The sequence below is a fragment of the Flavobacterium micromati genome, from assembly GCF_900129585.1.
GTDB lineage: Bacteria > Bacteroidota > Bacteroidia > Flavobacteriales > Flavobacteriaceae > Flavobacterium > Flavobacterium micromati.
This window is the reverse complement of the sequence record NZ_FQWF01000004.1, coordinates 115,343-173,013: the sequence shown is the minus strand read 5'-3', so window position 1 is coordinate 173,013 and position 57,671 is coordinate 115,343. Positions and strand designations below refer to the sequence as shown.

Genomic DNA, 57,671 nt, shown 5'->3' with positions numbered 1-57,671 from the left:
ACGAATTCACATTATGCCAAACCAGACCTTTTTGTGGATGAAAATATCGGTATTCGACTTTTAAGGGAATTAATTTTTGTTTTGTTTCTAGCAAATCATTTTTCACTTGTTCAACATCGTCTGGATGTATTCCAGCAAATATTTTATCAGCATCATTTTCAATTTCTTCGAAAGTAAAACCATAAATTTCTTCTATTGCACTGCTAGCATAAGGATAACATAAAGTACCATCTTTATTTTGGCGCATAGAATAAATTAATCCTGGCGAAGTTTCGGCAATTTTGGCAAATTTATCTTTCTCCTTAACTATTGTTTCATGAGCATTTTTGAATTCGGTTACATCTTTCAGGTTTGCTATTATGCCGCCAACACTGCTGTCTGATATCTTATTGTTTAATATTCCTTGTAACCATATAAAATTGCCATTCTTGTGCTTTACCTGAAAAGTAATGTCTAATGGCACTCCTGGTTGGTCAAAAGATTGTTGAATTATTAGTTTTACATATTCCAAATATTCTGGATGGTAATAATCAACAGTTGTAATTTTTTTAAATTCTTCGTCAGAATATCCTGTAATGCGCACTGATGATGGACTTCTAAAAATAGTATTAAGATTTTTATCTAAAACTGTGATAATGCCGTCATTGTACTCAACAAGCGCTCGGAATCTTTTTTCGCTTTGCCTTACTTTTTCCTCAGCAATTTTATTTTCGGTTATGTCCTTTACAAATCCTAAAAACCGATTATCTGACAGTTTAACTGCATTAATCAAGCAATAGATCTTCGCTCCATCCTTACGAATGATTTTCATTTCGGATTTAATTGATCCTGTTTCCTTCAGTAATTCAAATTGCCCAGGAATAAACTCCGCATAACCTCTTGTTGCTAAATCACCAAATTTTTGTAATAATAGCTCTTCATGAGAATAACCTGTTAACTCTACTGCTGCTTTATTGACATCAATATAAATTCCATTTTCATTGCAAACAAAAACGGCATCAGGAGCATTTTCGATATAATTCTTGAAAGTAGCATTATTCTCTTGTTCAATTAGCTGTAATTTATAATTTAACAATGCAGTTTCTTTTCCTTTTACAGCATTCTCAATTTCTTTTCTGGCTGTGATATCATGAGTATTACCTCTGAGAATATTGAGATTATCCTTGTCACCATTTAATGGCAAAACACTAGAATACAAACATTTATTTTTACCCACTGATAAAGTAACAATTTGTTCCACTTCAAATTGATTTTTGTCAGCGATGCTTTGCGCTATTTTTTTTAAAAAAATTGCTTGATCTTCAACAGTGAAAATTTTCAGAAACTCATCAAATAGATTTTGATCTAATCGTTCATCAATTTCGTAGATGCGAAACATTTCTTTCGACCAGGTCATTCTTTTAGTAAGCAGATCTAGTTCCCAACTTCCTAATTTTGAGATTTGCTGCGCGTCAATTAATAATTTTTCGCTTTTAATCAACTTATCTTGAATCTGTAAAAAACCTGTATAATCTCGTCCTATTGCATAAATGAGCTGCTTTTGTTCAGATGAAGTCACAATCCAATGAATAGTGATTACTTCTTTATTTTTCTTGATGTATCGATTTTGAAAATCGACTGAAGATTGACCATTAGCTATTAATTCGATTTCTTGCGCACTTTTTTCGCGATCTTCCTCATGTATAAAAGTCAAAAGTGATTGTGATAACAGCTCATTTTCGCTATATCCCAGAATATTTACAAACGCAGGATTAATTTTTTTAAAAAATCCATCGAATCCAACAATACATACCAAATCTTGAGATCCTTGAACTAAGTTGTCAAAATTGTTTTCTAGCTGCTCTTTCTGCAACAATTGTTCAATTTTTATCTGTTTACTTTGTAATTGATTGAGTAAATCTTTGTAAGTGGGTTTTGCAACGTTCATGCTCATATAATTATAGTAGATGCTAAATGTAAAACAAAAATTTACAAAAATACAACAAAGACGGCTGAGCTAATAAAGAAATATTTTCACGCAAAGGCGTGATATAACATTTAACTTTAATTAATTTCTATTTTGTAATTTTTTTAAGTCACAAGAGTAAAAAGAATTAGTAGAAAGATCAAAATTATCAAAATAAATATCTTCTTAAATAAAATTATAACTTTACTGTAAAACGCATATAATCAATTTTTTAAACGAAAATTTCTTTTTATAAAAACCACAACTGCAAATATTTTTAAAAAATTCAACAAAAAAATAAGTAACATTTGTACATACAAATATAAATTATGTTACATTTGTACCAACAAATTACATATATACAAATATGAAAATTGAAGAAATATTAAAATCTAGTGTACCGATGGATAATTCTAAAAAAATTATCTTGAATGTTTTATATACGCAAAATGTAATCATAGAAAACTTTAATGAAATATTAAAACCTTATGAAATTTCAGGAGAGCAATATAATGTACTTCGAATATTAAGAGGGCAAAAAGGAAATCCAGCAAATATGTGCGTTATTCAGGACCGGATGCTTGCCAAGACAAGTAATACTACAAGATTAGTGGATAAACTACTGTTGAAAGAATATGTGACCCGAAAAGTTTGTCCAGAAAACAGGCGAAAAATTGAAGTTTTGATTACTCAAAAAGGAATTGATTTGCTTTCCACGTTAGATCCGAAAGTCTCAGCACATGAAGAGCTTTTTTCCAAAAATTTAACTGCAAATGAGGGACTTCAATTAAATCAATTATTAGAAAAATATAGAAATCAGTAAATAATAAATACAACATGAATACTTTTTTAGAAAATCAAAATTGGAGATACGCAACGAAAAAATTCGATGCTACAAAAAAGATAACAACTGAAGATTTTGCAACATTGAAAGAAGCGATCCGCTTAAGTTCTTCTTCGTACGGACTGCAACCTTACAAAATTATAATTATTGAAAATCCTGAAATACGAGCGCAAATTAAGCCAGCCGCGTGGGGGCAATCTCAAATAGTTGACGCATCTCATGTTATTGTTTTTGCTAACGAACTCAATTATGGTGAGTCAGGAATTGATGGCTATTTTAAAAATGTTAGCCAAACAAGGGAAGTTCCAGTGGAGAGCATGAAAGGCTATATGGACTTCATGAAAGCTACAATTACCGCTTTGTCAGATAGCGAAAGAAATATTTGGTCCGCTAAGCAAACTTATCTTGCTCTAGGTAACTTAATGAATGCGGCAGCTGAGTTGAGAATTGACGTTACTCCTATGGAAGGTTTTGTTCCAGAACAAGTTAATGAAATATTAGGCTTGAATGAACTTGGATTAAACGCCACTCTTATTGCAACATTGGGATACCGACACGAAGAAGATGCAACACAATATTTTAAAAAAGTTAGAAAATCAAACGAAGAATTATTTATCACACTTTAATCACTAAATAAATTTAAACACTCAAACAAATGAAAAATTTCAAATCAATTGCATTAGCATTAGTAGTAGTTTTATCTACAGCAACAGTTTCGGCACAAACTAAAAATGTTGATGCTTCAAAAAGTTCTATTGTATGGACTGGAAAAAAAGTAACTGGAGCTCATGAAGGAACAATTAACTTAAAAGATGGTAATTTAGTTTTTAAAGGGAAAACATTAGTTGGTGGTACTTTTAATGTTGATATGACTTCAATGATTGTAACCGATTTAAAAGCTGGACAAGGTAAAGAAAAATTAGAAGGGCACTTGAAAGCAGATGACTTTTTTGGAACTGACAAACATCAAACTGCTACTTTAGTTTTCAAAAAAGTAGTTACGAAATCACCTAATGTTTACACAGTAACTGGAGATTTAACTATTAAAGGTATTACAAAACCTGTTACTTTCGATCTTGCAACAACCGCTAATTCAGCAACAACAAAAGTAGTAGTTGACAGAACAAAATATGATATTAAATACGGATCAGGGAGTTTCTTTGACAATTTAGGCGACAAAGCTATCAATGACAATTTTGATTTAGCAGTTGCTTTGAAATTTTAATTATCTGTTTCAAATACGTTTTTTAACCCTACCACGAAATTGGTAGGGTTTTTGATTTTTTGAAAAATTTGTAAATACACAGATAAATCTAGATGAGATAGTTCCTTATTTTAGCAATAAAATCCTCAAATAAAATTCTCTTAATACTTCACTTCAATTATTTAAGAAACACAAATCTCTATTTACAAGTAAAAGACAGATTTGAAAACCACTAGCAATTGCTTAAATCAAACTGTTCAAATATACACATACTTTGAGATCAGTTAATGAGAGCACTGACAACAGCCGTAAATTGATTTACAAAGAATTAACACCATCACTTTTTGATAATAAACTCATAATATAGAGAACGACTTTTAGTAACAGCCTGTAATTACTTTTGCAATGGAAACCATTTTCAATTATTTTAAAAACATAACCTGTAAAAAAATTTATAATGAAAGCAAAAATTACAATCCTTCTTTTAATCACTACTATTTTTATGCAAGCCCAACAAGTAAAAGGAATTTATGGCGATAGTAACTGGTTTACCAATTGGACAAATTTTAGACCTGCTACTACTGAATACAGTAATAGTACTCATATTTTAACTGGTATCATTTCTGCTAATATGACTTTATTAAGAAAAAACACTTATCAGCTCGTTGGAGTAGTTTATGTTACAAATAAAGCAACATTAACAATTGAATCAGGAACTGTAATTCGCGGCGACAAAGAAAGTTGTGGTACACTTGTAATAACCAAAGGTTCTAAAATAATGGCCGAAGGAAATGAAACGGCACCTATAGTGTTTACCTCTAATAATACTATATCCGATCGCAGACCGGGAGATTGGGGCGGCATTATAATACTTGGCGATGCGCCAATAAATAGAATTGGCGGTATAGGATATTTAGACTTAAATCTAAATCCAGAAGTTAGTTACTACGGCGGAAACAACGAGGACGATAACTCTGGAGTTCTAAAATATGTTCGTATTGAATATTCTGGTAGGAAATTAAAAGCTTTGAAAGAATTAAACGGTTTATCTCTTGCTGGAGTTGGCAGAAAATCACAATTTGAATACATACAAGTTAGCTATTCTAATGATGATTCATTTGAATGTTATGGGGGAAACGTTAATTTTAATAATGTAATTTCATATCGAGCCACTGATGATGATTTTGATTATACACAAGGCACACAAAGCACTATTACAAATAGCATTGCAATAAGAGATCCATTTTCTTTTGATACATCGGGATCAAGATGTTTTGAAATCGATTCTGTAGATAAAATCGAAAATTTCGATCCAAGTAAAAAATTAACAAAAATTGAAGCACAGAACATGACTTTTCTAAATACTCAAGAAAACGTTCAGGGACTAGTGCGTGAGGCTATTTACATTAAAGATAAAAGCTTTTTATCTTTAAACAATAGTGTTATTTCTGGTTTTGAAGCGGTGGTTCTATTGGATTCTAAGATTAGCAATATCACCTCAAATCTTACTAGAATTAACTTTCAAGGGGTCATTGCAAATAATTGTACTGAAAAATTTATTAGTGAGGACGCAACCCTTAATAATGAAATAATGCAATGGTTTAATAACGAAGCATTTAATATGGAATACTCAAAAATATCAAATGGCAATTTTTTTTTACAGCCAGTAATAAAGAAATATCCCGATTTCAGATTGAAAATGCAAACTACTTTTGCAAATCGTTAATGATGCAAACCTAAAATGAAATAAGGTTTTTAGTCTTTTTTAAATAAAAACTGAGTTTAACAACATTTAAGCCAAAGTAATTATAAAAGCAATTATCGTTATTTTAACAAAAAAGAGTAAAATATATTAAAATTTAACGGTTAATATATTTGAATTATCAAATTACATTTATACATTTGTCCCAATAAAATAAAAAATGAAAACAATTTTAAAAAATACTTGGTGGTGGAGCAAATTACGTCAGTCGTCGTGAACTAAGCTCCTATAGTATTATTTAAAACTATAAATATAAAAGGCTTGTCATCACGACAGGCCTTTTTTTTGTTCTAATTTCAAAGATAAATAGCAACGAACAGTTCGTTCTTAAAGATAAAAAAAAATAAAATGAAATCTTTTTTACTCAATACAAATTACAAACAAATTCTTGCTGATACGATTACGCCGGTAAGTGTTTATTTAAAAATTAGAGACAAATTTCCCAACAGTCTATTATTAGAAAGTAGCGATTATCACGGCAATGATAATAGTTTTTCTTATATCTGCTGTAATCCTATCGCATCAATTAAAATAGAAAATGAAACCATAAATAAAACGTATCCTGACGGAACTTCAGAGAAAATTGTAGTTGATTCCACTATTGATATTCCTGCGATCATTCAAGAGTTTTCTCATCAGTTCAAATCAGAGAAAAATGATTTCAAATTCATCAACAACGGATTGTTTGGATACATTTCCTATGATGCAGTTCGGTATTTTGAAAAAGTAGTTATTGCTAAAAAAGAAAATAGCAACACCATTCCTGATGTTTATTATGCGGTTTACCAAAATATAATTGCAATTAATCATTTTAAAAATGAAGCCTATATTTTCTGCCATAGTTTAGACGATAAAAATAATATCTCGGAAATCGAACAATTATTGCAGTCGAGAAATATTGCTTCTTATAAATTTTTTAAAGAAGGCGAAGGTTTTTCTAATTTGACTGACGATGAATTTATGCGTAATGTGGCTTTGGCCAAAAAGCATTGTTTTAGAGGTGATGTTTTCCAATTAGTATTATCAAGAAGATTCACACAAGGTTTCAAAGGAGATGAATTTAATGTTTACCGAGCTTTGAGAAGCATCAATCCTTCACCATATTTATTCTTTTTTGATTATGGAGATTTCAAAATATTTGGTTCTTCGCCCGAGGCCCAAATTATTGTAAAAGATCGTAAAGCCGAAATTCATCCAATTGCTGGAACTTTCAAAAGAACAGGCGATGATGAAAAAGACGCTGTTCTTGCTAAACAATTATCAGAAGATAAAAAAGAAAATAGCGAGCACGTTATGCTTGTTGATTTAGCCAGAAATGATTTGAGTCGGAATGGACATGAAGTTAAAGTAGAAAAATACCGCGAAGTGCAGTTTTTTTCTCATGTGATTCACCTGGTTTCAAAAGTTACAGGACATTTGCATAAAAACGCTACTACCATGCAAGTCGTTGCAGATACCTTTCCAGCAGGAACATTAAGTGGCGCGCCAAAACATAGAGCAATGCAACTTATTGAAGAATACGAAAAAACCAATCGGAATTTTTATGGAGGTGCGATAGGATTTATGGACTTTGAAGGAAATTTTAATCATGCGATTATGATTAGAACTTTTCTTAGCAAAAATCATCAATTGCACAGTCAAGCAGGAGCAGGAATTGTTGCTAGTTCAGATGAAGAAAGTGAAATGCAAGAAGTGTATAATAAATTACTGGCGTTGAATAAAGCGCTGGATTTGGCGGAAACAATATAAATCCCCTCCCCAACCCTCCCCGAAGGGGAGAGAGACGATAATCAAAGAATTAATATGGAAAAAATGGAAAATAAAAATACAGTCACCTCAACTTTTCCCCCTTTGGGGGTTAGGGGGAAAATACTAGTCATAGACAATTACGATAGTTTCACTTATAATTTAGTGCATTATCTAGAGGATTTAGATTGCGAAGTTACGGTTTATAGAAATGATGAATTTGATATTGATGAAATAGCGGTTTTTGATAAAATTTTGCTTTCTCCTGGTCCAGGAATTCCAGATGAAGCAGGATTATTAAAAGAGGTGATTCGGAAATATGGACCAACAAAAAGTATATTAGGTGTTTGCTTAGGACAGCAAGCAATAGGCGAAGTTTATGGCGGAACACTTTCAAATTTAGATAAAGTTTATCATGGCGTTTCTTCGATGGTAAAAACATCCGTTACTGATGAGCTTTTGTTTGAAGGTTTAGGAAGCGAGTTTGAAGTAGGACGCTACCATTCATGGGTTGTTGATGAAACATTGCCTGATGCGCTTGAAGCGACTTCTTTTGACGAAAACGGCCAAGTAATGTCCCTTCGCCATAAAACATTCAATGTACGTGGCGTTCAGTTTCACCCAGAAAGTGTGCTTACACCAAACGGAAAAAAGATTTTAGAAAATTGGGTTAAAAGCGCCACAATCACCCCACTGCAATAAACTGAATTCAAAGCTAATAAATATTAAATAAAACCCTATTTCCCCCAATAGGTGCTCTCCTCAGGTTAGAGGGGTTGGGGCAGGATTATGAAAAACATATTAAATCGACTTATCAATCACGAAACACTTTCTGCAGAGGAAGCTAAAAACGTTTTGGTCAACATATCACACGGAAGCTATAATGCTAGCCAAATTGCTTCTTTTCTAACGGTTTATATGATGCGCAGCATTAGCATTGAAGAGCTTTCTGGTTTTCGCGAAGCTTTACTAGATTTGTGTATTCGAATTGATTTATCGGAGTATAATACAATCGATTTATGCGGAACAGGTGGCGACGGAAAAGACACTTTTAATATATCTACTTTGGCCTCTTTTGTTGCAGCAGGAGCTGGCATAAAAGTAGCAAAACATGGAAATTATGGTCTTTCATCTATTTCTGGTTCAAGTAACGTAATGGAGAAACTGGGTATCAAATTCAGTAATGACGCTGACTTTTTAGAGCGAAGCATTGATCAAGCTGGAATTTGCATTTTACATGCGCCATTATTCCATCCCGCGATGAAAAACGTTGGACCAATTCGAAAAGAATTGGCGGTAAAAACTTTTTTTAATATGGTTGGACCAATGGTAAATCCGTCATTTCCTCAAAATCAGTTGGTTGGCGTTTTTAATCTTGAATTGGCTAGAATGTATGCCTACTTATATCAAAACACCAATACTAATTTTACGATTTTGCATTCGCTTGACGGATATGATGAAGTTTCGTTGACGGCACCAACAAAGATTATCACCAGTAAAATGGAGGGCATGTTAAATCCCGAAGATTTTGGTGTTTCTCTTTTGCTGCAAAGCGAAATCGCAGGTGGAACCACTATTGATGATTCGGCTCAAATGTTTGTCGATATTATTTCTGGAAAAGGAACTGAAGCGCAAAATAATGTGGTCTGCGCCAATGCAGGAATGGCGATTGCGACAGTAACAAAATGCTCTCCTTTAGAAGGATTTCAAATAGCGAAAGAAAGTTTATTATCAGGTAAAGGGCTTTTATCTTTGAAGAAATTACAAGAATTAAGTAAAGAATAAATGCAGACTAAAGAAATTACAGCCTTTGCCCGCAAAATGCAAACACGGATTTAACAGATTAACACAGATTAAAAAACTTTGTGCCTTTGCGACTTAGTGGCAAAATAAAAACACAGATTACACGATTAACACAAATTAAAAAGCTTTGTGCCTTTTGCGCCTCAGTGGCAAAATAAAAACACAGATTACACAGATTAAAAAACTTTGCGCCTTTGCGCCTTAGTGGCAAAATAAAAACACAGATTACACAGATTAAAAAACTTTGTGCCTTTGCGCCTTTGTGGCGAAATAAACGCACAAATTTCACAGATTAAAACAGATTAAAAAACTTTGCGCCTTACAAGCAAAACATAGATTTAAAGAATTCCTTAGTCCTAAAAAAAGATATGAATATACTAGACAAAATAATAGTTGATAAAAAACGAGAAGTCATTCTCAAAAAATCTATAATTCCTATATCACAATTAGAATCTTCGATTTTTTTCGAGAAAACAACAATTTCCTTGAGCAGCAATTTGCGGAACAGTACAACAGGAATTATTGCAGAACACAAGCGTCGTTCCCCTTCAAAAGCAGAAATAAATTATAGCTTTACAGTAGAAGAAGTAACTAAAGGCTATGAAGAAGCGGGAGCTTGCGGTATTTCGGTATTAACTGATGGAAAATATTTTGGCGGTTCTTTAGACGATTTGCTTTTGGCGAGAGCCACAGTCAATATTCCGTTATTGAGAAAAGAATTTATTGTTGATGAATACCAAATTCTAGAGGCTAAAGCTCATGGCGCCGATTTGATTCTGCTTATAGCATCTGTATTAACTCGTGAGGAAATCAAATCTTTATCGGAATTTGCTAAAAGTTTGAATTTGGAGGTTTTGTTAGAAGTGCATAGTCAAGAAGAATTAGAAAAATCGATTATGCCAACATTAGATATGATTGGTGTTAATAATAGAAATCTAAAAACATTTGAAGTGAGCTTGGATTTTAGCAAGCAATTAGCCGCTCAAATTCCTGATGATTTTGTAAAGATTTCTGAAAGCGGTATCAGTTCGATTGAAGCAATCACCGAACTAAAACCTTATGGATATAAAGGATTTCTAATTGGCGAAAACTTTATGAAAACCGATGACGCTGGAAAATCAGCTAAAGAATTTATTAAAAAAATAAGCCTCTTAGCTCCCGAAGGGGGAACTAGCAACTTATAAATACTCATTTTAATAATGAACTCATTTATGAATAATAAAAACAATAGTAATCTTCAAACACATTCCAGTCCACTATCTCCCGCCGCGTTAGGATCAGAGGGATTTAGGATCAAAATTTGCGGTATGAAATACCCCGATAATATGACCGAAATTGGTTCACTCCTACCCGATTATATGGGATTTATATTTTGGGAAAAATCAGCTCGGTATTTTGATGGTCAAATTCCTGATTTACCAGAATCAATCAAAAAAGTAGGTGTGTTTGTCAATGAAAGTATCGAAGTCATTTTGGCGAAAGCCTTACAATACAATTTACAAGCAATTCAATTGCATGGGGAAGAATCGGTTGAATTTTGCAAAATTTTAAAAACAAAAATACCACAAGAAATTAAAATTATCAAAGTGTTTTCAATAAGCGATGATTTTGATTTTGACCTCTTGACGCCATTTGAATTGGTGTGTGACTTTTTCCTTTTTGATACCAAAGGAAAACTACCAGGAGGAAACGGATTCACTTTTGACTGGAAAGTATTAGAAAATTATTCATCAAAAAAACCATTCTTTTTAAGCGGCGGTATTGGAACAGAAGAGATTAATTCGATAAAAGAAATATTAAAAACACAATTACCCATTCACGCTTTAGATTTAAATAGTAAATTTGAAACTGCGCCTGGATTAAAAGATAAAACAACATTTGAAAATTTTCAGAAAAACTTGAACCTTTAAATTATAAAAAAATGAGTTACAACGTCAACGAAAAAGGATATTACGGAGAATTTGGAGGAGCTTTCATTCCTGAAATGTTATACCCAAACGTAGAAGAATTACGTCAGAATTATTTAAAAATAACAGCTGAACCTGAATTTCAAGCTGAATTTGACGACCTGCTAAAAGAATATGTTGGTCGCCCTACTCCGCTTTATTTTGCAAAGCGTTTATCAGAGCAGTACAAAACAAAAATCTACTTGAAAAGAGAAGATTTATGTCACACTGGCGCGCACAAAATCAACAACACAATTGGACAGATAATTCTAGCAAAACGTTTAGGTAAAACTAGAATAATTGCCGAAACTGGGGCTGGTCAGCATGGCGTAGCGACAGCAACTGTTTGCGCATTGATGGGACTAGAATGTATCGTTTATATGGGAGAAGTAGACATTAAGCGTCAGGCGCCAAATGTAGCTCGTATGAAAATGTTAGGTGCAGAAGTTCGTCCCGCTATGTCAGGATCAAAGACTTTAAAAGATGCAACTAATGAAGCGATTCGGGATTGGATTAACAATCCAGTGGACACTTACTATATCATTGGATCTGTAGTAGGACCGCATCCTTATCCAGATATGGTGGCCCGTTTTCAATCGGTTATTTCTAAAGAAATTAAAGAACAATTGCTAGAAAAAGAAGGTCGTGAAAATCCTGATTATTTGATTGCCTGCGTAGGCGGTGGAAGCAATGCAGCAGGAACTTACTATCATTTTCTAGATGATGAAGACGTACATATTATTGCGGTCGAAGCTGCTGGTTTAGGAGTTGATTCTGGCGAGAGTGCTGCTACTTCTGCTTTAGGAAAAGTAGGCGTAATTCATGGGAGTAAAACTTTATTAATGCAGTCTGTTGATGGCCAGATCACGGAACCGTATTCTATTTCGGCAGGACTTGATTATCCTGGCGTAGGTCCTATGCATGCTAATTTATTCAAAACAGGTAGAGCGCAATTCATCTCGATTACTGATGAGCAAGCGATGCAGTGGGGAATTAAATTATCCCAAATGGAAGGCCTGATTCCTGCCATTGAAACCGCACACGCTTTTGCCGTTCTTGACGAAATGAAATTCAAACCAGAAGATATTGTAGTCATTAATCTTTCGGGTCGTGGCGACAAGGATTTGAATACCTATATTGATTATTTTAACTTATAAAAGCGTTCGCTCTAATTAGTTTTAGGGCGTTCCCTTGCTTTCACTATCGTTACTGCAAGGTCAGGCTTTCCATTACAATCTTTTTTACCTTGCTAAAAAGCAAGTAAAAAAAGGATTTACATTACAATCCTTAACGCAAAAGCAAACAAAGTGGTTCAATTTACATTTTCAAAATAGAAACTATGGAAAAATTATTCGCTTACGGAAGTTTACAAAATGAAGACGTGCAAAAAGACCTTTTTGGACGTATTCTTGAGGGAACTTCTGAAAAATTAATTGGATACATCATTAAAAAAATTCAAATTGAAGAAGAATTTGGTTTAGTTCACTATCCAATTATTACTGAAACACAAAATCCTGAAGACACAATTGACGGAATGGTTTACGCAATCAGCGCACAAGAGCTCCACCAATCTGATTTATATGAAGGACTACATTATAAACGAGTAGAAGTACAATTGCAATCCAAACAGACAGCTTGGGCGTATAGTGCAGCGATTTAAGGTACGAGAGGGTTGAGGTACGAGGGCTGAGGTACGAGGTTTGAGGTACGAGGTACGAAGGTTGATATACTAAGTTTGCGGTACTAGGTACGAAGGTTGAGGTACGAGGTTGAAATTTTAGGTACAAGGATTGAAGTGCGAAATACGAAGTTAAAGCAGCATATTATCATGAAGACCTAAATTATCAATATTGTTTATTAACAAATTAAAAGTCGTGTAAATAGCAGTAAGGTGCGTTTTCTTTTCAAATATTTCGGGACATTTCAATTATTGAATAAAGAAGTGAATTATGACAACAAATCGAATTCCTGAAAATGGAAGCAAAACGAATAGATAACAACCATTTTTTTCAACGATATAGAATAGCAAAAAAAATCAGTATAATATAAAGAATCTAGTTTAGTGCACGCAGTTTATTCTCGCGTAACTGAGATTTAAATCGAATATTTAAACAAAATGAACAGAATAAATCAAAAATTACAAGAATCTAAAAAAATAGTATCGATCTATTTTTCAGCTGGATATCCAAGTTTAAACGACACAGTCCAAATCATTCAGGATTTAGAAAAAAATGGTGTCGATATGATCGAAATAGGATTGCCTTTTAGCGATCCGTTAGCCGATGGACCAACAATTCAGGAAAGTTCTACGCAGGCTTTGCACAACGGTATGACAACGCAGGTCTTGTTTGACCAATTAAAAGATATTCGTAAAACAGTTTCTATTCCGTTGATTATAATGGGTTATTTCAATCCAATGTTGCAGTTTGGAATTGAAAATTTCTGCAAGCGATGCGCTGAAATAGGAATTGATGGATTGATTATCCCTGATCTTCCCGTTGATGTTTATGCTGACGAATATAAAAATACTTTTGAAAAATATGAATTGAAAAATATATTTTTAATCACTCCACAAACATCTGTACAACGCATCAACTTTATCGATGGCGTTTCTGATGGTTTTATATACATGGTCAGTTCTGCAAGTGTTACAGGATCACAAACTGGTTTTGGAAGTGAACAAGAAGACTATTTCAAACGAATTGCCGACATGAATTTGAAAAATCCTCAAGTAATTGGTTTTGGGATCAACAACAAAGAAACCTTTGATCAAGCGACACAATTTGCCAAAGGAGCCATTATAGGAAGTGCTTTTATTCAGGATTTAACAAAAAATGGAACTGGAAAAATAAAAGAATTTGTCGAGGCTATTCGGTAAATCTTCTTTTTTTAAAATAATAAACGACGTTTAAATTTAATTTGAACGTCGTTTTTTTTATGTCGTAAATGAATGATCTGTTTTTTCTATATTGTAATAAAAAAAATTTAAGATATTTGTTTAAAAATCGTTACCAAGTAACGACAAGCAAACCAAGTATTGTGGTTTAGCCACTAAGATTCAGCGACTATTTATAAGTTATTAGCCAGTTTAGCATGATACAAAAGAGAAAAATAATTCTAATAATAACCTTTTTTTGTGTTTTAAAACTAACACTTCATTTAATTGCAGACAGTAATTCTGGCTTTCAAAGTGACTAATTGTTGCATATTGAAACGGGAAAACACTTGGCTTTTGGATATATGGAATTTCCGCCGCTGATAGGTTTGCTGTCATTTATCCAAAATCAATTTCATTCGCAATCCGTATTTGTGCATCATATCTTTTCGCACATTGCTTCATTATTAATTTTAATACTTATCGCACTTACAACAGTTAAACTGGGCGGTAAGTCAAAAGCGGTTTTTATTGTACTACTTTGCATTTTAACCGCACCAGCTTTCGGACGTGGACATCAATTATTTCAACCTGTAGTCTTTATACATTTGTTTTGGCTTTTTTCATTCTATCAATTGGTACGATATGTTACAACCCTCGACAAAAAATATTTACTTTATCTAACAATAGGTGTTGGTTTTGGTTTCCTGACAAAATATGATATCCTTTTCTTCATTGCAGGACTTACTGGTTTACTATTGTTTAAACGGACACGATCAGCAATTTTGCAAAAAGACAGTTGGAAATATATTATTTTATTTCTTGTACTGATAGCCCCAAACATTTTATGGCAATACAACCACGGATTTCCAGTATTTGACATGTTTTTACGTCTTTATGAAACTCAATTAGACAAACTTACTATTGTAGGAGTTCTTGAAAGTATAATTATATCCTTAAATCCAGTAACATTAATTTTCTGGTTGGGAGGATTGTTTTATTTGTTTAGCGTCAAAAATAATTTTATTTATCGCCCAATTGCACTAACAATTGTCATGAGTATAACATTGTTAGCGCTTACCAAAAGCAAAGCATATTATTTTTATCCCACAATGATTACGTTGATAATTTTTGGGGGTATCTGGTTTGAACAAAAAATCCTTTCAAGACGGCAATGGATTTTATATCCCGCAACTGCTCTTCTTGTTTTATCGGGCATTGTTTTGATACCATTTGGATTAGCCGTTCTACCACTGAATACATTTATAAAATTTGCGGGAATTGAAAAGAAAGACAATCGTTACGCAATTGAATATAAAGAATATTATTCCAAAACACAGTGGGACAAAACTATGAACGGCCTAAAAACCGTTTATGATAGCCTCCCAATGAACGAGAGAAAGGATTGCTTGATTTGGGGTAAACATTATAGCCAAGCAGGAGGAGTAAATCTTTTTAGGGATAATTACAAAATGCCAAAAGCATTTTCATACCACGGGAGCTTTTACCTTTGGACACCAGAAAAAGGCGAATTACCTAAAACAGTTATAGCGTTTTCAAACGGAGAGGCTGGAATTGACTTTTTTCAATCCTTCTTTAATTCGGTTGTGGCGGTAAAGCGAATTTATAATCCGTATGCCGATGACGAGAAAGATTTGTGGCAAACGATATACATTTGCAAATTACCAAAACTGAATTTTGAACAGTTGCGATCTGAATTTAAAACAAGGATTTTCGAATAAATACTCAAATAAAAACGGCAGGAAAAAGAGAAGGTATCGTTGCATTGCAAGCGATATAATGGTGGATTCAATTAATAAATACGAATTTCTAGCCATCGTCTAATAATTGTAAATATACTTCATTTGGAGAATCAGATTGATGCCTTAAACAACTCACTTTTAAAAGTAATTAAAGTTATAAATTACTTATCTACAATTACTTGATCTAAATTTTAAACTCCTTTAGTTTGTTTAAATATTTTTTTTTACATTAAATAAAATGTTATTAATTATATTTGATAACAATTAGAAAAAAGTTTTTCACGGATTAGTGTCAGTAAAAATAATTTTTAAATCCGGTAAGATGAACTTATGAATATTATTATTCTCGTTATAATTCTTTAAAACTAAAAAAATGGACAATCCTACTATTTTAAATTTGAAGGTAAGTAAAAAAGTATTTAATTTATTATTGTTATTTATCATTCCGATGGTGCTTTTAGCATGTTCAAAGGATTCTGAAACAGCTGAAACACCTGATCCGCCTGCTGCAAATGTTCCGCCACCCATTTTATCTGAGGAAAGAGTATTGCTCAACAACATCGCTGCTCCATGGGGTTTTACGTTTATCAACAGCAATGAAGTGCTTTTTACTGAAAAGCAAGGTAAAGTATTTCGATACAATATTTCTACAAATACACTTACTGAAATAACAGGTATACCAATTATTTCACAAAATGGACAAGGAGGTTTGCTTGACATTGCCTTGCATCCCAATTTTAGTAGTAACGATTTTGTTTATCTTACCTACGCCGTGGCTGCAACTGGCGGACAAACCACAGCATTAGGTAGAGGAAGACTTGTTGGTAACCAACTTCAAAATTTCACAGAATTATTTAGAGCATTACCAGTACGAAACGATGGCCAGCATTTTGGTAGTCGCATAATATTTGATAGAAATAATCTTCTTTATATGTCTGTGGGCGATCGTGGATTACCAGAGAATGCACAAAACAGGAATAACCACTTGGGTAAAGTATTGCGTTTCAATGATGATGGGACTGTGCCCGCAACCAATCCATTGGTTGGAATTCCCAATACACAACCTCAAATTTTTACTTGGGGAAACAGAAATATTCAAGGTATGGCAATGAATCCTGCTACAGGCTTAATCTATGCGCATGAACACGGACCCAGAGGGGGCGATGAACTTAATTTAATAAAGGCGAACACAAATTATGGTTGGCCCGAGGTTACATTTGGGACAAACTACAATGGAACACCCATTACCGCTGATACCACTCGCGTAGGAATGGAATCCCCTCTTACGTATTGGGTCCCATCAATTGCGCCAAGTGGAATGACTTTTATCGTTAAAGGACAACCAAATAATGAAGTAGATATTTTAATTGGAGCTTTAGCAGGTACTCATCTTCATTGGCTGAAACTTAGAGACAATAAAAAAATAGCCTCAACAAGAAGCATGAATGGATACGCACGTTTTCGTGATGTAAGACAAGCACCTGACGGTAAAATTTATGCAATGACTGAATCTCCAAACCGATTTATCTTATTGCGCTAAATTGTCTTTTTTATTGCTTTAACATAGGACAAAAGTTTTAGCCTTACAAAAAAATAAGTAAAAGGTAGATATTATTGCGCAGTCTTACCATTATGGATTCAAAATTATTGCTTAACGTGAATGAGTTAGAAGCGGATTTAACTTTAAACAAAATATTGCGCTTGAAGTATCTCCAATATTTGATAGAATACAAGAAGCTTTTGTGAAATAAAACCCTTAAAAGGCATGGATTTGTTCGGACAAAAAAACACTGAAAACCATGTCATCTAAACTGTTTTTTTTAATGAAATATTATTAAATTGATTTTTTAATATTTTATTTACTTTTCGGAGATAGTTAAAAATATTCATAATATTAAAACATATCAGTAATTATTATTTTTGTAAGTTGTTTTTTGTTTAATAATTTGTTAAAAAAAATAAACAAACTCAAAAAAAAGAATATCTTTGATTGTCTTAATTTAATTTTAACATAAAACTTTAACTATGAAATTAGTAAAAACAATTAGCGCACTCGCATTATTAGGAGTAATAACTACTTCTTGTGGAGAAAAAAAAACAGCTGAGTCAACAGAAATGACTGATTCAACTACTGTAGCAGTTGACACTGTTGCTGCTGCTGAAACTGGAAACATTGTAGATGTAGCTTCTGCAAATGCAGATTTCTCTACTCTTGTAACGGCTGTTAAAGCAGCAAATCTTGTTGAAACTTTGAGCGGAGATGGTCCTTTCACAGTTTTTGCCCCAAACAATGCTGCATTTGATAAACTGGCAAAAAACACACTTGATGATTTATTAAAACCAGAAAATGCAGAGAAACTAAAATCAATTTTAACGTATCATGTTGTTGCTGGAAAATTTGATGCTGCTACAGTGATTGCTGCGATAAATAAAGGTAATGGAAAACATAGCGTTACAACAGTTAATGGAGGTACAATTTCATTGAGTTTGAGCGACGGTAAAGTAATGTTAACTGATGAAAATGCAGGAACTGCCACAGTTATTCTGGCTGATGTAGGTGCTTCAAATGGCCTAATCCACGCAATTGATACAGTAGTTATGCCTAAATCTAAATAAGGTTTTTAACTGATTCAATTTAAAACCGTTACAGTGATGTAACGGTTTTTTTATGAAGAGAATTACCAAATGAGAATAAAATTTACATAGAGTGCTCTGTAACAAAATTATATTGCTATAATCTTAAATTATTATGTTGTGATTTTATTTATTCTTCATCCTTAATGTCTGTAAACAAATGACAGACAGTAAAAAATTCATTTTACAAAACAATGCTATATCAATTTCTTTCTTTTTTTATCGCATGATTATATAACTTCTTCTTCTTCAGTCGCGAATTCCATATGATCTTCCGTTTCTGGAGTAACTTCTGGTTTAGATGCTTTCAAGACATTAAACTTTTCTAACTGTTCTAGTTCTCCTTCTTCTCCTGAAAAATATGGAAATACATCCATTATAGGTGATTCTGAAATTGCAGGAATCGTATAGTCGCCCATCGTGCCTTTCATTACGCTTACTGTATTATCAAAAGCTTCTTTGACGTCATTGGCTTGAACTAATAAATACATATTAGTTTTACGTTCTTTACCGCTTTCTTCATCATACGCAATTAGCGAAACTTTTGACTTGAACCATCGGTCAGCATTTTCAAAAGGATGAATTTCAGCATAATTGGCAATCTTAATATTCGTAATTTTGAACTCCTCGCTAATGTATGCCGACATTTCTTCGGTAATTCTGCTTTCTGCCTCTGTGTAAGACACTGCGTCAACTAGATAGGGTTCAGTCGCTACTTTTTGACCGCCATTCTCATCTGTTTTTTTATATTTTACTTTGCATTCGTACCAAATTGTGCTCATCATTTATTTTTTTAAGGATGTCAAAGATAGATTTTAGACATAAAAAATAGGACTTTTAAAAAAATAGATATTCACAATTTGATATTCGAGCGATTTACTATGAGTTTAGTAACATAAAAATTGACTTTAGAAAAAAAAATCTTTTTAAATTACAAATGCTGCATTTGATTTGGTAAATCTTGCGACAAATAATGGCATAACATAAACTATTATATTCTGTAAATTAATAAAATGTATTATGTTAAATTTATGTTAATTTAATATTAAACAGTTGTTTGAATTAAACAGTTGTTTAGTTTTGGTTTCGATAAAAAATCCATTCCATTGCAAAGTAATTTTACTGATAAACAAATTCAGATTCTTGAGGTCGCTGAAACTCTTTTTGCCGAAAAAGGATTTGACGGTACTTCTGTACGTGTTATCGCAAAAATGGCGAAGATCAATATTGCAATGGTTTCCTATTACTTTGGTTCCAAAGAACGCTTGTTAGAATCGCTGATTATTTACAGAACTTCAGATTTAAAATACCAGCTAGATACTTTACTGCAAGAAGAACTTGAACCTATCGATAAAATAAATAAACTTATTGAGCTTTATATTAATCGAATAAACAGCAATAGAGGTATTTATAGAATTCTACACTTTGAATTCACTTCTAAAAAAAGAGAACAAAACTTACTCGCTTTTTCAGAATTAAAAAAAGGAAATTTAAAATCCCTTGAATCCATTATTGAAGAAGGCCAACGTAAAGGGATTTTTAGAAAAGATGTTATTATTCCGCTCATTACCCCAACAATTTTAGGCACGTTTTTTCATTTTCACATGAATAAAACATTCTTTGAAAATTTATTAAACTTAAAAACCGAAGAACTGTACAACAATTACATTAAAACCAATTTGACAAAGCACATCCAACAAACAATTAAAGCACTTCTAATTTATGAAAGTTAGTCAATTCGTGTTCTACGGGATCTTCTTTATTGGAATTTCATCCGTAAACGCACAAGAAAAAACAAGTTTAACTTTGAACGAAGCCATCAATTTGGCTTGGGCCAAAAGCAATGAAGTTACACTGGCAAATACAAAAGTAAAGACCAAAAAATACGAGTTACAATCCACTAAGAATAATCAATATCCTGATGTAAAACTTTCTGGACAATACCAGCGTCTTGCCAATGCCAATATCAATTTTAAATTAAACCAAAATAATAATGGATCGCAACAAGCAATTCCAGTTGTTGATCAATTGATGATTGGACAGCTAAATGCAAGTCTCCCCATTTTTTCTGGTTTCAAAATAAGAAATAGCATTGTTGTATATGAGAATCTATATCAGGCTGAAATGGCAACATCTTCGCAAACTAAAGAAGAAATAGCGAGTCGCGTAATTGATTATTATGCAAGTTTATATAAAGCACAAAAAACAATTGAACTGCTCAAAGAAAATCAAAAAACGGCACAACAGCGCGTAAAGGATTTTATCGAATTAGAAAAAAACGGAATTATTCCTAGGAATGATTTGTTAAAATCTAAATTACAAACTTCTAAAATTCAGTTATCACTTGATGAGACCAATAATAATTTAAAAATAATTAACTTTTACTTAGTTACGCTTTTAAAATTAGAACCAAATACAAAACTAGAAATTCGAGAAGCAGATTTTGCTGATTTCCAGATGACCAATGTTCCCACAAACGAGCTGCCAGCACTTGAAAATAGAAAGGATTTAGAAGCGATTCGCTTTCAAGGAAAAGCAAGTGAAGCTAATATTAAAATTGCAAAAGGTTCATACTATCCATCGATTGCAATAGTTGGTGGCTACACTGCACTAGATTTGAGTAATGTAATTACGGTTCAAAATGCTATGAATATTGGTGTTGGCATTTCTTATGATTTGAGTGCTATTTTGAAAAACGGAACGTTGGTAAAATTAGCAGAAAGTAAATTTCTTGAAGTACAAAATTCAGAGTTAGTACTGACCGATTACATTAAAATTCAAGTCAAAAAAGCTATTGAAGATTACGATTTAGCTTTAAAGCAAAAAGTAGTTTACAATGAAGCTGCTGAACAGGCTACTGAAAATTATCGGATTGTAAAAGACAAATATGACAACGGACTTTCAGATACTAATGATTTGTTAGAAGCTGATGTAGAACAATTGAGTTCAAAAATTAATACCGCTTTGGCGAAAGCCAATACCATCCAAAAATATTACGAGTTACTCTCCGTAACTGGCCAATTATCACAAACTTTCAACATAGCTCAAAAATAATAGCACCCATGGAAAAGAAAAAAACGAATAAAAAATTTATTATTATCCTAGCGGCGTTAGTAATTTTAGGCGGAACTTATGGAACATATAAATACTTGCATTCTCTATCTCACGAAGAAACAGATGATGCTCAAATAGAAAAAAATATGAACCCAATTATCCCCAGAGTTTCGGGATATGTAGATAAAGTGTATATAAAAGACAATGATTATGTAAAAAAAGGCGATACCCTTTTTACCATTGACAAAAGAGATTATTTATTAAAAATTGAAGAAGCTACAGCTGCATTTGTTGGTGCTGAGGGTAGTTTTGAAGTTTCAAAAGCGGATATTGGAAGTGCTTTAGCGAGCATTTCTGTTTCAGATGCTTATGTTCAATCTGCAGGAGGCAATATAGAATCGGCAAAAATAAGATTAGATCGTGCAACAAATGATTTTAATAGATATGATAATTTGTACAAAAGCCGAACTATCACAAAGCAGCAATATGAACAAGCTTTAGCTACAAAAATGGAAGCCGAAAGTCAAGTTCGCGTTTTACAGCAACAACAAAGAGCGAGTGCGTTCCAAAAATCGGTTATTATTGCTAAATCTAAAGTTTCAAATAAACAAACGGAAGTGGCTGCTGCAAATATTAAACGCGCAAATGCAATGCTAGACGCTGCTAAACTTAACTTGACTTACACCGTTGTAACTGCCGCTATTGATGGTCAAGTTTCTAAAATTGATATTCAACCAGGTCAATTAGTGCAGCCTGGACAATCTTTATTTTACATTATCAATAATGATGAAGCTTGGGTAATTGCTAATTTTAAAGAAACACAATTGAATAAAATGACTATTGGTCAAAAAGTAATAGTAAAAGTAGATGCGTATCCAGGACATGATTTTGAGGGTACAATTACTTCTTTTTCGCCAGCGACAGGATCCCGATTCTCTTTGCTACCTCCTGATAATGCAACAGGAAATTTTGTAAAAACAGTGCAAAGATTACCTGTAAAGATCAGTTTGAATACCACTAATGATCCCGAAAAAATTAAACTACTCAGAGCAGGAATGAATGTTGATGTTGATGTGCAATTAAATTAAAACAAAATTGCACGCATCAAAACTTACAATAAGATATAACCTACTTAAATACTATAGTTCACACTTTACAATAAAATGACACCAACAGGAGACGACGATTTAGTAGAATATGGCTTTAGGAGGGTTATCATTACAATTACAGCTGTGCTTTGTGCGATGCTCGAGATTGTTGATGTCACCATTGTAAATGTAGCTTTGAACAACATGCGAGGTAGTCTTGGCGCTTCACTTACTGATGTGGCTTGGGTAATTACCGCGTACGCAATTGCTAATGTTATCATAATTCCTATGACGAGTTGGTTGTCGCAACAATTTGGGCGTCGGAATTACTTTGCGGCTTCAATTATTATATTTACCATAGCTTCTTTTTTATGTGGCAATGCTGATAATATTTGGGAATTAGTAGCTTTTAGATTCATACAAGGTTTAGGAGGTGGAGCTTTATTAGTAACCGCACAAACTATAATTACAGAAAGTTATCCAGTTGCTAAAAGAGGAATGGCGCAAGCTATTTATGGTATGGGAGTTATTGTAGGACCTACACTTGGACCACCACTTGGAGGTTATATCGTAGATCATTTTTCATGGCCTTATATCTTTTACATCAATATTCCCCTTGGAATTATCGCAACATTATTGACACTTTCTTTTGTCAAAAGTCCAAAATACGGAGAGAAATTAAAAGCCAGTCAGGTCGATTGGATAGGGATTGTACTTCTAACAGCTTTTATTGGTTCTCTACAATACGTTTTAGAACATGGTCAGCAAGATGATTGGTTTAACAACCTCACTATTATTACGTTATCGACAATTTCTGTATTTGGTTTAATCTTATTTATCTGGAGAGAACTAACCTACCAGTATCCAATTGTAAATTTGCGCGTATTAAAAGATACGAATCTTAGAGTTGGAACGATAATGTGCTTCATTTTAGGTTTTGGTTTGTATGGATCAACATTTCTAATTCCTATCTATACGCAGTCAGTTTTAGGTTGGAGCGCGCTCGATGCTGGATTGCTGTTGATCCCAAGTTCTATAACAACTGGTATCATGATGCCATTTATTGGAAAAATGATTCAACGTGGAATTCCTCAAGCCTATATGGTGGCGGTAGGCTTTTTTGTATTTTTTCTATTTACTTTTTGGATGCAGCAAGTCATCACGCCAGATTCTGGTGAAGAACATTTATTTTGGCCTTTAATATTGAGAGGAGTTGGATTAGGATTATTATTCGTTCCTATTACAACACTTTCGCTTTCCACTTTAAAAGGAAAAAGTATAGGCGAAGGAGCTGCTTTTACTGGAATGATGCGACAATTAGGAGGCTCTTTTGGTATAGCAATTATTACTACTTCAATTGCTCGTTTCAATCAAGAACACCGCGTAAATCTAGTTTCAAATCTTAACAAAACTTCTTTTGAGGTGCAACAAACGGTACAACAACTCAAAATGGGGTTCATGTCTAAAGGATTTACCGAAAATGAATCTTTGGCAAAAGCCTATAAAGCTATAGAATACAAAGTTATGATACAAAGCAACGTATTATCATATATGGATATTTTTATCTATCTAGGAACGCTATTTCTAATATGTATTCCATTTATCCTTTTGATAAAAAAAGGTAAAAATAAAATCAATCCTGCCGATGCTATGCATTAGTCGCGTCGTTAGAAGAGACACGATTAATCACGTCTGTAGGATTATCGTGTGAAGACCAAATTATTCTCTTTCGATAAATTGTCGTCAAACTGATAACCATCGTAGTTAAATCCTTTTAAATCGTCGATGGTTTCTGCATTTGTGTCAATGATATAACGCACCATCATTCCTCTGGCTTTTTTAGCAAAAAAACTAATTATTTTTAATTTTCCGTCTTTATAATCCTTAAAGTCCGGCGTAATTATTGGAACTTTTAAAGCCTTTACATCAATTGCTGAAAAGTATTCATTACTTGCTAAGTTGATGAATAATTCATCATCTTTAAGTTCATCATTCAACGATTTTGTGATCGTTGCTTTCCAAAATTCATATAAATTTTTGCTTTCGCCAATAGATAATTTGGTTCCCATTTCAAGGCGATACGCTTGCATTAAATCCAGTGGTTTTAGTAAACCGTACAATCCAGATAGTATGCGCAAGCGCTGTTGTAACATTTCTATTTTTGCAACTGGAATTGTGTAAGCATCTAATCCGGTATAAACATCACCATCAAAAGTGTAGATAGCTGGGCGCGCATTTGCTGTTGTAAATGGTATTTTCCAGTCTTGATTTCGTTGCCAGTTTAAATCAGATAATTTATCTGAAATACTCATCAAGTTTGATAAATCAGCAGGTTTAACCTCTTTTAAGACTTTATGAACTTGTCTAGATTGTTTTAAAAATAGCGACTCTGTATGCAGTTTAGTGGGCAACTCTCTTTCGAATTCTAATGATTTAGCAGGTGATATTACAATTTTCATAGCGGTTGTTCTTTCAGTTCATTTTAAAAATCAATCAAAAATACTAATTGGAATTTGGAAACACGAATAATTTCAATTGATTTGTTAAATAACGTAATAAAAAATCTGAATTTAGAAATCAATATTATTAGCTATTTTTGCCAATAAAGAACCTACAATTTCCAAATAAAATGAATACTATTAAAATAAGTAGAATCACCATAAAAGACTTACTTCTACTACGAAAAATTAGTATTCAAACATTTACTGAAACTTTTACAGCTACTAACAGTGCTGAAAACTTAGCTGCTTATGTTCAAGACAAATTAAATTTAGAGCAACTGACCTTTGAAATATCTAATCCTAATTCGCAGTTTTATATTGCCTACGCAAATGATGAAGCGGTTGGATATATCAAATTGAATTTTGACGACGCTCAAACAGAAAGGATCGCAGGAAACACATTAGAAGTACATCGAATATATGTATCACAAGCTTTTCACGGTAAAAAAATAGGTCAACTTTTACTAGACAAAGCGCTGCAAATAGGAAAAGATTCTGGCGTTGGAAGCATTTGGCTTGGCGTTTGGGAAGAAAATCACAAAGCAATTCAATTTTATACTAAAAATGGTTTTGTGATTTTTGATAAACACGATTTTATGATGGGAAATGACAAACAAACTGACTTGTTGATGAAATTGAACATTTAAAGCCAATCTAATTTCACTACTTTAAATTAACTGAAAAATAGAAATTGATATTCATTTACGCTTTTTTAAAACTGCATTTGGCTTATTTTTGTAACAAACTTTATCAAGACCATGAAACAGGATGTTATTATTGTTGGAGCTGGATTAGCAGGATTATCGGCAGCGGTTTATTTGCATCGTCAAGGACGAAAAGTACTTTTGTTAGAAGCGAGTGATCGGGCGGGCGGAAGAGTTAAAACCGACGCTCAAGACGGATTTCTTTTTGATCGAGGATTCCAAGTGTTGCTAACCGCTTATCCTGAGACACAAGCTTTACTAAATTATAAAGCTTTAAATCTAAAAAAAATGTTGCCAGGTGCAACTGTTCTATATGATGGTGGCCAATTTGAAATTGCAGATCCTTTTAGACGACCATCGGCGGCATTTGCAACTCTTTTTGCTCCCGTTGGAACATTGAAAGATAAAATAAATACTCTTTGGCTAAAAAATAGATTACAGAAATTAAGCATTGAAGAAATATTTGAACAAAAAGAACAAACTACGCAAAATCAACTCAGTGAATATGGTTTCTCTCCAAAAATGATTCAGCGCTTTTATGCACCATTTCTTTCTGGAATATTTCTCGAAAATGAACTAAAAACCTCCCGAAGAATGTTCGATTTTGTGATGAAAATGTTTTCTGACGGCGATGTTGCTATCCCTGAATTAGGAATGGAAGAAATCCCAAAGCAATTAGTAACGATGCTTCCAGAAAACAGTATTTTATGCAATAATAAAGTAACGACAATTGATGGAAATAAAGTCACAACAGCAGACGGAACGGTTTATGAAGCCAATCAAATTCTTTTGGCCACAACCGCAAATAATTTTACACAGCAGTTTGTTCCGAAACAAAAAATGACCTCACAGCAAGTAACAAATATCTATTTTGAAGCAAATGAAGCACCTACTAAAAAAGCCGTAGTTTCATTAAACGCATCCTTAAGTAAAAAGTGGGTTAATAATTTGACTGTAATGACAAATGTTTCAAAGGCTTATGCACCAAAAGGCAAAATTCTAATTTCCGTTTCATACAATGGAGTTCCAGCTATTGATGATGTTGTTTTAGCCGAAAATATGAAGCAAGAACTAATGCGATGGTATGGCGAAAAGGTCAATAATTGGAAAATGCTGAGAGGTTATCGTATTGAATATGCGCTACCAACGCAAGAAAGCGTTAGAAACACTATTGATGCTTCAGAAATAAAAATTTCTGATACACTATTTGTTTGCGGAGATAATTTACTCAATGGGTCAATAAATGCAGCAATGAAAACAGGCCGATTAGCAGCTGAAGCAATGAAAATTTAGTATTCTGACAAAAAGAAAAAGATAACTAAATTTTTAAAAACTATTGAGAACATTAAGAAAATTAAACATTAAAAACCTTAATTTTCTTAATGCCAGAAAAAACAGTAGTAGTTTCAAATAGATGTTGATCTAATCGACTATAACTTTATAAGTTGGGTCTTCGAGGATATTAACATCAATAACCTGGTTTGCTTTTATCAATAGTGTTCTGCAATCAGCACTTAAATGTCGTAAATGAATTACTTTATTGACTCTGGCGTATCGCTCCGTAATTTTGTTGACTGCACCAATTGCACTCATGTCGGTAATTTTACTTTCTTTAAAATCAATAATGACTTCTGCTGGATCATTAGCAACATCGAATTTTTCTAAAAAAGCGGTAGTAGATGCAAAAAATAAAGGACCGTATATTTCATAATGCTTCACTCCTAATGCATCAATATATTTCCTAGCGCGAATTTTTTTAGCACTTTCCCAAGCAAAAACTAATGCTGAAATAATGACTCCAATTAGCACAGCTAAAGCTAAATTATGTAAAACAATTGTAATTACAGCGACTGTAACACCTACAAATATATCGTGTCTCGGCATTTTGTTGATGATTCGGAAACTTGCCCATTCAAAAGTTCCAATAGCTACCATAACCATAACACCTACTAGAGCTGCCATTGGAACTCGCTCAATTACTGGTGCACCAAATAAAATTATAAGTAATATGGTCAAAGCAGCAATAATTCCAGACAACCGTGCTCTAGATCCTGCAGATAGATTGACTAATGTTTGTGCTATCATAGGACAGCCACCCATTCCAAAGAAAAAACCATTCAGAATATTTGAACCACCTTGCGCAATACACTCTCTATTGCCATCTCCTTTTGTTTCTGTAATTTCGTCTACTAAGTTTAAAGTCAGCAAACCTTCAGTTAATCCCACAGCAGCCATTATCAATGCATAGGGAAATATAATTTGTAACATTTCTAAATTTAATGGAATTTCCGGAATATGAAAAGGAGGAAAACCACCGCTTATCGAAGCAATATCTTGCACAGTTTTGGTTTCAATTCCGAAGAAAAAAACTAGAGCAAATACAACTATTATAGCAACTAACGAAGCAGGAATTGCCTTTGTCAATTTTGGTAAAAATACAATTATAGATATTGTCAGCACCACTAATCCTAGCATAATAAAAAGAGGATTTCCGCTTAGCCAAGTCATTTGCCCATTTATTATCGTTTTAAATTGTTCCAATTGCGACATAAAAATAATTACCGCTAGGCCATTTACAAAACCAAACATAACAGGCTGCGGCACTAATCGGATGAATTTTCCAAGTTTAAAAATTCCGACAAATATTTGTAACACTCCGGCTAGAATTACTGCAGCAAAAACGTACTCTAAACCATGTGATTTCATTAATGCTATCAAAACAATTACCGTTGCGCCAGCTCCACCTGAAATCATTCCCGGTCTCCCTCCAAAAACAGCTGTTACTAAACCAGCAATAAAAGCAGCATACAAACCCATCAGTGGCGGAAAGCCAGCTAAGATTGCAAATGACAATGATTCTGGAATCATTGTCATAGCTACTGTTAATCCTGCTAAAATTTCAGTTCGGAAATTGACTTTTTGAGAAAAATCAAATAGATTAAATACTTTTTTCATAGATTGTTAGAAAGCGCCTTATCTTGAATTTCATATTGAAATTAAATGAGAGCTATTTTGTTAAATATCCCTATTTTGATTGATACAAACCAAGGAAATATAATTGGGTGGGTTTTTGAAACAGAAATGCAAAAGTAAAAATTTTAAAAGCTTTATCCTAATGCAGAAAGGACTGTCGGAAAGTTTAAAACAACCAAAATTTATCATAAATAAGCACTAGATCTACTATAATACTTTCTAATTCGATCAAAATATATCATCTTTGAATGATATTTAAATTTCAATTTGAATGAACTTATTAATTTAAATCAAAGCAGCACTTTAAAAAGATTATTTTATGAAACTACTTTATACTTTATTTTTTACCTTTTTTGTATCTAGTACTTATTCGCAAACTGCGAGTGAACATTTAGAAAAAATTAGGGATAATGAAGCTGAATTAACTGCTTTCTTTTCACAAATGCCAAAGGGCGGCGACATACACCATCATTTTTCGGGATCTATTTATGCTGAGCCATTGTTACAACGTGCCATTATCGAAAATTTCTATTTGAACACTGAAACGATGGATGTTAGAAAACAGAAAACTACATCAGGAAACTGGGAATTATTTTCTACTCTAAAAAGTAAAGGAACATTAGAATTGTACAAACAAAAAATTATGCAAAAATGGTCTGTAAAAGACTATAATGGCGTTAATTATCCATCAGATAAGTTGTTTTTTGAATCCTTCATGAAGTTTGAGCCAGCGATTCAAGGAAATTTTGCTCAAGGTATGTTGGAATTAAAAAACCGAGCAATAAAAGAAAATCTAAGTTACATTGAAACTCAATTATCAACAATCCCCACAGCAATAAGTACTGATGACTTGGCAAAATTCAATACTAGCTTGCGAAAATTAGCTTTGGTAAAAGATGAAAAAGCAATCATGAAGTCTTTAGATTCTGTATATAACTCGTTCCTTAAAAAAGGAGTCGAAACGGATGCGAAAAAATTCAACATGAACTTTGTAACCAAGTTACACAATGATTTAAAAATTGATGATTCCCAATTCACAATGCGCTATCAAAATTTTGTGTTGCGTTTTATGGAACCTGTAGATTTATTTAAAAATTTAGTTATTGCATTTATCTCTGCAGATCAAAGTGACCTGATTGCTGGCGTTAACATTGTTTCGCCAGAAGATGGTGAAACTTCAATGAAGGATTACTGGTTGCACATGGTCATGTTTAAATACTGTAACTCCCGTTATCCAAATGTAAAATATACAATGCACGCTGGCGAACTTACTCTTGGACTTGTGCAACCAGAAGAACTGACGTGGCATATTAACGCAGCGGTTTATATCGCGGGAGCAAATAGAATTGGACACGGTGTAGATTTAGCTTATGAGACAAATTCGTATGAATTATTGCGTTATATGGCGAAGAATAAAATTCCCATTGAAATCAATTTAGTAAGTAATGAATTTATTTTGAAAGTAAAAGATAGCCGCCATCCTTTGACTTTATATAAAGATTTTGGCGTTCCTATAGTTATCAGTACTGATGATGCTGGAATCTTACGTTCTAATATGACCGAGCAATATGTGTTATTAGCCAAAAGATACAAAGATGTTTCTTATCGAGATATTAAAGAATTTGTCTACAATAGCATTATTTATAGTTTTATCAAAGAAGAAAAAGTTAAAAAACAGTTGTTAAGAGATTTAGATAATAGATTTAAAACTTTTGAAGAAAAATTTCCTTTAAAATAGTCTGCTTCAAAAAAAGATATTATTTGACAAACACCAAACTCGCTTAGATTTTTTTAAGCGAGTTTGGTGTTTTTATAAATCAAGTTTAATAAAATACTTGCTTACGGTTTTAAAGAAAATAAATGATTAAATTTGATAGCATGATTTATTTTGGGAAAAAAAAGTTATGTTTTTGGACTTTTAAAAATTGATTTACAACAACTTCTAAAAAAATTTGAAATGGCATTTATCGATTATTACAAAGTTCTTGACTTGGATAAAAAAGCAACTGAAGCCGAGATAAAAAAGGCTTATCGGAAGCTGGCACGCAAACACCATCCCGATTTAAATCCAAACGATAAAGAGTCCGAAAAAAAGTTTAAGGAAATAAATGAGGCAAATGAAGTATTGAGTCATGCAGAGAACCGTAAAAAATATGATGCGTATGGTGAAAACTGGCAGCATGCAGAGCAATTTGAAAAATCAAAACAGCAGCAAGGAAACGGTCAACAAGCAAGTTATGGCAATGATACTGATTTCTCTGATTTTTTCGAATCTATGTTTGGCGGTAGAACTTCTGGAGGCGGTTCTAGAACGGTTCAGTTTAAAGGACAAGATTTCAATGCTGAATTACAACTAGATCTAAAAGACGTTTATACAGCTCATAAAAGAACACTGACTATTAACGGTAAAAATATTCGGATTACAATTCCAGCTGGAGTTGAAAATGGACAACAGATAAAAATTAGTGGATTGGGTGGCGAAGGCAGTAATAACGGTCCAAAAGGTGATTTATACATAACTTTTTCGATAGAAAATCATACTAATTTTAAATTAGAAAAACACAATCTTTATTCCATTGTAGATTTAGATTTATACACTGCTATACTTGGAGGAGAAATTACTGCAGAAACATTTGATGGAAAGGTAAAACTAACTGTAAAACCAGCAACTCAAAATGGGATGCAAGTTAAACTGAAAGGAAAAGGATTTCCAGTTTACAAAAAAGAGGGAGAATTTGGTGATCTATATCTCACTTATCAAATACAAATTCCAGCAACTCTTTCTGAAAAAGAAAGAGAATTATTTACAGAACTTGCTAAACTTAGAACATCATGAATCTAGAAAATCTTATCCCGCTACCCGAATTATGTTCTCTTTATAAAATGGAAATGTCCTTTTTTACAAATCTCAGCGAGATGGGTTTAGTTGAAATAAAAACAGTTGAAACTATATCCTACATTGATTCGGATTGCATTTACGAAATCGAAAAAATGATTCATATCTATCAAGATTTAGACGTAAATATTGAAGGAATTGATGTAGTTTTTAATTTGTTACTAAAAATGGATACACTACAAAGCGAAATTATATCACTAAAAAATAGATTGCGTTTGTACGAGAGTTAAACGTTTAAGACTTTTTTCTAATTCATTGGTCTTGATAATGTTACATAAAGGAACTATTTACAAAATCTCCGCTACAATGTTTTTAATGCAGCAACAAGTGCTTCAATATCTTCGCGAGTATTGTGATAACTGAAAGAAATACGCAAACTTGGTTTTTTCAAATCGTCATCAGATAAAATTTCTGCTAAAACATGAGATGGTTTTATACTTCCAGATTGGCAGGCACTACCTCTTGAAACTGCAATTCCTTTCATGTCTAAATTAAATAATATCATTGCTGTTTTATCTTCTGAAAAAGGCAGTAATACATTTAAAATCGTATAAAATCCATTGGTTCCACCATTAATTTGAAACGATGGAAATTCAATTTCGAGTTTCGAAAGAAGATACTCTTTTAAATCTAAAATATGGTTTTGCTGCTCATCAATGTTTTTATAGGAGAGTTCTAGTGCTTTTGCCATTCCAGCAATTTGGTGCAAAGCTTCAGTTCCTGCTCGTAATCCTTTTTCTTGGTCTCCGCCAAAAAATAGCGGCTGCAATCCTGAATTTTTACGAATAAACGCAAAACCAACTCCCTTAGGTCCGTGAAATTTGTGCGCACTAGCCACTATAAAATCGGCTGTACATTTTTGTAAATCGATTGCAGTTTTGCCAATAGATTGTACGGTATCAGAATGAAATAAAGCACCGTGTTCCTTGCAAATAAGGCTTACGCGATCTAAATCTAGCACCGTTCCTATCTCGTTATTAACATGCATTAAACTAACTAATGTTTTTTTATCTTGAGAAAGTAATTCAGCTAAATGAGTAATGTCGATTTCACCATTCGGCTTTACATTTACATAATCCACTTGAACATCAAATTCTTTTTCTAAAACTAATACGGCGTACAAAACCGCATGATGTTCTATTTTACTCGTGATAATGCGTTTTACTTTTAAATCTTTCACCGCTGATCTAAGAATCCAATTGTTAGCTTCAGTTCCGCAGGAAGTAAAAATAATTTCCTGTGCAGTTGCATTCAAATTTTGTGCAATTAACTTCCTAGAAAGTTCTAATATATTTTTAGCTTTCCTTCCTAATGCATGTGTTGAAGAAGGATTTCCGTAGTCTTCTGATAATACTTTAGTCATTTCTTGTATTACTTCAGGACGCATTGCGGTAGTTGAAGCATTATCGAGATAAATATTTTTCATTTATAAAATTTTAAAAATTAATTAGAACCCTCAATTTCTGGTGGAATAACGTTGCTTTTTGTCGAATGCAGCGCTTTATAATTAAACACTACAATTGCAATTAAAATTAAAAAATAAGATACATACTGAAGCGAACTAATTTGCTCATTGTAGTAAAAAATTGCCAACACAAAGTTAATAATTGGGTTGATATAAATCATTATTCCCACAGCTGAAGAGTTTATTCCCTTGAGCGCATACAAGCTTAAAAACAGCGGAATTATAGTAAACAGCACCACAATGATTAACATAAATCCGTAAAATAATGGCTGGGTAGGTACAGCACCACTGTATTTTGGATAAAAAGGAATTAAAACTATTGCTGTAAAAACAAGTTGAATGGTCAAAGTTAGAAATTTGTCCATTTCACTATTTTTACGCTGACTTACAAGGTACAAAGCGTAAGTGGCGGCTACAATTAAACTATAAAAGAAATCACCAAAATGATCCAACGAAAGCAAAACGCAGGCAAATACACTCATCAAAACTGCTCCCCATTGCCATTTACTAAGTTTTTCTGATAATATTAAATAAGCAAAGACCGTTGTTAGGATGGGACAAATTAAATAGGCAAGAGAAGCTGCATTAACACTAACGTGGTTCACTACGTATATAAAAACAAACCAATTTAACGTTAAAAAAACACCTCCACCTAAAGTTAGTACAACAATACTTTTTTTCTTTTTTGAATCACAATTTTTAAAATTTGTCCAATTACTACGAATTATATTTTGACGAAAAAAAAGGTTTACCAAAACCATAATAATAACGCTAAAAAATACTCGATAAAAAAGTATATCTAGAGAAGCAAAATTATGCAACGGTTTCAATGCAAAACTGAAAAAACCCCAAATAAAGAACGCTATAAAAGCAGCAGAATAATACTTATTAAGTGACATATGGCATTAAAAATTTGCTACAAAGATAATGATTTCAAAGCTTTTATTGTTAACCAAGTTCAAACCATCAATAACAAAATATATCAATATTTTTGAAAAGAATAGAGTGTAAAAAGCTTAAAACAATTTATATAAGCGTGCTATTTTTGATTGTGAATGCATCGGAACAAATTAAAAATTCTATTTTTGTAATAAATATTTTGATAATGAAAAAAATAATAGGTTTACTAACGCTAGCCGTTTTATTAAATAGTTGTGATGATGGAGATTTAACACAAGAGAATATTAATTTTGATGAAGTAGCTGTGCAGAAATGCACTCAAAACAACTTGCTCTTCAAACTAAACGAGAACGAAGCGCTAATTTTTGAAGCTAACGCAATAACTTTTCCTACGCAAACGATTGACCAAGAATTTACAATAAGTCCTACAAATCGAGTTGTATATCGATTTTACAATAATGTTGTTAGCACCGAAACGATCTGTGAAACTATTGCTCCCGCTACTCCAGTAGTCTCTGATCAGTGGAGTGCTTCTGGAGGGAATATTATTATAAAAACCACAGCGGTAAAAACAACAGATGATAAAGACAACAGTTCGAAAATTTCTGGCTACAGACACAATATCACTTTTAAGAACATCACTTTTATTAAGTCAAATGGAGGAACTCAAGTATACGAAACATTTATATTTGGCGATTACATTATAGGTGCTACAGCATTGCCATTTGCCTTTAACAAAATTTTAAAGCAATGTCCAATTTCCAAACAATTATATGACAGAAACAGCAGCGAAGCTTTTATTTTAGATATCGACCCTACCTTAGTTGTAAACGTAGCTACACCATTAAATTCTCCAAGAATTGGATTAATTAGTGATACTAAAAACAAACTCACCTATAGATTATTTTCTGGCTTACTTACCGATGATTACTTTTGTAAAACTGTACTTCCTGCAACTCCGCCATTAGTTGAAGAATGGATTGCTGTACCAGGAGTAGAAAACATTAGCGGGACTATTGAGGTCACGACTACCGTTTTCGGCAACGGATTTAAACACACTGTAATCATTAAAAAAGCTCGATTAAAGAAAGGTAATAGCGATTTTCTTTTGGGTGATAACTACATTTATGGCGAATTATTGACGACAAATTAGATGGTAAATTAAATGTGATTTGGTTTAATGACCGTGTTTTCTAATTGTAAAAGTCCAATTTTAAATAACTTTCAACAGTGAAATTTATTTAAAATTGGACTTTTTTTGAAGTTCTAAATATAAAGTTGTGTGATTACATTGCACTTTGTTTAATAAAAACTTCCGTTGCTCCTTGACCGTATTTTTGATAATTTCCTTCTATAAAAGCGATATTGTCATACCGTCCAAGCAGAAAATCTAGCTCTGCTTTAAGCACGCCTTCGCCAACTCCATGAATAAAAACAATCTTGGGAATTCTATTTCTAATAGCAAATTCTATATGACGTTTTGCTGTTTCTGTTTGCAAAGTAAGAATATCATAATTTGACATTCCTCGCTTATTGGGAACTAGTTTTTCTATATGTAAATCAAACTCTGGAGCTGGGATTTCGTGTTTGGATTTCTTTTCTTTCACAAAGCTACGCGCTTTTGGAATCTCCTTTTCTTTTGCAATTTCATCTACATTAATTCTTTTGATAGAATCCATTAAGTTACTGGTATTGTTTATCTTAATAAGTTCTTTGACATTAAAAGTCATCACAAATCCATCTTCTGTTTCAATAGTAACTTGATTATCTTTCACTGATAACACTACCCCATTCATGTCTTCGTCAAGCACTGAAACTTTGTCTCCCTTATTAAACATCTGTATCTTCTTTATCTTGGTTTTTACTTGGCGTTTTAGCACTCAGCTGCATCATTCCAATCATAAAAATTACAATTGCAATAACCATTATGTATATATTTTTATCGGCGCTTGTCTGCTGATACAACGCAACAACAATGGCAATAATCATTATGGGGATTATAAATTTTTTCATCTTTAAAAATATCAGATTCCAAAAGTAATCAATTTAACATTGCCGATAAATTTTTTCAGCCGTTACTTATTTTTTCGTAAAATTGTAAAAAATAAAACAATGGATTTAGAAAAATATATGTTTCCTTGTTTAAGTAAAACACTCTTTGGAATCGAATGTTTAGGCTGCGGATTTCAACGCAGTTTCGTTTTGTTACTACAAGGCGATTTTTCAGGATCTTTCAAAATGTATCCAGCACTTATCACCACCATTTTATTTCTAGGAATTATTGCTTTAAGCTTTATTCAAAAAAGTAAAAACTACAACAATCTAATTTTTATTTCAGCTGTATTAAATGGAATTTTTATGGTTGCTAGTTACATTTATAAGCACTACTAGACCCATTTTGAATTCGTAATGATTTTTATGAAAAATTATTTTATTCGAGATAATATGTCATTCATCATTTCGATTTGAACCTTCTGAATTTCTATTAATTCTTCTTGCTGATGCATAATTAAATGATCTAACTTTTCATGCAACATCCTTATTTCAAGTTCTGATTTTAGATTGATCATGTAATCTTTTTTAGCTCTTTCTCTATCTTTTTCCTCCTGACGGTTTTGACTCATCATTATCACTGGCGCTTGCAATGCTGCTAAGCAAGATAAAATTAAATTCAATAAAATAAATGGATACGGATCAAATCCTTTATTGAGAAGCAAATAAATATTAGCCAAAATCCATAATAAAATAAAGATGCCAAAGAGAATTATAAATTTCCAGCTTCCGCCAAAAGCAGCTACTCTATCAGCTACTTTTTGCCCAAAAGTTCGAATGCCTAAATCCTCCTCTAAACTACTTACTATCGACACGCCCTCCTGAAGCGACCCAATCACTTTATTTTCTAAATTAGTAAGTTCTCCAATTTCAACCGAGAGATAATTAGAAATATATTTCTCCCTGTACAAATTGAGCTCTTCAATGGTTAGGAAACTTTTCTCATCAAAATCAGGAAAGTCACTCTGGATTAATGATAATATTGGATTTCTAAGTGTTTTAGCAGAAATCTTATCATCGGCTTTGAATTCTTTCTTAGAAATATCGCTTATAAAAGTTAAATTCTTCTTCATGCTTCGCTATTTAAAAGCTAATTTAAAGTTATTTCTATTAAATTATATCCTTTTCCTTTTGTAAAAAAGATACGCATACATAAGTTCCCTTTTTATAAGATAAAATTAATCACAATTTTGTTAAAAACTATCGATATAAAAACAGTAGGTTTTGATAAGTGCTTGGCTTAATTCCAAATACTTCAATATCTTTGCTGTCAACATTTAAATTAAAGTTAATGATTTTCTGGTATTTTATTTTCTCTACCAAATCTTCGTGTTGTTGCTAAAAATAAACTTCTTTTTACTGCAAACAACATAAACAACTGCGCTTTATAATCACGTATGCGATTAGTAAAAGCCATCATAACATTTACAAAACATATTATGAAATATCAAAAAATAGTGAATCTAATAGGTAATACACCACTAGTAGAATCGACGACTTTAATTCAAAATAAAAACGTCAAACTTTTATTGAAATTAGAAGGCAATAATCCAGGAGGAAGTGTAAAAGATCGCGCGGCTTACAACATGATAAAATCTGCCATAGATAGAGGCGATATTAAAAAAGGAGATAAACTGATTGAGGCCACAAGCGGCAATACTGGTATTGCTCTCGCGATGATTGCGCAATTATTCGACATAGAAATTGAACTAGTGCTGCCAGAAGATTCCACAAAAGAGCGCACCCAAACAATGCGTGCTTATGGCGCAACAGTGATTTTGACACCCGCGAGTACAGGAATTATAGGCTCAAGAGATTATGCTGATAAAAAATTGGCCGAAGGAGGATATGTTATGCTAAATCAGTTCGCCAATGACGATAATTGGAAAGCGCATTACAAAACAACAGGACCAGAAGTGTGGAATGACACTGAAGGAACGGTCACTCACTTTGTGGCTGCAATGGGAACCACTGGAACAATCGTTGGAACATCCGCTTATCTCAAAGAAAGGAATCCATTGATCCAAATCATAGGCGCGCAACCCAGCGATGGTTCTCAAATTCCTGGAATTAGAAAATGGCCTCAAGAATATCTTCCAAAAATTTACGATGCCTCAAAAGTGGATGTCTTAATTGAAGTTTCAGAGAAAGAAGCACGTGCAATGACAAAGCGATTGGCTCTGGAAGAAGGAATTTTTGCTGGAATGAGTAGTGGTGGATCAGTTACTGCTGCAATAAAAATAGCGAATACATTAGAATCCGGCGTGATTGTCGCGATTATTTGTGATCGAGGAGATCGGTATTTATCATCTGACTTATTTGATTAAACTCAGACGAAATAAATTTAAATAGGGATTGGTTTTGCTACAAAACCAATCCCTATTTTCATTATTTTTAAACTAAAGTAGCAGATGTAGAAATAGCTGCATTCAAAACCTTCGAAATCGGACAGTTTTTCTCTGCTTTTGTTACGTGTTGTTGAAAAACAGAATCAGTTATGTCTTTTATTTTAGCAGCAATCGTTAAGTGAGAAGTAACAATAGCGCCATTCACTAAATCTATGTCACATTTAGATTCGATGCTGTCAATTTCAAAACCTTCCTCACTGAGATATGCTGATAATTGCATTGTAAAACAACCTGCGTGCGCTGCTGCAATCAGTTCTTCAGGGTTCGTTCCTACACCTTCTTCAAATCGAGATTTAAACGAGTATTGTGTATCGTGAAGTGTAGTACTTTGCGTTGTAAGTTTTCCATGTCCTTCTTTAAGAGAACCATTCCAGACTGCTGTTGCATTTTTTTTCATATGTGTTTTGTTTGTTTTTTATTGGAATATGGAATTCGCATATCTTCATCGGTGTTTGCGACCAAATCTAGATCATGCTCATTTCATAATTATAGTTTTTAATGAGTTATTTATTATCGTTTTAAAAACATAATTTCGCGAATAAAGTTTTAGAAATAAAACGTTCTATTAATTTTAAAATGAAAAATCTATTTACAATTCGATAATATTATGTTCTCAAATTTAAGACTTTCAAAAAAAAGAAATAAGGGAATAGATTATTTTTAACGAAAGTTTAAAGTACTGCCTTCCATTTCGGTAATTTTATTTTTAGCATTTAGAAGTCTAAAATTATTAATCCTTTTTTTTTTAAAATAAATACTAAATAGCACTTTTACAAATATGTATGAAGAACCAAGAAAAAACTCAAGACTGGGCCAATTTAACTAAATACCAAACTCAAAATTCGCAACTTCAAATTATTATTTATGAAGAAAAAAGGATTGTTTTCATGGGCGATTCGATTACTGAAATCTGGAGTACGATTTATCCCCAATTTTTTTTAAACAAACCATATATCAACCGTGGAATTAGCGGTCAAACAACTCCTCAAATGTTAGTTCGTTTTAGAGCCGATGTGGTTGCTCTACATCCAACTGCGGTAATAATCTTAGCTGGAATTAATGATATTGCTGGAAATACTGGTTTTTCTAGTATTGAAATGATTAGGGATAATATTTTTTCTATGGTAGAAATAGCCAAAGCAAATCAGATAAAAGTTATCATTTGCTCTATTTTGCCCGCAGCTGATTTTAGCTGGAAACCCAACCAAGAACCTATTGAAAAAATTAAAGATTTGAACAAAATTCTAATCAATTATGCTACTGAGAATGATCTTATTTATGTCGACTATTACTCTTCGATGGTGGATGATAAAGGAGGATTAAAAATAGAATTCTCCAATGATGGCGTTCATCCCAACATAGCTGGCTATCAAATTATGGCTCCCCTTGTGGAGAAAGCCATTGAACGTGCTTTAATGAAAAATTAAGTTTAGAAAAGTATTTGGAAATCGACGAAATCATATTCGCATCTCCCCTGCCCCTGATTGCAGCGGAAAACCCGCAGTGGCATAAGCCCAAAAAACCGTGCGATAAAAGAGCGACCAAAGGAAGCTCCTTTTATAGCCGGTTTTAGGCTTATGAAACGAGGATTTGCAGCGGAAAGCAGGATGAGGCCCAAATAAAAAGGAGACTTTTTGAAAATATTTTGAAATTTGAATTTATTAAACCAACCAAAGGTTTATTTTTGCGCCATGGCTAAGAAAAATACAGACAAAGTTGTCTTTCATCAAATAAAAGTCCTTGATGCTGGTGCAAAAGGCGTTTCGGTAGCAAAGGCTCCCGATGGAAAAGTAATTTTCATCCCAAATGTCGTTCCTGGCGATGTGGTAGATGTACAAACTTTTAAAAAGCGCAAAGCTTATTACGAAGGAAAAGCAGTTCATTTTCATGAATATTCTGAGCATAGGATAGAACCTATATGCGAACATTTTGGAGTTTGCGGCGGTTGCAAATGGCAAAACATGAAATATAGCCAACAATTGTATTACAAGCAAAATGAAGTTTTAAATCACTTACAACGAATAGGTAAAGTTGAACTTCCCGAATTTGAACCAATTTTAGGTTCAGAAAAGCAGTTTTTTTACAGAAACAAAATGGAATTTTCTTTTTCGAACAGCCGTTGGTTGACCGAAGCCGAAATTGGCAGCACGGAAGATTTGGGAAACAGAAATGCCCTAGGTTTTCATATTCCAAAAATGTGGGACAAAATCTTGGACATCAATAAATGTCATTTACAGGAAGATCCATCAAATGCTATTAGAAATGAAGTTCGCGACTTTGCAAATGCAAACGGGTTGACGTTTTTTAACCCAAGAGACCATTCTGGTTTGTTGAGAACCTTAATGTTGCGCACGGCTTCAACTGGAGAGATTATGGTTTTGATTCAGTTTTTCGAAAATGACAAAGCTAATAGAGAATTACTTTTAAACCATCTTTACGAGAAATTCCCTCAAATAACCTCTTTACAATACGTTATAAACAGTAAAGCAAATGACACACTTTATGACACTGATATCAAGTTATACAAAGGCAGAGACTACATTTTAGAAGAAATGGAAGGGTTAAAATTTAGCATTAATGCAAAATCTTTTTACCAAACAAATTCTGATCAAGCTTACGAATTATACAAAATAACGAGAGATTTTGCAGGATTAACTGGCAAGGAATTAGTTTATGATTTATACACAGGAACAGGCACAATTGCGCAATTTGTTTCTAAAAACGCTAAAAAAGTAATAGGTGTAGAAAGTGTTCCTGAAGCTATAAAAGATGCAAAACTGAACGCTGAACGCAATGAAATTACTAATTGCGAATTCTTTGTAGGTGATATGAAAGTAGTGTTCAATGATGATTTTATCGCTGAACATGGTCATCCCGATGTTATTATTACTGATCCACCGCGAGACGGTATGCACAAAGACGTGATAGAACAAATCATGAAAATTGCCCCTCAAAAAGTGGTTTACGTTAGTTGCAATTCGGCCACGCAAGCGCGTGATTTAGCTTTAATGGATGAGAAGTATAAAGTTACTCGTGTACGACCGGTAGATATGTTTCCACAAACGCATCATGTGGAGAATGTGGTTCTATTGGAAAAGAAAGCCCCCTGACCCCCAAAGGGGGAAACGAAATCACTATTTTTGAATAATGATTTTTTATGTCAATCGATTTTGAATTTCAGATTTTAGATTGTTATTTATTTTTGAATATACTTAAGAATAACCAACAGGAAAAATTTTTCACTTTTCACTTTGGACTTTAGACGTTAGACTTTGAACTTTTACCATTTTATGAAAAAAATAATTTTAGCTTTGTTTGCGGTAGCGCTATCTTTTTCCAGTTGTGAGAAAGATGATATTTGTGATGCCAATACGCCTACTACTCCAAGATTAGTAATTAACTTTTTTGACTTTACAAATCCTTCGGTTAAAAAAAGTGTGTCAAATCTAAAGGTAGTTGGTGACGGAATGACGAGCGGTGTGTTAATTAATGGATCAGAAACAACAAGTTCAAATACCATTTCGCTTCCACTAAGAACTGTTGGAACCACTACCACTTTTAGTTTGACTTTAAATTCTGGTAATGCGAATGTTGATTTAGTTGACGAGGATATTATCAAATTTGATTATAGCACTCAGGAACTTTTTGTTTCGAGAGCGTGCGGATACAAAACAATTTTTACATTGGATCCTGTAAATCCTTTTACGCATACTGATCCAATTGCTGAAAATCGAAAATGGATCAAATCTATTGTGGTAAAAAAAAATAATATAACTAGCGAAAATGAAATACATATTGAAATTTATTTTTAGTTTTTTTCTTTTTTTATCACTGCTGGTGGCGCATTCTCAAGAAACAAGTCCACGAGTAAAACCAACTAAAAAAGTTACTCAGGAAAAAAGTGTTCCAGCAGTTATTGAAAAACAACAAATTCCTGAAGCACCTACAAAATTGGTGAAAATTGAGCCTGCCGCACAAAAAAAAGATTCCGTTATTCAAAAAATAGATCGATATGGTTTAAGAGTAGGGCTAGATTTGTATAAATTGACACGCGGTTTGTACGATAGCAATTACAAAGGGCTAGAAGTTGTGGGAGATTATCGCTTAACCAAAAAGTACTTTTTAGCCGCCGAACTGGGAAATGAAAACAAAACAACCGACGATGATCGCGTGAATTTCACCACCAAAGGTTCTTACCTAAAAGTAGGATTTGATTACAATGGCTATCAAAACTGGCTGAACATGGAAAATATTATTTCAATTGGACTGCGATATGGTTTTAGTACTTTTAACCAAAGATTAAATAATTACAGAATTTACAATTCTACCCCGTATTTTCAAGAAACTCCTATAATTCAATCAGGACAACAGTTTAATGGCTTGTCAGCCAGTTGGATTGAAGTTGTTGCAGGATTGAAAGCCAAAGTATTTGATAATGTTTTTCTAGGTTTTAGCCTTAGATTAAATCGATTAGTAACGAATAAAGAGCCAGATACATTTTCTAACCTTTATATTCCTGGTTTCAATAGAACGTATGATGGTAGTTTTGGAGTGGGTTTTAACTATACAGTAACTTATTTTGTTCCAATTTATAAAAAGAAAATAAAAACAATTGTGAAGTAGTGAATTAGAAAATGTCTCAATGAGATAATTATACTATTAATATCTTCTATTTACTGTTAAAAAGAATTGAAATTTCTCAGGCTAACTGCGTCATTATTATTGTAATGAAGCACGAAACGTTGTTTGTAAGTTGTTCGTAATCTCGACTGCGCCCGATTTGACAAAAACATGAAAGTAATTTCAAAGACCATTTGGTATTAGTCAAGAAGAAATATGACAAGTAGAAAATTAAAAAATAAAGCAATTAGTTAATTGAAAAGACTGCATAAAAAAAGAGATGATATTTTAAAAATCACCTCTTTTTTCGGTTAAACCCAAATTATTTTAAAATAACCAATTTTTTAATTATTTCACATTTTCAAATTATCTAATTTTCTAATTATCCAATTTTCTAAAAAAAACTATCCAATTTCCTTTACATCTTTCATGAAAATCCATTTCATGTAAAACTTTTCGCCGTCTTTAGTTTTTACAGCCTGAAATTTTGGTGAAAGGATTGTGCCAACGAAAAAAGCAGTTACGGGAATCCAATAACCTGTTAGATTAGTGTATTGTTCTACTAAATATCTAGCAGAAATAAATAATATCGCAAAGCATCCTAATTGATAAAGGAATGCTCTTATTTGTAATTTACTCATCGTTTAGTGAATTTACAGGTTGTCTCTAATAAAAAATTAATTTTCCGCACCAATTTATAGACTAGCATCAAGATTAGGTGAAATTTTCTCCGCAGCTCCATCCGCGCCTTCAGAAAGAGTAGCCGAAGCAAATTTAGTTCTCTTACTTCCTTCGTACATTTCGTATTTTACTAATCTGGCTTCTAAACCTGCATTGAAAAGTTTAATTTTTCTAGACGGTTTTAATCCAACATATTTCAGTGCTTCAAGATTTGCAGTAATCATCCACGCATTAGTTCCTGGATAATTTTTCTTCAAGGTGTCTCCAATATTTTTATAAAATTCTTCCATGTGAATATCCAAACGTTCATCATACGGCGGATTAAAAACAATATGTAACTTACCTTCGGAACTTTTGAGAGTATCAAAAAAGTTGTTCTCTTCAATTGTAATGTAATCGTCTAAGTTTGCATTTTTGATGTTATCTTTTGCTTTTTGCACGGCACTAGGTGCTTTATCGTAACCTTTTATAGTATGATGAAACTCCCGAACACGTTTTAATAAACTGTCTGAAATGGCATCAAAAAGATCATTATCCCAATCGTTCCATTTTTCAAAAGCAAATTCTTTACGATTGATATTTGCTGGAATATTACAAGCAATCATAGCAGCCTCAGCAAGAAAAGTTCCAGAACCGCACATCGGATCTAAAAAATCTGTTTGTCCATCCCAACCCGAAAGCAACAAAATTCCTGCGGCAAGAACTTCATTTATAGGAGCAATATTAGTTGCTGTTCTATAACCGCGCTGGTTTAATGCATTCCCAGAAGTGTCTAATGCAACAGAAACTTGGTCTTTATCAATATGAATGTTAATTCGTAAATCAGGATGTACTTTATCAATACTTGGCCGCTGACCTGTTCTTTCACGAAACTGATCTACAATAGCATCTTTACACTTTTGAGAAACAAATTCCGAGTGATTAAAATATTCAGAGTGCACTGTAGTATCAATCACAAAAGTTTGATTTGCATTTAGCAATTTAGACCAGTTCATACTGGCAATTCCTTTGTACAAAGCTTGTTCATTATTAGCCTTAAAAAAATAAATAGGTTTTAGGATTTTTAAAGCGGTACGTAAAGCTAAATTTGCTTTATACATAAATCCTTTATCTCCCTTAAAACTTACCATTCGTACTCCTTGCTCGACATTTTGCGCACCCAGCATTTGCAACTCTTTTGCTAATATCTCCTCAAAACCAAAAAAGGTTTTGGCAACCATTTTAAAATTATCTTCCATTTGCCTCCTTTGCCCTTAAAGTGGGCATTGTTATCGTTATATTTGGCAAAAATACACTAATTTTGCCTGAATCGAATTAATTGAAAAAGAATAAATGTCTGAAGCTGAAAAACTGTCAACAGAAAATAAAATAAAACCTCCTGAAAAGTGGTACTCCTCATGGTTTGATACTCCATATTATCATATATTATATAAAGAGCGCAATTACAGAGAAGCGCAAATTTTCATGGATAATTTGACGCATTATCTCAATCTTCCTGAAAAAGCAAAAGTTTTGGATTTAGCATGCGGAAAAGGACGTCATTCCATTTATTTAAACCAATTGGGTTTTGATGTTCTTGGAGCTGATTTATCTGAGAATAGTATAGAGGAAGCCAGTAAAAACTCTAACGAAACACTTCACTTCAAGGTGCATGACATGCGTGAACCTTTTGAAGAAAAATATGATGCCATTTTCAATTTGTTTACTAGCTTTGGTTATTTCGAAAATGACGAAGACAACTTAACTACACTCAAAGCTATTAAAGAAAGCTTGACTGAATATGGGTTTGCAGCAATTGATTTTATGAATGTTCATCAAGTTCTTAATACTTTGATTCCTGAAGAAATAAAAACTGTTGATGGAATTGATTTTCACATAAAACGCTACGAAAAAAATGGACACATTTATAAAGAAATCGATTTTGTTGACGAAGGACAATCCTTTCATTTTATTGAAAAGGTGAAAGCTTTGACTTTAAAAGATTTCGAGGAATTAATGGAAGAAGCAGGAATTTATTTACTTGATATTTTTGGAGATTATAAACTGAAAAAATTCCACAAAACAGAGAGTGAGCGCTTAATTATGATTTTTAAATAAATGAATTACATTTTACCCTTACTTTCCGTACTCATAGGATATGTAATTGCGCTGGTTTTAAAACCAAAAAACAAGATAAATTTAAAGTTATTATTAGCTTTTAGTGGCTCATTCCTACTTTCCTTAACTGTAATGCATTTATTACCAGATGTATATCAAGTTGATTCAGATACTATTCCTAATAAATACAATTATACTGCAGGTATATATATTATGTTAGGGATTTTATTCCAAATCATCTTAGAATTTTTCTCAAAAGGTGCGGAACATGGGCATGTTCATGGACACCCAAACATGTCGCATATTCCTTGGTCATTGTTTATAAGCCTATGTATTCATGCTTTTTTAGAAGGATTTCCAATAGGTCATAATCATAGTAATTTAGCACTGGGAATTGCAATTCACCATTTGCCAATAGCCATTATCTTGACAACATTTTTTTTAAATTCACGCTTAAACAAAAAAGCAATTTTTGTATTCATGATGACATTTGCTTTAATGACGCCGCTAGGAACACTAGCCGCAGATTATTTTACAGGGTTGCAACGCTATCATAGCCAAATTACAGCGGTTGTAATTGGTATTTTATTTCATATTTCGTCGACCATTATTTTTGAAAGTAGTGAAGGACATAAATTTAATATTGCCAAAGTTTCAATGATTGTCATTGGCATTGCATTGGCATATTTTTTATAATTTAATAATTTGGCCGCGTTTGTCGCAGCGAAACTGGGCTATACACTGTAATCTTTTTTATTTTGCTACGGCTACAGAAAAAAAGTGTGCTGGCAAGGAATGATTCTTCAAGCACTTAAAATAATGACAAGAACAAGTTGTTCACCATAATTTCAATAACATTAATAATGACATTCATTAAAACAACGGAACAGCATTCAAAATATGAACATTTAGAAAAAATGCCATTATCAGATTTGCTATACAATATTAATCAGGAAGACAAAATAGTTCCACTTGCTGTTGAAAATGCGCTGCCACAAATTGACAGTTTAGTAGCCGCAATTGTAACCAAAATGAAACGCGGTGGACGTTTATTTTATATTGGAGCGGGAACATCAGGCCGTTTAGGAATTTTGGATGCATCAGAGTGTCCGCCTACTTTTGGAGTTAAATTTGACTTAGTAATTGGTATTATTGCTGGCGGAGATTCGGCAATTCGTAAAGCGGTAGAGAATGCCGAAGACAATTTTACTCAAGCATGGCTAGACCTAAAAGAGCACAATATTAAGGAAAATGATGTAGTTGTTGGGATTGCCGCTTCAGGAACAACCCCGTACGTAATTGGTGGATTAGAACAATGTAATAAAAATAATATTGTTACGGGATGTATTACGTGTAATGCCGGAAGTCCTTTGTCTCTAACAGCAAAATTTCCAATTGAAGTAGTCGTAGGTGCTGAATTTGTCACTGGAAGTTCCCGTATGAAAGCTGGAACAGCACAAAAACTAGTGCTAAATATGATTAGTACCGCAGCTATGATCCAGCTTGGGAAAGTAAAAGGTAATAAAATGGTCGATATGCAGCTTAGCAATAGCAAACTCGTTGATCGTGGTGTAAAAATGATTATGGGTGAAGTTCCAATTTCATATCAAGAAGCTAGTGTATTATTAGAAAAAGAAGGAAGCGTGCGCAAAGTGATTGACATTTACACTAAATAACATGGTTAAGTCAAGTTTAAAAACGAACTTGCATTATAATTTTATCTTCTAAAAAATGGCAATAAATAGAGAACTTTTATCGAAAGGAATTACTTATTTAGCAGGATCGTTACCGCTTCTGTTTTTAGGACCAGTTGTAATTCACAATGCTTTTATGAATAAGCAAAATATTTGGCATTATTTAGTCCTAGCGATTGGCATTATAATCTGTATCGCTGCAGTCTACTTTGCTTATAAAGGTTTATCTGTAATTGTAAAAAGTTTATTTAACGATTAATGGAGGATTTAATTCATATTCAAAAAACATTTGAAAAAATCGATTGGATCAATAAGAGAATTAACAATCGTGAATTTGAAGATTGTGTATTTAAGAATTGCAATTTTTCGAATAGTGATTTTTCCAACAACACTTTTATGGATTGCGAGTTTATTGATTGTAATTTATCAATGGCTGATTTGATGAATACAAGTTTAAAAACTGTTGCTTTCAAAAATTGTAAGTTACTTGGAATCCATTTTTCCAAATGCATTGATTTTCTATTTAATGTAAGTTTTCAAGATTGTATATTGGATTACAGCTCTTTTACTAATAAAAAAATGCTAAAAACAAAATTCAGTTCTTGCTCGATGAAAGAAGTTAATTTTGCTGGAGCAAACCTTACTAATTCAATTTTTGAAAATTGCAATCTGGATAATGCCACTTTCAATGACACGCAGTTAGCAGCTGTTGATTTTACTTCTGCATACAATTATAAAATTGATCCTGAATTTAATCCAATGAAAAAGGCTAAATTTTCTACACAAGGAATTTCCGGTCTTTTAGGTAAATACGATATAAAAATACAGTAAAATAATTGCCTGAAACCTGAAGCTTGTAAAAGAAGACAAATGAAAAAACACTCGCAATTTATGACTTAGTTGTAACCTACAATTGCACACACTCAATTAATAATCTCTCTATATATAAAATTACAAATGAAAAAACTAATTTTTCTTCCCGCATTCCTCCTACTTTTCTCTTGTTATGATAAAGAGCGTAGCTGCAAAGATTTTAAAACTGGAAAGTTCAAATTTGAGCACGAAGTTGAAGGAGTTGTAAAAACTACTGTTTTTGAAAGAAATGACAGCATTGAAATCGAAACTTTTGAAGGAAAGATAGATACTGCCTCAATAAGATGGATTAGCGACTGTGAATATGTGCTGCTTAAATTACACCCAAAAAACATGGCCGAAGAGAAAGCTATAGGAATGAAAATTTTGACAACCACCAAAAATTCATATACCTTTGAATTTGGAATGGTAGGTTCTGATGCTAAGCAAAGAGGCACGGTCACCAAAATTTCCGACTAAATAAGTAAAATAAATTAATTAAAAAAGATGGAAGTATTTTTAAATCCAGATGCGTGGATTGCCTTATTAACATTAACTTTTCTTGAAATCATATTGGGAATTGATAATATCATATTTATCTCAATTGTAACTGGAAAATTACCCGTTGAGGAACGAAAAAAAGCAACACAAATAGGTTTGTTTTTAGCGATGTTCATGCGTATCGCTTTACTTTTTGGAATTACACTTTTAATTGCGATGAAAGCACCTTTTTTCAGTATTGATTGGGGCTGGTTTAGTGCTGAATTTACCGGACAAGCGATGATTCTTTTCCTTGGAGGTTTATTCTTGATTTACAAGAGTACAAAAGAAATTCATGAAAAAGTAGATCATAAAGGAGAGGAAGAGCACGATTTAAAAATAGCAGTTGCCAAATCGTTTTCTAACGTTATATTTCAAATTCTTCTCATTGACTTAATATTTTCCGTAGATAGCATACTGACTGCAGTTGGAATGACTAATGGTGTTTCTGGCGCATTGTACATAATGATTACTGCGGTGGTAATATCGGTGGGAGTTATGATGCTTTTTGCAGTTCCTGTTGGAAATTTTGTAAATGCAAATCCTTCTATTCAAATTTTAGGTTTAGCTTTTTTAATTCTGATTGGCTTTATGCTAATTACCGAAAGTATGCATTTATCAAACGCCTCTTTAGTTGGAGAACATGTTGGTGCGGTCCCAAAAGGATACTTATATTTTGCAATTGCTTTTTCACTTGGTGTCGAATTCTTAAATATGAAAATGCGAAAGAAAATCTAAATTTTATTCCAAAAAAAAGCGCTCACCGAGCGCTTTTTTTTTATTCTAAACTCAACGTTATCTGTCCATCGTCATCTAACTGAATATCGGATTCATCAACATCTTCAACTGCTGTCGACTCTGGAATTACCTCAACTGGAATTTCATAAAACAACGGTTCTAACAAATTTACTTGTTTCAATTTATCAGCTGTCAATTGATTTCCTAACGCTTTAAAACCTTTTATTCCTATATAGGATTCAACATCTATAGTCTGAGTTTCTTTTTGAACTCCTTTCACTTTTGTAAATACTAGTTCAGCTACCGGGCGATAATCTGATGATACGATTTCTAATTGTGAATTAGGGTGTTCAGTAATAAAACTCTCCTCTTTATTTTCAGTTTCAATCAAGAAACGTTTTATGTAATATCTTTCCTTTTCACCATCAAAATATATGGCCGAAATCGGTTTTTTGGGAATCCATTTTTCTAAAATGATCATTCCTTGATCAAAATGAGTGGATAATTCAGGGGTAACCACCTTTAGCTTTCCAGATTGTGAAATAATCAGAATTTTATCGCTTGGTCTAAATTCGCCCAATAATTCACCTCTGCCGTCCACATTTAATCGTTGAACAGTGTCATCAAACCAAACTTTTCGCGGCAACAAAGTTGAAATTCCTTTCTCCTTCAATTCAATTTTTTTGATAGGATATTTGGTCACAGTGTTCCCTTTCGAACTTCGACCTTTAATCGTCAAACTAGCAAAATCAATATCGAATTTGAGTTTTTTAATGGTTCCTATTTGGCGAAGCAAAATCGTAATCACTTCCGCCTCGCCATTAGAATTACAAGAGAAATATAAAACTTGTGAACCTGCAGTTTCATTAGTTAAATCATACAGTTTATCTCGTGTAACACCCGAAACATTAAAACGTTTTATATACGAAGGACCTGATTTTCCATCACGGTAAATCATATTATAAATGGTACGTTTATCACTTTTATCAAAAATGGCAATGTGAATGATATCCTTACCCACAAATGTTTTGGCATCTACTTTAGTAATCATCATTTTTCCGCAACGGAGAAAAACGATAACATCATCAATATCAGAACAATCGGTTACATATTGATCTTTTTTCAAACTAGTTCCAACAAAACCTTCCTCTTTATTTACATATAATTTGGTGTTTCGCAAAACTACTTTCGTCGCTTCAATATCATCAAAAATGCGGAGCTCTGTTTGGCGTTCACGACCTTTCCCATACTTTTCTTTTAATTTTGCAAAATAACCAATTGCAAAATCGATAAGGTGATCTAAATGGTGTTTTACTTGTTCGATATCACCTTCTAAAGCTTCTATTTTATCTTGTGCTTTATTGCTGTCAAATTTAGAAATACGCATGATTCGAATATCCAATAAACGAAGTATATCATCTTCTGTAACCTCTCTTTTTAAATGTTCGATGTAAGGTTTTAAACCATCGTCAACAGCTTTTATAACTGTTTCTCGCGTGGTCATTTCCTCAATATCACGGTATATTTTATTCTCAATAAAGATGCGTTCCAAAGATAAAAAATGCCATTGTTCCTCTAATTCGCGTAATTGAATTTCGAGTTCACTTTTAAGTAGTTGTACTGTTCTATTGGTAGAAATCCGCAACATATCTGAAACTCCTATGAAAAGCGGTTTATTGTCTTCAATTACACAACCCAAAGGTGCTACCGAAGTTTCGCAAGCCGTGAAAGCAAATAAAGCATCAATTGTCTTATCAGGTGAAACGCCAGGGAAAAGATGGATTAAAATCTCAACCTCTGCAGCAGTATTGTCCTCAATTTTTTTGATTTTGATTTTTCCCTTATCGTTAGCTTTCAAAATACTATCAATCAACGTAGTCGTGTTGGTTGAAAACGGAATTTGGGTAATTACTAAAGTATTTTTGTCAAACTGCGCAATTTTCGCACGAACTCTAACACGTCCACCACGCAAACCATCGTTGTAATTAGAAATATCTGCAATTCCCTGAGTCATAAAATCAGGATACAGCGTAAACGGTTTTCCTTTTAGTATTTTTATAGAGCAATCAATAAGCTCGTTGAAATTATGCGGCAAAACTTTCATCGAAAGCCCAACAGCAATTCCCTCTGCACCTTGCACTAGAAGCAACGGAAACTTGACAGGAAGATTGTTTGGCTCAGCGCGTCGTCCATCATACGAAACGCCCCAATCAGTAATTTTTGGCGAGTACAAAACCTCAAGTGCAAATTTAGACAATCGTGCTTCAATATATCTAGAAGCTGCTGCGCCATCACCTGTTAATATATTCCCCCAGTTACCCTGACAGTCAATTAACAGTTCTTTTTGGCCTATTTGCACCATTGCATCACCAATACTTTGGTCTCCATGTGGGTGATATTGCATGGTGTGACCCACAACGTTTGCCACCTTGTTATAGCGACCATCATCTAACTCTTTCAAGGAATGCATAATTCTGCGTTGTACAGGCTTAAAACCATCTTCAATCGCAGGAACTGCTCGCTCCAGAATTACATACGAGGCGTAATCCAAGAACCAGTCCTTGTACATTCCAGTAACTTTGGTAATGGTATCGTTTCCGTCATCGTTATTATTGTAAAAATGCTGTCCTCCCGAAGTTATTATCTCCTCAAATCCTTCGTTAATAGATTCATTGGAATCATTCGAGTGGTTTTGTGAATCGTCCTGCGATTCATCTTCGTTTGGAATAATGTTCTCTTCTTCTTCGTCTTTCATTTATGCTGAATTTAATCTCTTTTAAGAAAAGATTTCACATCGTTTTCTATTAAATTTTTTAATTCTTCCTCTGATGGAAGTTGCAATTTATATTTACTTACAAATACTTCTTGTGGTAAGCCTCCAGTTGCGTAATGCACCAAAGCATTGTCTTTTTGACTACAAAGTATGATTCCTACTGGTGGATTGTCGCCGTCTGCCATTTCGTTTTCCCTAAAATAGTTCAAATAAACGTTCATTTGACCAGCATCAGAATGATCAAATTCACCAATTTTTAAATCAATTAGAATATGACATTTTAAAATTCTATGATAAAAAACGAGATCTACTCTATAATGTTTGTTATTGAATGATATTCTTTTTTGACGCGCTTCAAAGCAAAACCCTCGACCTAATTCTATTAGGAAATTTTGAAGATGATTAATAATTGACTGTTCTAAATCATTTTCAGAATATTGCGACAATTCTGGAATATTTAAAAATTCAAGAATATATGGACTTTTAATTATTTCTGAAAAATTAGAAATAGAATCGTTCTTTAATTTGTCAAACATCAATTCTTTATCTGAACTTAGTCCAATTCTTTCGAAAAGCATTGAATTTATCTCTCTCTGAAGTTGTCTAACTGTCCAATTATTTTTAATGGTTTGAAGTTCATAAAAACTTCTTTGTAAAGCATTATCTATTTTAATAAATTCTAAAATATGTGTAAAGCTTATTTTACTAATAAATAAATTTGGATTTTCAGTCGCAATAGATTTCACATTATTATTTATTTCAGATTGTCCAATCAATGATTGGATTATTTCATTAGATTCTAAATTGAAATGTCCAATCATTGATTGGATAGTATTAAACTCTTGATTATTATTTATTTGTAATTGTTCAATCAGTGACTGAACAATCGAAGGATAAGTTAGAAAGAAGTTTTTAAAACTATGAAGCATCATAAAAGACATTCCCTTCACTTTTCTATCCTTTAACCTTTTTGCAATATTTCTATATAAATTATCTCCGTATTCTGCTCGATCTAGACCTTTTTGTTCATACTCAAATAAATACATTCCTATAAGCCAGTTGCGCAATGTGTAAGCATAATTAACCTGCCTATTTGCATAATCAGAAAAGTATGAATTGATACTTTCAATTTGAATAGATATGTTTTCGAGGTTTTTCAATTATTTATTATATTGTCAATCATTCTTATTTATATCTTCTGAAATAATTTATTTCGTTCAAAATTTTTATAATCTAAAATAGTTAAACTTGCAGTCACTTTTACATGTTAGCAAAATCAGATTGTTATGCTGTGAGTAACCCCAATTTAAATATTTTAAATTTGTTCAATTATATGTCTCAAAGCCACTTTACTTGGCAACATCATTTTATACTTACTGGCAAAAATTTGCTCATTGTTTTCAGGTAGATTCTATTCAACATCTAAGTCACTTTTATTCTGACAAAGTACGATTCCAATAGTTTATTCAACTCTTTTGAAAGTCCTTTTATCAGTTGCTTGCCATATTCTGCGAGATCTTTTTCGTTTTTCTCTTCTTCAACAATCATTCGCCCAATATCATAATAAGTATCAACCATTGTTTAATTTATGGCCCTTACTACTTGTTGTTTTGGTTGCTGCAGCATATTAACAACCTGCGAGAATAGCGAATTATTTTGAAGATTTTCCACCATTAATTATAGTATCATTTATTTCTTTTCAGAACAATTGTAAGTTCATTATTGCAAATTTATAAAAACAAAAAAGGAAGTAGAAAGCACAAAGACAAAAGCAATAATAATGAATAAAAACTCTTTTTTACATATCATATTTTATAGTTGTTATTTGTTTTTATTTACAAACTAATCAACATTGATAATTTATATTTCTTTCAATTTATAAAAAGTTTTACCAACTTTATTAATATGCTCTTTCAAACTATCTGATTTTAAATTATTGTAAACTGAAATATCAAATTTGTAAGGAATAAAACTATCATCTAAATCGTGCCATAGTTTAGAGACATCTTCGGGAGTAGGCTCACCTAAAATAGTGATATCGATAACAGAACCTTCTTTGTAATTTCCTTTTGCTCTAGATCCATAAATAACCACTTCCTTTATAGATAAACTATTAGCTATTATTTCTAATATCTCTTTATAACTTTTATCGTATAATCCAAACATTATAAAAGAGTTTTCATTTTGATTTCAAATTCAGAGAATGCCGTAAAATAGGAGTGTAAAATAATATCTAAAATGGCTAAAATTTCAGACTGATCGTAAATATGAGACGTTAAATTTCTACTTTTTATCATACTAAACCAAACTTCTCCATTAGTAATTAATCCTACAGTAAAAGCCTCTTGTACTGCATTTTTACTTCCATATAAATCTGTTTTACCTTGTTCCTCTAAAAAATCTTTCATGACTCTCCAAGAGAGTTCTTGAGAAACTTCAAATGCCTGAATAACTCCTTGAAGTTCTAATTCTGTAAATTCTCTTTCTGCTCGTAACTGCTTTGCGTTTTTGAGCTGTCTAAAAGCATTAGTAAAATTTTCAAATCTTTGTTTCCATCGCACGTCTTGATTTTCCATAATATTTACGCTTCAATTACATCCAACTCAACCTTCAAATTCTTGATTATAAATTCCTGTCTGTCTGGCGTGTTTTTACCCATATAAAAAGACAATAATTGCTCAATAGAAGTATTTTTATCCATCATTACCGGATCTAAACGAATGGTTTCTCCAATGAAATTTTTGAACTCATCTGGTGAAATTTCTCCTAATCCTTTAAATCGAGTAATTTCTGGTTTAGGTTTTAGTTTTTCAATGGCCTGTTTTCGTTCGTCATCTGAATAGCAATAAATGGTTTCTTTCTTGTTTCGAACTCTAAAAAGAGGCGTTTGCAAAATATACAAATGACCCTCTTTGATTAGTTCAGGAAAAAATTGCAAGAAAAAAGTAATCAGCAATAATCGAATGTGCATTCCATCGACATCGGCATCAGTTGCGATCACAATATTGTTGTAACGCAATTTCTCAAGTCCATCTTCAATATCAAGCGCCGATTGCAATAAATTAAATTCCTCATTTTCATAAACAATTTTCTTGCTCATTCCGTAAGAGTTCAATGGCTTTCCACGCAAACTAAAAACAGCTTGTGTGTTTACGTCTCGTGATTTAGTTATCGATCCAGAAGCCGAGTCTCCCTCTGTTATAAAAAGAGTACTTTCTAAGTTTCTCGGATTTTTCGTGTCTGGAAGATGTGCTCTACAATCTCTTAATTTTTTATTGTGAAGATTCGCTTTCTTCGCACGATCAGTTGCTAGTTTCCGAATTCCAGATAATTCTTTGCGCTCTCTTTCAGCTTGTAATATTTTACGCAGTAAAGCATCGGCGGTAACTGGATTCTTGTGTAAATAATTATCTAATTTTGTTTTCACAAAATCATTTACAAAAGTACGTACCGATGGCATTCCTGGGTCCGAACCCATGTCAGTAGAACCTAGTTTGGTTTTAGTTTGTGACTCAAACACTGGTTCCATTACTTTGATGCTAATTGCCGTAACTACCGACTTTCGAACATCCGAAGCTTCAAAACTTTTATTATAGAACTCTCGAATCGTTTTTACGATTGCTTCTCTGTAAGCGGCAAGATGTGTTCCTCCTTGTGTTGTATTTTGACCATTTACAAAGGAATGGTACTCCTCACTATATTGTGTTTTACTGTGCGTTAATGCGATCTCAATATCCTCACCTTTCAAGTGAATAATTGGGTATTCTAGATCCTCAGCACTAATGGTTTCCTCTAATAAATCTCTCAATCCATTTTCAGAAAAATATTTTTCGCCATTAAAAATAATTGTCAAACCGTTGTTTAGGTAACAATAGTTTTTGAGCATTTTAATGATATACTCGTACCTAAATTTGTAATTCTTAAAGATAGACTCGTCTGGAATGAAAGTAACTTTGGTCCCTTTTCGCTTTGTTGTTTCGATTACATCTTCCTCTAAAACCAAATTTCCAGCGGAAAATTCGGCTGCTTTTTGCTTTTCATCTCGAACCGATTCTACGCGGAAATAATTGGACAAAGCATTTACGGCCTTTGTACCTACTCCATTTAATCCCACGGATTTCTTAAACGCTAGAGAATCATATTTTCCACCAGTATTCATTTTAGATACAACATCAATTACTTTTCCTAACGGGATTCCCCGCCCGTAATCACGCACAGTAACTGTTTTATCTTTGATAGTAACTTCGATTGTTTTCCCTGCACCCATGACAAATTCATCGATACAGTTATCTAAAACTTCTTTGAGAAGAATATAAATACCATCATCTGGTGACGATCCGTCTCCTAATTTCCCGATATACATTCCGGGACGCATTCGAATGTGTTCTTTCCAGTCTAGCGACCGAATATTATCTTCGGTATATTGATTTTGATCGGACATTGTAGTATTTGAGGATTTTAACTGCGTTCTTTTCTGTGTTAGCTTTTCGCTTAAGCCTTGAGCTTGCTAATGTAACGCAATTCGATAAAATTTAAAACAGCTAGGCTTCAAAGTTATTAAGAATGTTTTTGACAAAGTGATTTTGCCGAATTTTTTATAAAATTTGACTACGATTTTAAATGTAACACTAAAAAATTGTTACAATTTCTCTCAACTGTTTATCTAATTCATCATTAGAAATTTTACCCGTTTCAACATCAAAATTATCATCAAAACTTGGTAAAGAAAATACTTCTTTAATATTTCCACCATAAAACGGAAACGCATTTTTTGCCACTGCCAAAACATTTGATCCTCCTTTTGCTCCAGGCGAAGTTGCCATCAACAACATGGGTTTTTCTTGGAAAACTTTTCCGTTGATGCGAGTACACCAATCAAAAACATTCTTGAACGCAACAGAATAATTTCCATTATTTTCAGCCATAGAAACCACTAAAACATCAGCAGCTTCAATTTTAGCTAAAAATTTATAAGCGAGTTCATGTTTTCCTATTGTTTTTTCAATATCAACAGAAAAAAGCGGCATTTCAAAATCGTTTAAATCTAATACTTCCACTTCGGCATTTTCGAATAAAGACGCGGCATAAGTTGCTAATTTTTTATTGATAGAAT

57 protein-coding genes (2 of these 57 running past the window's edge) are annotated in these 57,671 nt (G+C 32.9%); 38 read left to right on the top strand and 19 right to left on the bottom strand.

From position 1 onward, the window contains the following. Nucleotides 1-1,927: the 5' portion of a PAS domain S-box protein gene (locus BUB42_RS16215; protein WP_170857191.1), read on the bottom strand. Its footprint begins 4,091 nt before the window's first position; 1,927 of the gene's 6,018 nt are visible here — the first part of the coding sequence; it begins with the start codon at nt 1,925-1,927; its stop codon lies beyond the left edge, outside the window. A 385-nt stretch (nt 1,928-2,312) separates the two neighbouring features. On the opposite strand from BUB42_RS16215, the gene BUB42_RS05835 reads away from it, so the two are divergent. The 15 genes from BUB42_RS05835 (at nt 2,313) to BUB42_RS05765 (ending at nt 18,504) form a co-directional block, all read left to right on the top strand. Beyond that, on the top strand, nt 2,313-2,768 hold the full coding sequence (locus BUB42_RS05835; RefSeq protein WP_073018119.1) for a MarR family winged helix-turn-helix transcriptional regulator: 456 nt from the start codon (nt 2,313-2,315) through the stop codon (nt 2,766-2,768). A 14-nt stretch (nt 2,769-2,782) separates the two neighbouring features. Next, entirely contained in the window at nt 2,783-3,415 is a 633-nt protein-coding gene (locus BUB42_RS05830) for an NAD(P)H-dependent oxidoreductase (protein ID WP_073018118.1), read from the top strand. 29 nt (nt 3,416-3,444) lie between these two features. Continuing rightward, complete coding sequence (locus BUB42_RS05825; protein ID WP_073018116.1) at nt 3,445-4,014, top strand: YceI family protein; 570 nt, start codon at nt 3,445-3,447, stop codon at nt 4,012-4,014. A 436-nt stretch (nt 4,015-4,450) separates the two neighbouring features. Further along, the gene (locus BUB42_RS05820) at nt 4,451-5,719 is read left to right on the top strand and encodes a hypothetical protein (RefSeq protein WP_073018115.1); all 1,269 of its coding nucleotides are present in this window, start codon (nt 4,451-4,453) and stop codon (nt 5,717-5,719) included. Nucleotides 5,720-6,103: 384 nt separating this feature from the next. Further along, nucleotides 6,104-7,504 carry an anthranilate synthase component I family protein gene (locus BUB42_RS05815; protein WP_073018113.1) on the top strand — a complete coding sequence of 467 codons (1,401 nt, stop codon included), beginning with the start codon at nt 6,104-6,106 and terminating at the stop codon, nt 7,502-7,504. 63 nt (nt 7,505-7,567) lie between these two features. After that, nucleotides 7,568-8,203: an anthranilate synthase component II gene (locus BUB42_RS05810; RefSeq protein ID WP_073018236.1), complete on the top strand. Its 636-nt coding sequence runs from the start codon at nt 7,568-7,570 to the stop codon at nt 8,201-8,203. An 87-nt stretch (nt 8,204-8,290) separates the two neighbouring features. Further along, the gene (trpD, locus tag BUB42_RS05805) at nt 8,291-9,286 is read left to right on the top strand and encodes an anthranilate phosphoribosyltransferase (protein WP_073018111.1); all 996 of its coding nucleotides are present in this window, start codon (nt 8,291-8,293) and stop codon (nt 9,284-9,286) included. Between the two features lie 386 nt (nt 9,287-9,672). Beyond that, on the top strand, nt 9,673-10,488 hold the full coding sequence (trpC, locus tag BUB42_RS05800) for an indole-3-glycerol phosphate synthase TrpC (RefSeq protein WP_073018109.1): 816 nt from the start codon (nt 9,673-9,675) through the stop codon (nt 10,486-10,488). A gap of 123 nt (nt 10,489-10,611) precedes the next feature. Continuing rightward, complete coding sequence (locus tag BUB42_RS05795) at nt 10,612-11,214, top strand: phosphoribosylanthranilate isomerase (protein WP_073018235.1); 603 nt, start codon at nt 10,612-10,614, stop codon at nt 11,212-11,214. Between the two features lie 11 nt (nt 11,215-11,225). Further along, nucleotides 11,226-12,407, top strand: coding sequence for a tryptophan synthase subunit beta (gene trpB / locus BUB42_RS05790; RefSeq protein WP_073018108.1), 1,182 nt, complete (start codon nt 11,226-11,228; stop codon nt 12,405-12,407). 182 nt (nt 12,408-12,589) lie between these two features. After that, entirely contained in the window at nt 12,590-12,910 is a 321-nt protein-coding gene (locus BUB42_RS05785; RefSeq protein WP_073018106.1) for a gamma-glutamylcyclotransferase family protein, read from the top strand. 456 nt (nt 12,911-13,366) lie between these two features. Further along, on the top strand, nt 13,367-14,128 hold the full coding sequence (gene trpA / locus BUB42_RS05780) for a tryptophan synthase subunit alpha (protein WP_073018104.1): 762 nt from the start codon (nt 13,367-13,369) through the stop codon (nt 14,126-14,128). Between the two features lie 320 nt (nt 14,129-14,448). Beyond that, the gene (locus BUB42_RS05775; RefSeq protein WP_073018102.1) at nt 14,449-15,867 is read left to right on the top strand and encodes an ArnT family glycosyltransferase; all 1,419 of its coding nucleotides are present in this window, start codon (nt 14,449-14,451) and stop codon (nt 15,865-15,867) included. Between the two features lie 394 nt (nt 15,868-16,261). After that, entirely contained in the window at nt 16,262-17,428 is a 1,167-nt protein-coding gene (locus BUB42_RS05770; protein ID WP_073018100.1) for a PQQ-dependent sugar dehydrogenase, read from the top strand. Nucleotides 17,429-17,913: 485 nt separating this feature from the next. After that, on the top strand, nt 17,914-18,504 hold the full coding sequence (locus tag BUB42_RS05765) for a fasciclin domain-containing protein (RefSeq protein ID WP_073018098.1): 591 nt from the start codon (nt 17,914-17,916) through the stop codon (nt 18,502-18,504). Between the two features lie 248 nt (nt 18,505-18,752). Here BUB42_RS05765 and BUB42_RS05760 read toward each other — a convergent pair whose 3' ends face one another. Further along, nucleotides 18,753-19,304, bottom strand: coding sequence for a DUF4494 domain-containing protein (locus BUB42_RS05760; protein WP_073018234.1), 552 nt, complete (start codon nt 19,302-19,304; stop codon nt 18,753-18,755). A 324-nt stretch (nt 19,305-19,628) separates the two neighbouring features. On the opposite strand from BUB42_RS05760, the gene BUB42_RS05755 reads away from it, so the two are divergent. The 4 genes from BUB42_RS05755 to BUB42_RS05740 all read left to right on the top strand — a co-directional run bounded on the left by BUB42_RS05755 (nt 19,629) and on the right by BUB42_RS05740 (nt 24,323). Then, nucleotides 19,629-20,255 (top strand): TetR/AcrR family transcriptional regulator, encoded by a 627-nt coding sequence (locus BUB42_RS05755; protein WP_073018233.1) that lies wholly within the window; start codon nt 19,629-19,631, stop codon nt 20,253-20,255. Further along, complete coding sequence (locus tag BUB42_RS05750) at nt 20,245-21,576, top strand: TolC family protein (protein WP_073018096.1); 1,332 nt, start codon at nt 20,245-20,247, stop codon at nt 21,574-21,576. Before BUB42_RS05755 ends, BUB42_RS05750 begins: the two co-directional genes overlap by 11 nt. A gap of 8 nt (nt 21,577-21,584) precedes the next feature. Further along, nucleotides 21,585-22,664, top strand: a complete 1,080-nt coding sequence (locus BUB42_RS05745; protein WP_073018094.1) for an HlyD family secretion protein — start codon at nt 21,585-21,587, stop codon at nt 22,662-22,664. Nucleotides 22,665-22,739: 75 nt separating this feature from the next. Continuing rightward, entirely contained in the window at nt 22,740-24,323 is a 1,584-nt protein-coding gene (locus tag BUB42_RS05740; protein WP_073018092.1) for a DHA2 family efflux MFS transporter permease subunit, read from the top strand. 41 nt (nt 24,324-24,364) lie between these two features. Here the strand turns inward: BUB42_RS05740 and yaaA are convergent, their stop codons facing one another. Further along, nucleotides 24,365-25,123, bottom strand: a complete 759-nt coding sequence (gene yaaA, locus BUB42_RS05735) for a peroxide stress protein YaaA (RefSeq protein ID WP_073018090.1) — start codon at nt 25,121-25,123, stop codon at nt 24,365-24,367. Nucleotides 25,124-25,293: 170 nt separating this feature from the next. Here yaaA and BUB42_RS05730 point away from each other — a divergent pair, with 170 nt between their 5' ends. Then, nucleotides 25,294-25,812: a GNAT family N-acetyltransferase gene (locus BUB42_RS05730; protein WP_073018089.1), complete on the top strand. Its 519-nt coding sequence runs from the start codon at nt 25,294-25,296 to the stop codon at nt 25,810-25,812. A gap of 75 nt (nt 25,813-25,887) precedes the next feature. Then, nucleotides 25,888-27,162 (top strand): NAD(P)/FAD-dependent oxidoreductase, encoded by a 1,275-nt coding sequence (locus tag BUB42_RS05725; protein ID WP_317614891.1) that lies wholly within the window; start codon nt 25,888-25,890, stop codon nt 27,160-27,162. A gap of 129 nt (nt 27,163-27,291) precedes the next feature. Here BUB42_RS05725 and BUB42_RS05720 read toward each other — a convergent pair whose 3' ends face one another. Continuing rightward, nucleotides 27,292-28,824, bottom strand: coding sequence for a SulP family inorganic anion transporter (locus BUB42_RS05720; RefSeq protein WP_073018085.1), 1,533 nt, complete (start codon nt 28,822-28,824; stop codon nt 27,292-27,294). Nucleotides 28,825-29,161: 337 nt separating this feature from the next. Here BUB42_RS05720 and BUB42_RS05715 point away from each other — a divergent pair, with 337 nt between their 5' ends. The 3 genes from BUB42_RS05715 (at nt 29,162) to BUB42_RS05705 (ending at nt 31,968) form a co-directional block, all read left to right on the top strand. Continuing rightward, the gene (locus tag BUB42_RS05715; protein WP_073018083.1) at nt 29,162-30,580 is read left to right on the top strand and encodes an amidohydrolase family protein; all 1,419 of its coding nucleotides are present in this window, start codon (nt 29,162-29,164) and stop codon (nt 30,578-30,580) included. A gap of 219 nt (nt 30,581-30,799) precedes the next feature. Then, nucleotides 30,800-31,678 (top strand): J domain-containing protein, encoded by an 879-nt coding sequence (locus tag BUB42_RS05710; RefSeq protein ID WP_073018232.1) that lies wholly within the window; start codon nt 30,800-30,802, stop codon nt 31,676-31,678. Next, a complete protein-coding gene (locus BUB42_RS05705; protein WP_170857190.1) occupies nt 31,675-31,968 on the top strand; it encodes a chaperone modulator CbpM in 294 nt (97 codons plus the stop codon). The genes BUB42_RS05710 and BUB42_RS05705 overlap by 4 nt, the downstream gene beginning before the upstream one ends. A gap of 71 nt (nt 31,969-32,039) precedes the next feature. Here the strand turns inward: BUB42_RS05705 and BUB42_RS05700 are convergent, their stop codons facing one another. Beyond that, nucleotides 32,040-33,164, bottom strand: coding sequence for a cysteine desulfurase family protein (locus tag BUB42_RS05700; protein ID WP_073018079.1), 1,125 nt, complete (start codon nt 33,162-33,164; stop codon nt 32,040-32,042). Nucleotides 33,165-33,181: 17 nt separating this feature from the next. Further along, on the bottom strand, nt 33,182-34,102 hold the full coding sequence (locus tag BUB42_RS05695; RefSeq protein ID WP_073018077.1) for an EamA family transporter: 921 nt from the start codon (nt 34,100-34,102) through the stop codon (nt 33,182-33,184). 206 nt (nt 34,103-34,308) lie between these two features. Between BUB42_RS05695 and BUB42_RS05690 the strand changes: the two genes are divergently transcribed. Further along, nucleotides 34,309-35,256, top strand: a complete 948-nt coding sequence (locus BUB42_RS05690; protein ID WP_139257297.1) for a hypothetical protein — start codon at nt 34,309-34,311, stop codon at nt 35,254-35,256. Nucleotides 35,257-35,389: 133 nt separating this feature from the next. Here BUB42_RS05690 and BUB42_RS05685 read toward each other — a convergent pair whose 3' ends face one another. Both BUB42_RS05685 and BUB42_RS05680 read right to left on the bottom strand, forming a co-directional pair. After that, nucleotides 35,390-35,941, bottom strand: a complete 552-nt coding sequence (locus BUB42_RS05685) for a Smr/MutS family protein (protein WP_073018074.1) — start codon at nt 35,939-35,941, stop codon at nt 35,390-35,392. Then, complete coding sequence (locus BUB42_RS05680) at nt 35,934-36,116, bottom strand: hypothetical protein (RefSeq protein ID WP_073018072.1); 183 nt, start codon at nt 36,114-36,116, stop codon at nt 35,934-35,936. Before BUB42_RS05680 ends, BUB42_RS05685 begins: the two co-directional genes overlap by 8 nt. Before the next feature lie 99 nt (nt 36,117-36,215). Between BUB42_RS05680 and BUB42_RS05675 the strand changes: the two genes are divergently transcribed. After that, on the top strand, nt 36,216-36,494 hold the full coding sequence (locus BUB42_RS05675; RefSeq protein ID WP_073018070.1) for a DUF2752 domain-containing protein: 279 nt from the start codon (nt 36,216-36,218) through the stop codon (nt 36,492-36,494). A 35-nt stretch (nt 36,495-36,529) separates the two neighbouring features. On the opposite strand, the gene BUB42_RS05670 is transcribed toward BUB42_RS05675, so the two are convergent. Then, nucleotides 36,530-37,228 carry a DUF1003 domain-containing protein gene (locus tag BUB42_RS05670; protein WP_073018068.1) on the bottom strand — a complete coding sequence of 233 codons (699 nt, stop codon included), beginning with the start codon at nt 37,226-37,228 and terminating at the stop codon, nt 36,530-36,532. 366 nt (nt 37,229-37,594) lie between these two features. On the opposite strand from BUB42_RS05670, the gene cysM reads away from it, so the two are divergent. Continuing rightward, entirely contained in the window at nt 37,595-38,482 is an 888-nt protein-coding gene (gene cysM, locus BUB42_RS05665; protein ID WP_073018066.1) for a cysteine synthase CysM, read from the top strand. Nucleotides 38,483-38,549: 67 nt separating this feature from the next. Here the strand turns inward: cysM and BUB42_RS05660 are convergent, their stop codons facing one another. Beyond that, on the bottom strand, nt 38,550-38,960 hold the full coding sequence (locus tag BUB42_RS05660) for an OsmC family peroxiredoxin (protein WP_073018064.1): 411 nt from the start codon (nt 38,958-38,960) through the stop codon (nt 38,550-38,552). Between the two features lie 385 nt (nt 38,961-39,345). Here BUB42_RS05660 and BUB42_RS05655 point away from each other — a divergent pair, with 385 nt between their 5' ends. From BUB42_RS05655 to BUB42_RS05640, 4 genes are all read left to right on the top strand, one after another. Further along, entirely contained in the window at nt 39,346-39,990 is a 645-nt protein-coding gene (locus BUB42_RS05655) for an SGNH/GDSL hydrolase family protein (RefSeq protein WP_073018062.1), read from the top strand. A gap of 264 nt (nt 39,991-40,254) precedes the next feature. Beyond that, the gene (rlmD, locus tag BUB42_RS05650) at nt 40,255-41,673 is read left to right on the top strand and encodes a 23S rRNA (uracil(1939)-C(5))-methyltransferase RlmD (RefSeq protein ID WP_073018060.1); all 1,419 of its coding nucleotides are present in this window, start codon (nt 40,255-40,257) and stop codon (nt 41,671-41,673) included. A 180-nt stretch (nt 41,674-41,853) separates the two neighbouring features. Continuing rightward, nucleotides 41,854-42,375 carry a DUF6452 family protein gene (locus BUB42_RS05645; RefSeq protein ID WP_073018058.1) on the top strand — a complete coding sequence of 174 codons (522 nt, stop codon included), beginning with the start codon at nt 41,854-41,856 and terminating at the stop codon, nt 42,373-42,375. Continuing rightward, a complete protein-coding gene (locus tag BUB42_RS05640) occupies nt 42,347-43,186 on the top strand; it encodes a DUF6048 family protein (RefSeq protein ID WP_073018056.1) in 840 nt (279 codons plus the stop codon). Before BUB42_RS05645 ends, BUB42_RS05640 begins: the two co-directional genes overlap by 29 nt. Before the next feature lie 401 nt (nt 43,187-43,587). Here BUB42_RS05640 and BUB42_RS05635 read toward each other — a convergent pair whose 3' ends face one another. After that, on the bottom strand, nt 43,588-43,824 hold the full coding sequence (locus BUB42_RS05635; protein WP_073018054.1) for a hypothetical protein: 237 nt from the start codon (nt 43,822-43,824) through the stop codon (nt 43,588-43,590). Nucleotides 43,825-43,878: 54 nt separating this feature from the next. Beyond that, nucleotides 43,879-45,102 (bottom strand): THUMP domain-containing class I SAM-dependent RNA methyltransferase, encoded by a 1,224-nt coding sequence (locus BUB42_RS05630; RefSeq protein WP_073018052.1) that lies wholly within the window; start codon nt 45,100-45,102, stop codon nt 43,879-43,881. Nucleotides 45,103-45,196: 94 nt separating this feature from the next. On the opposite strand from BUB42_RS05630, the gene BUB42_RS05625 reads away from it, so the two are divergent. The 7 genes from BUB42_RS05625 to BUB42_RS05595 all read left to right on the top strand — a co-directional run bounded on the left by BUB42_RS05625 (nt 45,197) and on the right by BUB42_RS05595 (nt 49,785). After that, a complete protein-coding gene (locus BUB42_RS05625; RefSeq protein ID WP_073018050.1) occupies nt 45,197-45,961 on the top strand; it encodes a class I SAM-dependent methyltransferase in 765 nt (254 codons plus the stop codon). Continuing rightward, on the top strand, nt 45,962-46,657 hold the full coding sequence (locus tag BUB42_RS05620) for a ZIP family metal transporter (protein WP_073018048.1): 696 nt from the start codon (nt 45,962-45,964) through the stop codon (nt 46,655-46,657). Between the two features lie 167 nt (nt 46,658-46,824). After that, nucleotides 46,825-47,637 carry an N-acetylmuramic acid 6-phosphate etherase gene (murQ, locus tag BUB42_RS05615; RefSeq protein WP_073018046.1) on the top strand — a complete coding sequence of 271 codons (813 nt, stop codon included), beginning with the start codon at nt 46,825-46,827 and terminating at the stop codon, nt 47,635-47,637. Nucleotides 47,638-47,692: 55 nt separating this feature from the next. Next, nucleotides 47,693-47,914: a DUF6095 family protein gene (locus BUB42_RS05610; RefSeq protein WP_073018045.1), complete on the top strand. Its 222-nt coding sequence runs from the start codon at nt 47,693-47,695 to the stop codon at nt 47,912-47,914. Then, entirely contained in the window at nt 47,914-48,486 is a 573-nt protein-coding gene (locus BUB42_RS05605) for a pentapeptide repeat-containing protein (protein ID WP_073018043.1), read from the top strand. Before BUB42_RS05610 ends, BUB42_RS05605 begins: the two co-directional genes overlap by 1 nt. Before the next feature lie 126 nt (nt 48,487-48,612). Continuing rightward, nucleotides 48,613-48,987 carry a DNA topoisomerase IV gene (locus BUB42_RS05600; protein ID WP_073018041.1) on the top strand — a complete coding sequence of 125 codons (375 nt, stop codon included), beginning with the start codon at nt 48,613-48,615 and terminating at the stop codon, nt 48,985-48,987. Nucleotides 48,988-49,014: 27 nt separating this feature from the next. Then, the gene (locus BUB42_RS05595) at nt 49,015-49,785 is read left to right on the top strand and encodes a TerC family protein (protein WP_073018039.1); all 771 of its coding nucleotides are present in this window, start codon (nt 49,015-49,017) and stop codon (nt 49,783-49,785) included. A 40-nt stretch (nt 49,786-49,825) separates the two neighbouring features. Here the strand turns inward: BUB42_RS05595 and BUB42_RS05590 are convergent, their stop codons facing one another. The 7 genes from BUB42_RS05590 to BUB42_RS05560 all read right to left on the bottom strand — a co-directional run. Then, complete coding sequence (locus BUB42_RS05590; protein ID WP_073018037.1) at nt 49,826-52,540, bottom strand: DNA gyrase/topoisomerase IV subunit A; 2,715 nt, start codon at nt 52,538-52,540, stop codon at nt 49,826-49,828. 11 nt (nt 52,541-52,551) lie between these two features. Beyond that, the gene (locus BUB42_RS05585; RefSeq protein ID WP_073018036.1) at nt 52,552-53,718 is read right to left on the bottom strand and encodes a PDDEXK nuclease domain-containing protein; all 1,167 of its coding nucleotides are present in this window, start codon (nt 53,716-53,718) and stop codon (nt 52,552-52,554) included. 262 nt (nt 53,719-53,980) lie between these two features. Next, entirely contained in the window at nt 53,981-54,136 is a 156-nt protein-coding gene (locus tag BUB42_RS16210; RefSeq protein ID WP_139257295.1) for a DUF1016 N-terminal domain-containing protein, read from the bottom strand. 282 nt (nt 54,137-54,418) lie between these two features. Beyond that, complete coding sequence (locus BUB42_RS05575) at nt 54,419-54,724, bottom strand: nucleotidyltransferase family protein (protein WP_073018035.1); 306 nt, start codon at nt 54,722-54,724, stop codon at nt 54,419-54,421. Beyond that, the gene (locus BUB42_RS05570; protein WP_073018034.1) at nt 54,724-55,134 is read right to left on the bottom strand and encodes a nucleotidyltransferase substrate binding protein; all 411 of its coding nucleotides are present in this window, start codon (nt 55,132-55,134) and stop codon (nt 54,724-54,726) included. The genes BUB42_RS05575 and BUB42_RS05570 overlap by 1 nt, the downstream gene beginning before the upstream one ends. 5 nt (nt 55,135-55,139) lie before the next feature. Further along, complete coding sequence (locus tag BUB42_RS05565) at nt 55,140-56,999, bottom strand: DNA topoisomerase IV subunit B (protein WP_073018033.1); 1,860 nt, start codon at nt 56,997-56,999, stop codon at nt 55,140-55,142. Between the two features lie 187 nt (nt 57,000-57,186). Continuing rightward, nucleotides 57,187-57,671: the 3' portion of an NADPH-dependent FMN reductase gene (locus BUB42_RS05560; RefSeq protein ID WP_073018231.1), read on the bottom strand. The gene runs 37 nt beyond the window's last position; the window shows 485 of its 522 coding nt (coding positions 38-522); its start codon lies off the right edge, out of view; the stop codon is at nt 57,187-57,189.

What these genes read in the sequence shown, in the direction of transcription:
- BUB42_RS05835 (WP_073018119.1), top strand. Translation starts at nt 2,313, where the DNA reads ATGAAAATTGAAGAAATATTAAAATCTAGTGTACCGATGGATAATTCT.
- BUB42_RS05830 (WP_073018118.1), top strand. Translation starts at nt 2,783, where the DNA reads ATGAATACTTTTTTAGAAAATCAAAATTGGAGATACGCAACGAAAAAA.
- BUB42_RS05825 (WP_073018116.1), top strand. Translation starts at nt 3,445, where the DNA reads ATGAAAAATTTCAAATCAATTGCATTAGCATTAGTAGTAGTTTTATCT.
- BUB42_RS05820 (WP_073018115.1), top strand. Translation starts at nt 4,451, where the DNA reads ATGAAAGCAAAAATTACAATCCTTCTTTTAATCACTACTATTTTTATG.
- BUB42_RS05815 (WP_073018113.1), top strand. Translation starts at nt 6,104, where the DNA reads ATGAAATCTTTTTTACTCAATACAAATTACAAACAAATTCTTGCTGAT.
- BUB42_RS05810 (WP_073018236.1), top strand. Translation starts at nt 7,568, where the DNA reads ATGGAAAATAAAAATACAGTCACCTCAACTTTTCCCCCTTTGGGGGTT.
- trpD (WP_073018111.1), top strand. Translation starts at nt 8,291, where the DNA reads ATGAAAAACATATTAAATCGACTTATCAATCACGAAACACTTTCTGCA.
- trpC (WP_073018109.1), top strand. Translation starts at nt 9,673, where the DNA reads ATGAATATACTAGACAAAATAATAGTTGATAAAAAACGAGAAGTCATT.
- BUB42_RS05795 (WP_073018235.1), top strand. Translation starts at nt 10,612, where the DNA reads ATGAAATACCCCGATAATATGACCGAAATTGGTTCACTCCTACCCGAT.
- trpB (WP_073018108.1), top strand. Translation starts at nt 11,226, where the DNA reads ATGAGTTACAACGTCAACGAAAAAGGATATTACGGAGAATTTGGAGGA.
- BUB42_RS05785 (WP_073018106.1), top strand. Translation starts at nt 12,590, where the DNA reads ATGGAAAAATTATTCGCTTACGGAAGTTTACAAAATGAAGACGTGCAA.
- trpA (WP_073018104.1), top strand. Translation starts at nt 13,367, where the DNA reads ATGAACAGAATAAATCAAAAATTACAAGAATCTAAAAAAATAGTATCG.
- BUB42_RS05770 (WP_073018100.1), top strand. Translation starts at nt 16,262, where the DNA reads ATGGACAATCCTACTATTTTAAATTTGAAGGTAAGTAAAAAAGTATTT.
- BUB42_RS05765 (WP_073018098.1), top strand. Translation starts at nt 17,914, where the DNA reads ATGAAATTAGTAAAAACAATTAGCGCACTCGCATTATTAGGAGTAATA.
- BUB42_RS05760 (WP_073018234.1), bottom strand. Translation starts at nt 19,304, where the DNA reads ATGAGCACAATTTGGTACGAATGCAAAGTAAAATATAAAAAAACAGAT.
- BUB42_RS05750 (WP_073018096.1), top strand. Translation starts at nt 20,245, where the DNA reads ATGAAAGTTAGTCAATTCGTGTTCTACGGGATCTTCTTTATTGGAATT.
- BUB42_RS05745 (WP_073018094.1), top strand. Translation starts at nt 21,585, where the DNA reads ATGGAAAAGAAAAAAACGAATAAAAAATTTATTATTATCCTAGCGGCG.
- BUB42_RS05740 (WP_073018092.1), top strand. Translation starts at nt 22,740, where the DNA reads ATGACACCAACAGGAGACGACGATTTAGTAGAATATGGCTTTAGGAGG.
- yaaA (WP_073018090.1), bottom strand. Translation starts at nt 25,123, where the DNA reads ATGAAAATTGTAATATCACCTGCTAAATCATTAGAATTCGAAAGAGAG.
- BUB42_RS05730 (WP_073018089.1), top strand. Translation starts at nt 25,294, where the DNA reads ATGAATACTATTAAAATAAGTAGAATCACCATAAAAGACTTACTTCTA.
- BUB42_RS05720 (WP_073018085.1), bottom strand. Translation starts at nt 28,824, where the DNA reads ATGAAAAAAGTATTTAATCTATTTGATTTTTCTCAAAAAGTCAATTTC.
- BUB42_RS05715 (WP_073018083.1), top strand. Translation starts at nt 29,162, where the DNA reads ATGAAACTACTTTATACTTTATTTTTTACCTTTTTTGTATCTAGTACT.
- BUB42_RS05710 (WP_073018232.1), top strand. Translation starts at nt 30,800, where the DNA reads ATGGCATTTATCGATTATTACAAAGTTCTTGACTTGGATAAAAAAGCA.
- BUB42_RS05705 (WP_170857190.1), top strand. Translation starts at nt 31,675, where the DNA reads ATGAATCTAGAAAATCTTATCCCGCTACCCGAATTATGTTCTCTTTAT.
- BUB42_RS05700 (WP_073018079.1), bottom strand. Translation starts at nt 33,164, where the DNA reads ATGAAAAATATTTATCTCGATAATGCTTCAACTACCGCAATGCGTCCT.
- BUB42_RS05695 (WP_073018077.1), bottom strand. Translation starts at nt 34,102, where the DNA reads ATGTCACTTAATAAGTATTATTCTGCTGCTTTTATAGCGTTCTTTATT.
- BUB42_RS05690 (WP_139257297.1), top strand. Translation starts at nt 34,309, where the DNA reads ATGAAAAAAATAATAGGTTTACTAACGCTAGCCGTTTTATTAAATAGT.
- BUB42_RS05685 (WP_073018074.1), bottom strand. Translation starts at nt 35,941, where the DNA reads ATGTTTAATAAGGGAGACAAAGTTTCAGTGCTTGACGAAGACATGAAT.
- BUB42_RS05680 (WP_073018072.1), bottom strand. Translation starts at nt 36,116, where the DNA reads ATGAAAAAATTTATAATCCCCATAATGATTATTGCCATTGTTGTTGCG.
- BUB42_RS05675 (WP_073018070.1), top strand. Translation starts at nt 36,216, where the DNA reads ATGGATTTAGAAAAATATATGTTTCCTTGTTTAAGTAAAACACTCTTT.
- BUB42_RS05670 (WP_073018068.1), bottom strand. Translation starts at nt 37,228, where the DNA reads ATGAAGAAGAATTTAACTTTTATAAGCGATATTTCTAAGAAAGAATTC.
- cysM (WP_073018066.1), top strand. Translation starts at nt 37,595, where the DNA reads ATGAAATATCAAAAAATAGTGAATCTAATAGGTAATACACCACTAGTA.
- BUB42_RS05660 (WP_073018064.1), bottom strand. Translation starts at nt 38,960, where the DNA reads ATGAAAAAAAATGCAACAGCAGTCTGGAATGGTTCTCTTAAAGAAGGA.
- BUB42_RS05655 (WP_073018062.1), top strand. Translation starts at nt 39,346, where the DNA reads ATGAAGAACCAAGAAAAAACTCAAGACTGGGCCAATTTAACTAAATAC.
- rlmD (WP_073018060.1), top strand. Translation starts at nt 40,255, where the DNA reads ATGGCTAAGAAAAATACAGACAAAGTTGTCTTTCATCAAATAAAAGTC.
- BUB42_RS05645 (WP_073018058.1), top strand. Translation starts at nt 41,854, where the DNA reads ATGAAAAAAATAATTTTAGCTTTGTTTGCGGTAGCGCTATCTTTTTCC.
- BUB42_RS05640 (WP_073018056.1), top strand. Translation starts at nt 42,347, where the DNA reads ATGAAATACATATTGAAATTTATTTTTAGTTTTTTTCTTTTTTTATCA.
- BUB42_RS05635 (WP_073018054.1), bottom strand. Translation starts at nt 43,824, where the DNA reads ATGAGTAAATTACAAATAAGAGCATTCCTTTATCAATTAGGATGCTTT.
- BUB42_RS05630 (WP_073018052.1), bottom strand. Translation starts at nt 45,102, where the DNA reads ATGGAAGATAATTTTAAAATGGTTGCCAAAACCTTTTTTGGTTTTGAG.
- BUB42_RS05625 (WP_073018050.1), top strand. Translation starts at nt 45,197, where the DNA reads ATGTCTGAAGCTGAAAAACTGTCAACAGAAAATAAAATAAAACCTCCT.
- BUB42_RS05620 (WP_073018048.1), top strand. Translation starts at nt 45,962, where the DNA reads ATGAATTACATTTTACCCTTACTTTCCGTACTCATAGGATATGTAATT.
- murQ (WP_073018046.1), top strand. Translation starts at nt 46,825, where the DNA reads ATGACATTCATTAAAACAACGGAACAGCATTCAAAATATGAACATTTA.
- BUB42_RS05610 (WP_073018045.1), top strand. Translation starts at nt 47,693, where the DNA reads ATGGCAATAAATAGAGAACTTTTATCGAAAGGAATTACTTATTTAGCA.
- BUB42_RS05605 (WP_073018043.1), top strand. Translation starts at nt 47,914, where the DNA reads ATGGAGGATTTAATTCATATTCAAAAAACATTTGAAAAAATCGATTGG.
- BUB42_RS05600 (WP_073018041.1), top strand. Translation starts at nt 48,613, where the DNA reads ATGAAAAAACTAATTTTTCTTCCCGCATTCCTCCTACTTTTCTCTTGT.
- BUB42_RS05595 (WP_073018039.1), top strand. Translation starts at nt 49,015, where the DNA reads ATGGAAGTATTTTTAAATCCAGATGCGTGGATTGCCTTATTAACATTA.
- BUB42_RS05590 (WP_073018037.1), bottom strand. Translation starts at nt 52,540, where the DNA reads ATGAAAGACGAAGAAGAAGAGAACATTATTCCAAACGAAGATGAATCG.
- BUB42_RS16210 (WP_139257295.1), bottom strand. Translation starts at nt 54,136, where the DNA reads ATGGTTGATACTTATTATGATATTGGGCGAATGATTGTTGAAGAAGAG.
- BUB42_RS05575 (WP_073018035.1), bottom strand. Translation starts at nt 54,724, where the DNA reads ATGTTTGGATTATACGATAAAAGTTATAAAGAGATATTAGAAATAATA.
- BUB42_RS05570 (WP_073018034.1), bottom strand. Translation starts at nt 55,134, where the DNA reads ATGGAAAATCAAGACGTGCGATGGAAACAAAGATTTGAAAATTTTACT.
- BUB42_RS05565 (WP_073018033.1), bottom strand. Translation starts at nt 56,999, where the DNA reads ATGTCCGATCAAAATCAATATACCGAAGATAATATTCGGTCGCTAGAC.